Origin of the sequence: Paenibacillus profundus (assembly GCF_021369635.1) — a bacterium.
GTDB classification, from domain to species: domain Bacteria; phylum Bacillota; class Bacilli; order Paenibacillales; family Paenibacillaceae; genus Paenibacillus_B; species Paenibacillus_B profundus.
Genome location: NZ_JAJNBZ010000027.1, coordinates 1 through 57671, shown reverse-complemented (window position 1 = coordinate 57671; position 57671 = coordinate 1). Strand labels below are relative to the sequence as shown.

The following is a 57671-nucleotide window of genomic DNA, read 5'->3' as shown; positions in this document are numbered from 1 at the left end:
CTTCTGATCCATCAATGCCTTTACTTTACACGTCATAAAATGCCAATTCGGTTCTTTAAAGAAAAGTCCACTTATAAAGTTATAGTTTGATTTTTCGATATAAAATCCCATCTTTTCATATAAATGAATCGCATTTTTATTATTGTCAGACACATATAAAGTTAATCTCTCAAATTCAGCATGATTAAGAACGAAATCTTTAGACCATGCGAGAAGTAATCTACCAATTCCTTTATTGCGGTAACTGGAGTGGATCGCAATGTGGAGGCTACCGCGCACCCACCATAGCTTTCCGTCTCGACCCATTTTTCAATTGCGACCTTGCCGTTGTCATACTTGCAATCTTGAGAATAGTAATTCTTGATGTAGGTTCTTCCATCAAGACAGTACCTTTCTGTCTTATAAATAATTTTGTTGTAACACGTTGCTGCCTCTGTATTACTAGGCAAGCTGATGAAGATCATAGATGCGCCCATAACAATAGTAACTAATTCAATTAATTTCGACATAAATTTCACCTACTTTAACATGTATATTCTACACGAAATTACTATTTCCCCCTACTAAGGTAAATGTATTAATAATTATTCAGGATGTGGATATCACATCAAACTCCAAACCCCTGATGTATCAATGTCAATTCAATGGCAAAAGAGCCGTGGGATGCTTTCCCAACGGCTCTTCGACTGTACCGGCGAACCGGTTCGGCTCCAGTATACACCAAAACAAACTAAATAGCCCTGCACAATAAGCAGGGCATGCAATAAAGGTCGTCCATGAGCACTGGCCTAAGAAGATACGGCCTAATTCGGATCTTTTAAATAAAACACGAACTTAATATGATTACCAACAAAATGAACAGAACCAAGATTACACCCGTAGAAGTAAAAAGACCACCGACTCCACCACATCCAACGCCTCCAACAACTCCACTCATGCGAGCAACCTCCTTTCGCTAGGTACATACTCATAGTATTAGTGTTGCTGTCGTTGTGCCTCGGCTTATATCCCATACGAGAATAATTAGGCATTTCCCGTTGTAAGGACCGCCTTCTTTTCTTTACCATTCCACTCTGCCTTTGCCGCCGTGCAATACGTGAAACCGTCGAACCATGTTCACATTGCCATTCAGCCAAATTTGCGCACTGCCGCGTGTCGCAAACAAGAAGGCGCTGGCAGGTAAGCGATAAGCGTGCACTTGCTCCCTGAACTCCATCACCATATGACGAACATCCATGACGTTAATTACCGCATGATTCCACAATAGTATATGATCTTTAACATTCAACTCACCGTGTCAATCCCTTTCCTCAATATCCCTCATGCTGCTCACGGCCAAGATGTCACCGTCGCGGCCGCTGTTTACATTATAAATGATAATAATTCTCATTAATAGCACATTCAATCCAGCTGACTGTTGGAAGAGCCGATCCGCCCGATATGTTGGTTTATGAGTTCTAGTTTATATATACTTATACAAGGAAGTCTTCACCATCCGAGAAGAAATTCACGGCTCATTTTGCAAGATTTGTAGAAACGCTTGGCACTTGTACGGCAAGCCCATTCTATCGAAAACAGGCGGTATGTTTGAATATACGATACAGGAGTGGTTACATATGATCAAACTTAAGGATATCGGCAGTTTCGATACTCTCCCCGTAATTGCGATGCACATTCATGAAGGAAATGTTCCAGCGCTGCGCGAAGCGCTTGCCAATGGTTGGGATATCGAACAAGGTATCGCGCTAAGCCAGTACACCACATTGAGTCCCTTAGATATTGCACTCCTTTCAGAACAGATGGAAGTCCTGAAGCTGCTAGTCGAGCATGGGGTTCATTTGAATGCCAACAATAATCCCTCCTTTTTGACTGCCGTACGCTATTGCGGAGAAGAGATCGTCCGTTATGTCGCGGCTCACGGAGCTAAGCTGAACGCGCTCAACAATGTCCAATCAGGTGCCTACGAACAGGCCTATTATGGAAATGAAAAGAACATCCCTCTTATTCATGAGCTTGGCTTGGATATTAAAAAGCATGGCGGTAAAACGCTGAGAACAGCGGTTGATAAACATGACTTAAAAACAGTCTCATTCTTTTTGGAGCATGGCGTAGATATTAACTTCAACGAACCGGATATGGTATATCCGTATAAAGCCACTCCCTTAACGGTTGCAGCAAGAAATGGCGATCTTGCGATGGTCAAATACCTGGTTGAACACGGTGCAGATGTCACTATCCCGGAAAAAGATGGAGAACGGGCTTATACGATTGCGATAAGAAGCAAGAACACGGCTATGGCCGAATATTTGAAATCATTGGAGCCACCTGCATTTCATGATCTGGAAAATAAACGGTATGCGCTGAAAAACTATAAGCTGCCCCAAGACCTCATGACTTTCCTGACGGGAGACAAACTGCGCATTGATTTGCCGGAGAACGATTATAGCATTGAATATGTCGAATTTTTCACGTTTACCGATACGATTGAGATGAAAGCCGGGCGGCAAAAACTGTTGCGGCTGTCTGCGGAAGTGGACAACTACTCGGATATCCTAATTGTCTGGAATCCGAAGCACAAATGTGTAGGCTATTATGATGAGGAGCACAGGGACTATGCGGATCTGTGCAGCTTTGAAGAATTCCTTGCACATCCTGAAGTGTATCTGGTAAAGATTCTTGAGGGAGAACTTTAGTTATAGGACTATCCCTTCTAGGTCGATTAAAACTTATTATGTATCGAGAGAGCGGCTGAACAAAATGCTAATTTTGTCAGCCGCTCTTCGTTTTTTACGCTGCAAGAAACTTGCCTTGGTGTTAATAAATTTTTAAGGAGTGTACTGAAATTGTTTCGTTGTATTGGGTTTAATTACTAGCGTATATTTAAGATATAAGCAAACATCTATATGATGACAGGAAGGAATGGAGCAAGGTGGTTACATACAAAAAAAAGGAACTTACAGACATTTTGGAAGGTACTAAGGCTTGGCCTCATTTTTATCGCGCTGCTCTTTTCGATTGCGTATGGGTTCAAGTTCGTCACCGGGCAGGGAAAAGTTTCGAATTTGGTCATTCCGCTTTCTTTAACGTTGTCTGTTGTTTTCAGTTTGAAGGTGTTCGATCGCAGGCCGTTAAGCGATATTGGAATAACAGTAAAAGGTATTATAAATTTGCTGTATGGCGTTGTCCTTGGTTTTGCCTGCATGCTTTTGCTTGGCTTGCAAATGATTCTCACGGGAGAAATGGAAGCGAGCTTTTTATCAACGATCGATACGTCACTTCTCCTGCCTAATTTGATCCTGTGTATCTTAGTCGGAACGGGCGAGGAAGTGTTATTCAGAGGATATTTGTTTACGACTATCCGGCAGACGAGCAATACTTGGGTTGCCGCTTTCGTCTCTTCAGCATTGTTCATGTGTATGCACTTGGTGAATCCGCAGTATCATTTATTTGCCTTTATTATGGCCTTTGCCGCTGGGTTGATGTTCATCTATATGTTCGTCAGAACAGGCAGCCTCTGGCTCGCTATCGGATTCCATATTTCATGGAATTACTTTCAGACAATTTTCAGTTTCCCCTACACGGGCGGCATGATAGGGAATGTGATCGTTGTCGCGCTGAACTTTTTTATCGTATGGCTGTGTACCAGTAAGCTGAATTCTTCCAAGCGTACAGAATTGAATTTATAAATTTATTCATAAGTCACCTATTTAAATCGTTTTGGGGTGGTTTCTGATAACGTTTCAATATTCGCACCCCTCACTGGCTTAAGGCAGCCAATCTGGGGGGCCGTCAGATTTATTCCATAATTTATTTTTCCTGTATCAACTTGGATATTTTCAATTTAATATCCGTAAACTTCGACTTCTGCCCACCTGCGAAGAGCATTTTCCCTCCTTGCTTCCGAAATCAATCAGCTTCTTTGCTCAAGCGTGAAGACCAACGAAATAACCGAGCGTAATAAAAATCAGGCACCAGGCGAATGCGCCCAGCCCAGAAATCAGCAGATATTTTTTATAGCCCATCCCGGTGATTCCAGAGAAATAGCAAGTCAAATGCCGAGGGCCAGAAGCAGATATAATGCTGCATATCCATATTGAGAAATCGCTTCGTAGATCCATTCCGTGGTATTCCACCTCTACTTAGACTTTCACTTAAACCGCAGGAACAGTCCTGCCTGTGTATGGGTTTCTCTGGTAAACTCCTCGGGCGGGCCAAGGAGCCGACAGGCCCCGTGAATAACGGTATTAGCTGAAGGGCCTAACTTCTCGAATTACTTTCAACTTCAAATGTATTTCCAATGATTCATTTCATCTCTTTCAATATTTTGGGAGGTTGTTGAGCTTGCCTGACAAGCTTTCCCCCGTCAAAATGTCTTCCATATTTCTTAATTACTTCTTCGATTTCTATGTCATTAGGAATCTGGTTCGAGATTCTCCATGTTAAAAAATATGCTTGCACTTTACCGCTATAAAACACCCATCCAAAAAATCTCATTGCAAACTTGTGTACACCTTTGGTTTTAAAATGATTCATTGATTTCCCATCTTTCCATACAGTTACGGTCTGACCAATTCCTCCTTGAAGTTCTCCTGAGAGTTCGGCATATAATAAAGATTCATTCTTAGTAAGTTGTTTCTTTACTATTTCATTAATAATTCCATTGATGATTATTCTGAAAATATTGAATTTTTCTCCACGTGTTACTGATATGATTGCAGTTTCCGTCAATTGTACCTCCCTATCCCCTAATGTAAACTTCGCTCCGTACTTATTGTTTGGATCTGGATGTTTTAACCACACCTTCATCGAAAACACCCCCATATATTTCTTCTCAATAGCGTTAAGTGCCACAAGTGTATAACAGTTAAAAGGAAATTGCTCAACAAGACTTGAGTATATCTAAAACGAACGAGATTAATGGGAGAGGATGGAGTGTCTAATAAAAATCCATGAGATGAGAAGAGAAGAAATCTGAAGAAGCAGCCATTGTATTTTCAAACGATATCCTTAATCAAATTAATTCCATATCTTTCTGCGAAGAACATACCTTTGTCGAACGTGAAGAGATCGTATTTTGTATATATTGCTGATGCGATAATTAATGAATCAGGGGCTTTTACGATTCGTTTCATTTCTTTTGTATGCACCACAAAAACAAATATGCCCCGCAGCCGATTGCTCGGCATGCGAGGCACCAATTATGAGAGAGTCCTATATTGGAGAGAAAGCCATTAACTACAGAGCAGCGGCTTGCGGAGCAAACCCGGCCTTATACGGCCTCCTGCTGCCCTTCCTTCGGTTCAGGAGCCATTTTCTTCGCCAAAAATACAGCTACGAAAATCGCCGTAATCCCGCCAACGAGCTTCCCGACAATCATCGGGAAAATCATTTCTTTCGCTACCCCAGCCGTAAAGCCGAGGTGATCGCCGAACACGAATGCAGCGGACACGGCAAAAGCCACGTTGATGACCTTGCCCCGCGCATCCATGTCTTTCATCATGCCGAACATCGGAATGACGTTGGCAAGCGTAGCCACCAAGCCCGCTGCTGCGATTTCGTTCATGCCAAGCATCTTGCCCAGCTTCATGAGCGGCTTGTTGAACACCTTCGTAATGACGAATACCATTGCAAAGGCACCTGCCAACACTATGGAAATATCGCCAACAATTTTAATTCCTTCTTCAATAGGCGCAAGCCCCGGAATGATTGTGATATCCGTTAGCTGCTGCGCGATGCCAACCGCGAGTCCGAGTGTCGCTACGATAACAATGAACTGTCCAAAGATCGTGAAGCCCTTGATCATGCCCTGCGGGAATTTCCACAAGCCCAGTGCGATAAGTACTGCGAACAATATGATCGGCACCAAGTTGGACAAAATCATCGAGATCGAATAACCAGCCACCAATCCCCCGATCAAGCAACCGAGTGGAATCGTGACGATACCAGCCAATACGCCTGTAGCCAAATACTTCTGATCTTCCTTCTTGATAATGCCAAGCGCAACCGGAATGATGAATACAATAGTAGGTCCAAGCATAGCCCCTAGAATCGTACCCGCGAATAAGCCAGCTTCCGGAGTCTGCGCCAACTCCTGTGCCAGTGAGAATCCGCCCATATCATTTGCTAGCAGCGTAGTAGCAAACATGGCAGGGTCAGCTCCTAGCGCGCTGTACAATGGAACGACAATCGGGCTTAACAACTTGGCCAGTACCGGCGATAGGGAGATGATCCCCACCATGGCCAGCGTGAGCGAACCCATGGCCATAATCCCCTCATCGAATTGGTGGCCCAACCCGAACTTGTACCCGATGCACTTGTCGATGGCACCGAGAATCATGAAAATAACCATGCCGTATATGATGATTTCATTAATCTCCACGAACGTGCTCCTCCATTCTTTCACTATGTGATCAAAAGCGAACTTTTTAACTTTCTTCCGGTATAGCGTTCAAAAAGGTCGGTTTTCAGCACCGAGAAGCTTGCGTGAACTCGAAGCGTATGCTTCCGAAGCGAGTTTTACTTTGTAAAACTTGTAAGGAGCAGCGCAGTGTAGGCGAGACTACATGAGCAGCGGACTTCAAGAGTGAGCGCAAGATTCGATGCCGAGTTGCTTCCAGTGTCACTTCGTGATCAAAAGCGAGCTTTTTGAACTACCTATCGGAAGTGTTGTTTGATTTCCTCGGTCGGGGAAGGTATCACGGTATGATGCACAATCCGCTTTTGATCCATGGAGGATACGAACACCTTCATCCCCTGCTCGACATCGCTGACGCTTCCCGTGAACACGGCAAGGAACTTGCCGCCAATCGCCATGCCGAGGTTCATTTTTTTCACATGAATATCACACTGCTTCAGAGCCTCATTCAATGCAAAAATACCGGAAGACACCGTAGATGTCTCCACTATTCCAAGCGCGTCCACAGGCTGAGAAGAATTAGCTCGCTTCAACCCCTCTACGATGTCAGGATGCACGCCGTGCAATTCAAAATCGCTGATTCGGAATTCGCCCGCATCCGCCCTTGCTGCATCCATCGCTGCCTGCACGTCTGCGGTGTCGCCGCTCATCATGATGAGGAACTTGCCCGGGCAAATCGGCTTCATATGATGCACGTTGACTGGAGAAGTCTTCAGCATGCGGTCTGCTGTCTCATATCCTTTGCTTATGCTGCGCAGCTCAACAACACCAATCGCACTAATCATGGGCCACCTCGATGGAATCGACGATGCCGACAATGACTGCGTCAACAGGCACATCCGAATTGGCAAACGATGCTCTGGCAGCGCTTCCTGTCGTCACGAGCACGGTATCTCCAATGCCTGCTCCCGCGTTATCCGCAGCGACGAAGTAGTCGCGTTGAACAGGTTCATCGTTATACGATAACGGCTTGACCACCAGGAAGGTCAGACCGTTCAGCTTGTTGTCTTTGCGGGTAGCCCATAGGCTTCCCGTAACTTGTCCCACGATCATAGCTTCACCCCGCCGTTATCTTCTGTGCACTTGCATCTGCTGCATGCGCAAATAATCCTGAGCGAGCGGCGTTATAATGCTGTGCCGATCAATTACAATCTCTTTCCCGTTTTGGAGACGGTATTTTTTCAGTTCCGCTTCGGTAATGACTTTACGATTCAACACTTCCGGGTGGAGCGGTGCATCAACAGATTCGCTACTTCTATCAACCTGAGTAACAGCCGTAGCCCGGCCATCCTCCATACAAGTAGTAAGCAATTCCTGTTCTTTGACCACCCGGATGCCGTAGCTGTTCAGCCTGTCCGCAAATTCGTCGTACAGCTTGTACAATAAGACAGGTGCTGTCGACTTGTATTTGCGATAAAGCAGTCCTTCCTCGATGGCAACAACCTTCCGCCCCTTCAACAGCATCGTCAGCACGAACCGTTCACGCGGGCCTGCGCTTATACCGTTAGCGAGGTTGGACAACAGTTGAAGGCACAGCTTCGGAATGATCAGCACATCGCAATCTCTAAGCGATTCGTCGTAATAACGCACCTCATAGTGCTGATCCAGCATGCTCTCCAGTTCCGGTACCGGTGACACAGTCAAAAGGACCGCTTGCTTCTTGGGAACGGTCGGTTCGTCCGTCTGTCCCTGCCCCAACCGTTTGATCACTTCAGTCGTAACGGCTTCAATGATCGCAGCCCGATCCAGAGCTTCTATGTTCATTTTTTCACGCTCCTAAACCTAGATGCTCTTCTTCAAAATTTTCCCCTTCGTCCCTTTAGCAAAGCCGCATGCGTTAGCCTCGTCATAGTCGATATGCATATATGTTTCATAATTGGAGCTGACTCGAACCAGCACATCGTCGAAAATGAGAGGTCGCTTGCCGTACACTTTGACCTGTACGATTTCGCCGTTCTTCACGTTGTATTTCTCTGCGTCTTCCGCCTTCACGTGAATATGCCGCTGAGCTGCGATTAATCCTCGCTCCAACCGAATCATATTGCTGCCCGAAGCAATCACGATGCCCGGAGTTCCTTCCAGCTTGCCGCTTTCTTTCACGGGAACAGGTACTCCCAACACGACTGCATCCGTATGCGAAACCTCTACCTGCGATTCCTTGCGTTCAGGACCAAGCACGACGACATTATGCAGAGAGCCTTTAGGCCCGATCAGCGTAACGCGCTCTTTGCATGCATATTGTCCCGGCTGGGAAAGATCCTTTGCTTTCATCAATTGATAGCCTTCGCCAAACAATGCATCAATCGCCTCGCGGTTCAAATGCACATGCTTGCCGGATGCTTCAATCTCGATGCAGGCCTCATCCTGCACTCGCTTGACCACTTCATTGATAATGCTTTCTACCAATTCGTTATCCACTATGCTCACCTCATCAGTTGTACTGTCCAACACGGATGCGGAACATGATAATCCAGAACAAGGAGGACAGTCGGTTCAGCGTCCGAATGATATCTTCGCGCTCTGCTTCTCCGTGTTCTTTTTTGAAGGCTTGGTAAGCCAACAGCTCCGTCTCCCTTGTCAATGTGCGTAACGCATTTATGACAACAACCGCTTCGCCCATATCATAGCTGGGTTGAAAATGTTCCAATCCAAAGTATTTCTTGGGAAAATGGGACTGCTCCCGCAGCTCCTTAGCTGTCATCCCAAGCAAATGAAACTCTTCAATGCTTTCATTCAGCACTTCGCACCGTACGATTCGCCGCACGAATTGCAAGATTTCTTCCAAATCATCGACCAGCTTGGTCATGTTCAGCTTGAAGCAGCTGATTTGTGCTTCCAATAATTTCGTTTCCAATGAATCCAGCTTGCCGCGGAATAATATCCGGGGATGATCTTTAAATACAAGCATATTTCCATACAAATGCGTCATATGCTCCGGTTTCGTTTCCAAAAATCCGCCATATAGCGTACGAAACCGTTTCTTTCCTTCAGATGTGGGTTCAACATCCAGGTTTTTCGTAATTTGAAGCTTGACTTCCTTCTTAGGCGCCGGTGTTTCCACCGTATCTACATCTGCCCCAGGTTCAGGAGCTTTCACATATCGAAGCTCAATCTGATGATCGGTCAAAAAGCTCTTGGCCGATGGCGTCAGAATCGTCCCTGCTGCCGTCTCATAAACGGCAACATCCTTCAAATTCTGATTTCGAAAATGCTTGCGCAGTTCGCTTTCCGTAATCACAGCCATGTTCTCACATCCTTCTAGTGCGAATGCGTGTTCAACTACTTCTCGTTGCGCGATCATCCTGCCCGCTACGGCCAAGGTAAATCGCGATAGTCGGGAAGTGGAATGCGGGCCTGAGCCCGCACCCTTCTTCCGTCCTAATCGTTAGGCTTGTCCGGAATCCGTAATTATTCTACTGTCTTTGTCTTAGGCAAGATTGCGTCTACTTCCGAATGCGGTCTTGGAATCACATGAACGGACAACAATTCGCCGACACGCTCTGCTGCTGCTGCGCCTGCATCTGTAGCTGCTTTAACAGCGCCAACGTCGCCGCGAACCATAACGGTTACGAGGCCTGCACCGATTTGCTCTTTACCGATCAATGTAACGTTAGCTGCTTTCACCATTGCGTCTGCTGCTTCGATTGCACCTACCAAACCTTTTGTTTCCACCATTCCCAATGCGTTTGCGTTTGCCATGATAAAATTCCTCCTAGTAATTAGTTAATTTGTTTATGATAAATGTTTGAGTACACGTTGGTTGTGAGACTATGAAACTACGAACTTACATTTTTTCGAGAATACGAGCTACGATCATGCCGATCAACTGTTCTTTGTCTCCAAGATCGATGCTTGCCAATTTATCTTGCGCTGCTGGCTGCTCCTGCTCCACCAAGTCTTCCATTTCTCTTAGTCCATATGCGACTCTGCGAATATTGAGCAAATTGAGTGGGCTGATGTTGTCGGATGTCGAGCTTCCGCCAACCGCGCCGCATCCCAGCGTAAGCGCCGGTGCGATTGCTGTCGTTGCGCCGATGCCGCCAAGTGTACCCGGCGTATTGACCAACAAGCGGGATACAGGTTTTTTCAAAGCGAACTGGCGGACGATCTCTTCATTTTCGGAGTGAATGACCATTGTATGGCCGGCACCCTCTCCATTCAGAATCTCGATGCAGCGCTCGCATGCCGCTTCCCAGCTGTCTTCTGTGTAGAAAGCCAGAATCGGAGCCAGCTTCTCGCGTGAATACGGAACTTTTGGACCGACACGTGTTTCTTCCGCAATCAGCACGCGTGTACCCGCTGGAATGTCCAGGTTCGCCAGCTTCGCGATATGCTCCACGCTGCGGCCAACGATTTGCGGGTTCATCGTGCCATTGGCCCGCATAATGAATTTGCCAAGCTGTGCAGACTCCTCTGCGGAGAGGAAATACGCTCCCTGCTTCTTGAATTCAGCCACAACCGCATCCTTGCTGCACGCTTCAACCACGACGGACTGTTCTGATGCGCAAATCGTGCCGTTGTCGAACGTCTTGGAATCCATAATGCGCTTGACTGCAAGCGGAATATTCGCGCTCTTCTCGATAAAGGCAGGGCCGTTGCCCGGACCAACGCCGATCGCTGGCGTACCGGATGAATAAGCGGCTTTGACCATCGCCGTTCCGCCGGTAGCGAGAATCAAGGCAACATCGTTGTGCTTCATCAATTGATCCGTTCCTTGAATCGTCGGAACCGTCATGACGCCAATGGCACCCTCTGGACATCCTGCTTGCACAGCTGCTTCGCTAATGACCTTCACCGTTTCTAAAATACTCTTAAGCGCATTTGGATGCGGGGAGAATACAATACTGTTCCCAGCCTTAAGCGCAATGAGCGCTTTATAGATAACCGTCGATGTTGGGTTCGTGGAAGGAATCAGGCCCGCAATGACGCCGACAGGCACTGCGACTTCCATCACTTTGTGCACTTTATCTTCGTTCAGAACGCCGACCGTCTTCATATCCTTGATCGACTCATACACTTGCTTTGAAGCAAATGCATTCTTGACGATCTTGTCCTGCCAACGGCCAAAGCCTGTTTCCTCATTGGCCATCTTCGCGAGCTTCTCACGGTGTTCATATCCAGCATCGGCGACTGCTTTTACGATTGCGTCGATCTGCTCCTGCGTCATCGCGGCCAGCGTGACTTGCGCCTCTTTGGCCTTCTTGATCAGATCACGGACTTCTTGAATGGATCTTAGGTCTTTATCCAATGTTTCCATCAATATTCCTTCTCTCTACTACGTTTTTTACGAGCTTGCTTTTTTCGTCTTCTTGCTTCGCTTCGCTGCCGGTGCAGGCACTGGCTTCACACGCGAATTGTTGTCATTGCCCTGGTTTTTCTGAACACTGGTCGTCTTCTCAGCTGTTGCTGCCGTTGTGACTGCGGCAGGGACGGTACCCGTCTGGCCGGATGTCGGCTTGACTTCGTCGACTCCCTTGGTTGCCGCAGCGGCTTTTTTTACCTCAGCATTCGCGCTTGATCCAGATGCAGCCGATTCCGTAACAGCGGACGCTGCAGCTACTTCGATGCCAACCGCGCGCTCTGCGATATTCTCGACAGAGACTTTTACAGAAGCTTTTTCAGTAACTTCTTCTAAGATTTCTTTAGAGACTTTTTCAGTGACTTCCTTAGAGTCCCTTTCAGAGACCTTCGCAGTAACTTCCTGCTGCTCCTGACTTCTGGCTGCGCACTCCTCCAACTGACCCTGACTTCCGTCTGTGTCAACTGGACTCGCCACCAAGGCTGCCGTCTCTTCATGCATTCTTGCAATCACATGACGAGTTACCAATACATCCAATTGCGTAGCCATTTCCGCTCCCGCTTCAACGGCAGCTTGCACGGCTCCGACATCACCATCCAGCTTGACTGTAACCAATCCGCCCTTGATGATCTCTACGCCGATGCAGGTAACGCTCGCCGCTTTCAATGCGGCATCCGCCACGGCGACTGCGCCCAAATACCCTCTAACTTCCACCAACCCTAACGCGCTATGTCTCATGGGCTGCTACCTTAATAACTCGTCGGATTATCTGCGACGAATTGGACAGCGTCCGCAAACGCATCACATGCTGCTTTGCAGGCCGATTGACTTCCCGTTAGCAATGCACCACCGAAGTTGGTCTCGGAAGGTGGGCCGAAGAAAGCGGCAATCGTGACATCCGCAGCCTTGAGCGCTGCATCAAGTGCATACATCGCTTCAAGTGGAGGAGCGATTAGATAAGCCAACGCTTCCCCTTCCTTGATGCCCGCAGTCTGGGACAAGTACGTACCTGTGCGGGATACACAGTGGGCGAAATAAGTAATGCTGTTATCCTCATTGGCGCTAACGAAATGAGCGCCGCTTTCGATGAAATCAACGACGGCGTTCAAGCCGCTGCGAACTTCCTCCGGACTTGGCCCAGCCAGAATCCCGATGACCTCGCCCGCCAGCTTCGTCGAAGCATTGGCCGATCCGGCATACATGCTTCTTGCATATACGACATCCACGGCAGCTGCTTTCGTCGCTTCATCCATTGCTGCATAAGTTACATCGTCAATGTCAGCAGTAATGATCCCTAAGCTTTTATGGTGCGGCATCAGCTCCAGCTTGCTTGCCATATCCTGGCTAACGTTGGAAATGATTTTTATGCCCAACACCTTTGCATGAATCGGTTCGTTTCTCATACGAGCCTCCTTGAGATTGCTATAATTGCGTGTTCAAAAAGTCGGGTTTTCAGCACCGAGAATGTTGTGAGAACATGAAGGAGGAGCGGAGTGTAGGCAATACCTACATGAGCACCAGACTTCGAAGGTGAACGCAACATTCGATGTCGAATCGACTTTCAGTCCTGCTTCGTGATCAAAAGACGACTTTTTGAACAACCTCTATAGTTTCAAATCAATCCCCGATGCTTTGCGATCAATCATCGTCTTGATCAGCTCAGCAATATGCGCGCCTGCTTCTACGGCAGGCGTACCGCCTGAGTGAATGTTGGAGATAACGGTACGTCTCGCCTCAGGCATACCTACAGTCGGTTTATAAGCGATGTAGGCACTCATGGATTCTGCCGTTACAAGTCCTGGACGCTCGCCGACCAAAAGACAAACTACATCTGCCTCTGTCACATCGCCAATCACGTCCATCGATGGAACGCGGCAATGCTTGACGAACAATATATTGCCTACTTCAAAGCCATACATCTTGAGACCTTGCGCAATGGCTGGAACGATATCGCGCAGATTCGCTTCAATCGCAGCCGAGCTTAAGCCGTCCCCAACCATAATCTGTACTTTGGCCTGCTTGGTCGTATGCTGCTTGATGGACTCGATTGTCTCCTTGGAGAATTGACGTCCCAAGTCCGGGCGCGTAATGTATTCGTCCTTGTCCCGGCACATCGTTGCAATCGGTACAAGGTTCATTTCCTTCACGAACTCCTCGGACACGTAGGAGAACACGGCATCCTGAGCAGCAGCATGGTCAGCACGGAATCGCAGCGATGTAATCGTCTTGTACCGCGGACCTGCACGCCACACGCCAAGGCGGGCCGGTGTTTTCTCCTTCATTTTCATATACCCTTCACGATCCTCTGGATCGGGAACGAGCAGCAGCTTGCGAAGGTCGATCTCCGTAATATCATCCAGACATTCACCATCGTCCGCTTGCTCTTCCACTGGCATGCTTGCCTGTACAAGCCCACCTACGTTCGGCGCCTTAGCTTGCACGACAGGCGCCTCAGTTGCCTCAGTTTGCGCAGGCTTCGCTGCTACTGTTTCTTGCTCCGCCTTGTTTCCTACCATCTCGTTCAAAATCGATTCAATCATCGATTTCAGATCTTTTTCGTTCATGAGAGTTTCCTCCTTCCCCTACTTGAGAAACACAGATGCGTCCCCGGCTTTTTTGGTCAGCTTGCCATTTTCAATGAAGCCCATCTTCTCCATCCATTGTTCGAACTCCCGAATCGGACGCAGGCCCAACAATTCACGCAGCGTCGCGGTTTCGTGATAACCGGTAGTTTGATAGTTCAGCATGACATCGTCGCCGTGCGGGATGCCCATGAAGAAGTTGCAGCCTGCCACAGATAGCAGAACCGCCAGATTTTCCAAGTCGTTCTGATCGGCCTTCATATGGTTCGTGTAGCAGGCGTCGCATCCCATGGAAATGCCCGTCAGCTTGCCCATGAAGTGATCTTCTAGGCCGGCGCGAACCACTTGCTTCGCATCGTACAAATACTCTGGACCAATGAATCCAACAACGGTATTGACGAGGAACGGGTTGTATTTCTTCGCAAAGCCGTAACAGCGCGCTTCCATCGTCACTTGGTCGATCCCGTGATGGGCTTCGGAAGATAACTCCGAGCCTTGGCCTGTTTCGAAATACATCACATCCGGGCCTGCCACCTGTCCGTGCCGCAGCACGAGCTGCTGCGCTTCCTCAATCGTGGCGGCATTGAAGCCGAACGCTGCATTGCCTTTTTCCGAACCTGCGATCGATTGAAAGATGAGTCCTGTCGGAGCGCCGCGTTTAACGGCTTCCATTTGAGTCGTAACATGGGCCAGTACGCAAGTTTGCGTTGGAATTTCCCACTTTTGGCGGAACTCCTCGAACCGCTTCAGAACGCGCGTTACGCTTTCTACGGAATCATCAACCGGATTGAGACCAAGTACGGCGTCCCCGATACCGAAGGTCAAGCCTTCCATAAGGGAAGCCATAATGCCATCTGGATCATCGGTTGGGTGATTCGGCTGCAAACGTGCTGACAAAGTGCCCGGACGGCCGATCGTCGTGTTGGCAGTAGCCGTAATGCGAATCTTCTTCGCCCCGTACATCAGGTCAAGGTTGGACATGATCTTGGCAACCGCAGCAATCATTTCGGCTGTCAGACCGCGGGACACGCGCTTGATGTCGGCTTCGGTTGTGTTCTCGTTCAAGATCCACTCCCGCAGCTCCTCAACCGTCCAGTTCTGAATCTCACTGTAGATGCGCTCATTTACCCCATCCTGAATAATGCGGGTAACCTCATCCACCTCATAGGGAACCGCCGGATTGTCGCGCAAGTCTGACATTTTGATTTGGGACAGTACCACTTTGGCCGCCACGCGTTCTTCCGACGAAGTAGCCCCCAGTCCGGCCAGCATATCCCCTGATTTTTCCTCGTTTGCTTTTGCCATGACTTCCATTAGGCTGCTGAATTGATAAACTCGGCCAAACAGCTTAGTTTTTAAAATCACAAAAGCTCCTCCTTCCAAATGCAACTCGATTTGTTCATGAACAACCTTTATTAGTGCATGTTCAATATTTTAGTTCATGTTCAACCTTTAATTAGTTAAACACGAGCGTTTTAATGACGACGGGCAATACCTTGCCTTCCGCAATCGGCTTGCCGATGTCGATATAGTCGCCGTTGTCGACTTGCACGCTGTCGATGCAGACGACATCCTTCTTGTAGCCAAGCAAGGCATATAGCGTCTGTCCCAGCACCTTCGCCATATCGTGATGGACAATCACGATAAGCGGATACTCTCGCTCCAGCAGCTCCGACATCCCTTTGTACAACCCTTGGGCATATTTCTGTACCTCTTGGAAGCTAGGACTCTTCTTCCCTTCCAATGCGATCGCGACCCGCTGCAAATCATTGTTCAGTTTGAACCAATTCAATTTGTCGGCGATGGCCCGCGCCAGCACCTCGTCGCTCCCCGATTCATCCGCCGCTGCGAGCTTCAGAATCGGAATGTTTTTGATCGGAAAGCTCTCTTCCGTATAGGTGATCGTGCTTCCGCTGATCTCGGTCGTATGGGAACCGGCCCCCACGACAGTGGCCCGGATGGTCTCGGCTGATAGCGCCACCGTCATCCGCTGCGTCAACGAGGAGGCGGCAATCGCTCTTCCCAGCAATATCCCGATATCTCCATACTGGAACACATCGCCCGCCGCTTCTTGGTAAATGTAGTCGGCCACCCCTCCGGAGAAGGATATGCACGGAATGGTCCGATCCAGCTTCAATCCTTTGTTCGTGACAATGGTATCGTAGAAATCACCTGGCGGCCGGAGGCCGACGCTTTCTTCGAGCAGCTTCACCATCTCCCCGATGATCGGCTCCAGATCGGCTGGCGTTGCCTGCTGCCCAAGGGCCAGTTGAAATCCTCTTCGCTCCGCGAGCTGCTTGATCTTCGGCGCGATATAGGTAATCTCGTGCGTCCCCCGGTCGACTTTGATCAGACGGCCTCCGATGTCCAGACATCCCGTATCCAGCAGCTCGCCATCGGCGAACAGCGCCAGATTGCTGGTGCCGCCGCCAATGTCGATATTGACGATGGAAGTGGAATGCTCTTTGGAGTACGTATGGGCGCCCGCGCCTTTGGCGGCAATGATGCTTTCCAGATCCGGGCCTGCGGTAGCGACCACGAAGTCTCCGGCAAATCCGCTTAACGACAGCAGCACTTCATTGGCGTTTTCCTTGCGGGCCGTCTCGCCTGTAATAATGACGGCTCCAGTCTGGATCTCTTCTTTACGGATGCCGGCTTTCCGGTACTGCTCCTGCACGAACGTCTGGATTTGCCCTGCATCAATCCGGTTGTCCGCAAGCACGGGCGTAAAGCAGATATCGCTCCTGTAAACCACTTCTTTGTCCGTAATGACCAAGCGGGGCACCGAAAAGGACGATGCCAGGTTCTGAATATGCAGCTTCGACAGCACGAGTTGGGTCGTCGAGGTTCCCATATCAATGCCAACGCTTAGCAATTGCTCGTTCACTTCTTTCACCCCCATCGCTTGATACCACATATATGCACGCAAAAAGGCTTAAAGTTATATCCCCCCCCGATTGGCGGGAATTGTTAACCTTAAGCCTCATTGCTTACAGAACTACATCCTTGTAGCCCGATTATTTATTTTTTGAAGGTAAACGCAACGGTCGTGCCATCACAACTGGACGCAATGGCAAGCTTGCCTTTCAGCTTGTCCTTCACATAGCTGCGGACGATGGACAAGCCCAAGCTTTTGTGCGAACCGTCTTCAACGGAAAATCCGACTCCGTCATCCACCACTTCCACGGTGACCAATCCGCCTTCCAGCTGCGCATTCACCGTAATCGTGCCGTCCGTGCAATCTCCAAAAGCATGCTCATAGCTATTATGCAGCAGCTCGCTTACAATCAGCGCAATCGCGACGGTGCGATCGCTGTCCAAGCAGATGCTCTGCGTAGCCGCTATCTCGATATTGACATTTTTGCAATCGACAAAGCAGCGTTGAATATTCGAAGCGATGAGCCGAATGACGTCAAGTAGTTCTACCTGCGCTTCGATCTCCGTGGACAACAGTTCGTGGGTCGCCGCGATAGCCAGCACCCGGCTGACACTTTCGTTCAAGCATTTTTTGGCTTCCGGGCTTTCACATTGCCGCGCCTGAATACGGAGCAGAGACGCCACGGTCTGCAAATTGTTTTTCACCCGGTGGTGAATCTCGCGAATGGCCACCGATTTGGAGACAATCTCCGCTTCCTTGTCCTTGATTTCCGTCACATCGTGCAAGATGACGCCTATGCAAAGATCCCGCTCCGCAATAAACAGACGTTTCACCTGATAATAGCGACCGGCCACCTTCACATCTGTCGTCAATGGACAGGAAGGGGACGTGGAGTGCTCCTTCATCACGTCGGAGAAGACCGTCTGATCCAGCGATAGATTGTCATAATGCAAGCCCTGAATATCCTCCAAATAACCAAGCTGACGATAGTACGCGTCTGCCTTCTTATTTTTCAGCTTCAAAAATCCGTGCTTGTTGAACACGAGAACGGCATCCTCCAGCTGATTGATGATCGAGTCCTTGAACCGCAGCATGGCGGTCAACATCGAAGACATTTCACCATCTTCGTATTGCGTCCCCGTCACATTGAAGTGGGCTTGAATATTGTCGCTCACATCTTTTTCATAGATGACGACCGCAATGACGCCCTCATGATTTTTGATCGGATATACCGTTTGCCTGACCAGATGATTTTCCTGCGTATTGGCAACGAGTCCCTGTGACATAATTCCGGTTTCCAACGTTCTCAAGACGCCTGGTTCGTTCTCGCGCAGCGCCTTCTCGCCCGCAACCGGACGCCGGTACAGCGATTTGCCGTTACCCGGACGGCGGTGGTACACCACAATCGCCTCATTCGCCACGCTGGACAGAACGTCGATGAACACATCATCCGGCACCTCGGACATTTCGAATGACTCGGCTATCTCGGTCAGCCGCACGATATCCGTGTCCGCCAGTCCCGTATGCCGATTGCACAACCGCACAATCTGTTCTTTGAAATCAATCATAGGAAATGACGATGGTTGTTGCGATTTCTATCATCGGACACCGTCGATCCATGCTAAGTTTGCGTAGGGTTTGATAGGCTTCCTCTTCGGTGCAGCCGTTTTCCTTCATCAAAATCCCTTTCGCCTTTTCGACCGCTTTCCGCTCTTCCATCTTCTGGGACAGCTTCGATAGATTCTGCTCCAGCTTGCGTATTTCCTTGCCTTTGGCAATGGTCACTTCCACCATGGGAATGAACGACTTTTCGTCGAGCGGTTTCACCAGATAAGCAAGCGCACCGATAGAGGATGCTTTTTCAATCGTCTGTTTGTCGCTGAATGCGGTCAAGAGAATAACCCCGCTGGCCAGCTGCTCTGAAATGATTCGTTTACCCGCCTTCAACCCATCCAAAATTGGCATTTGAACATCCATGATGACCAGGTCGGGCAGATGCTTCTTACATAACTCGATGGCCTCAAAGCCATCGGAAGCTTCGCCTACTACATTGTAGTCCGCCTCTTCAAGCATCTCACGAATATCCATTCTTGTAATAGGTTCGTCGTCGACTATTACAATTTTTCCATTCATGTGTCATGCACCTCATTGTCTACCGATATTTGCTTGTATCTTGCGAATCCTCTATCGAATGATAAAGTCGCCTACGCCTCCAAATAAGCCCGAAGCGCTTCCACTCCCACGTTCTCCATGGTCGAAACCTCGAAAATATGCTCTACGCCCGCCGCCTGCAGATAAGCTCTCGCTTGCGTGATATCCTCATCCGCCCGGGCCAGCTCCACCTTGGTCACAATTCCAATCACCGGCTTGGCGAATACCGTCGCAAAGGCCGGCGGAAAATAGCTTTCTTCCTTCGTGCAATCTTGCACAAGCCCGATGACATCCGCATCGACGCTGGAGACAAGCAGCATCTTGTACAAATAACGATTCTCGATGCATTCCCCCGGCGTATCGATCGCTTGCTCGAAAGTCTCCACGGCTTGCGTCTTCTTGTAGGCAATCTCCTGACCGTGCAGCCGTTGGCACAGCGTGGTCTTGCCCGAGCCGGTGCTTCCGGCAAATATGATTTTCTTCATGTCGCTTCCCCTACGTTCTCGTAATCTTCGCACCCGAGAAGCCGAGAATGTTCTGCAAGCCAAGCAGCACTTCACTCACGGCGGAATCCACGGAGGATACATCGCCCGTAATAACGAGCGACCCGCTGAAGCGATCGACGAAGCCGATCTGCACGCCAGCCGCCTTGGTCGCGATGTCCGCCGCAATAATGGAAGCTTCGCTTGGCGTAATAGTCATAATGCCGATGGCATCCTTCGCCTCGGTTCCCAAGCCCAGCTTCTTGTAAATATCCGGGTTAGGATTCGCGATAATATGAGCCAGCGTGACCTGTTTCCCAGGTACGTACTCCTGAATGACGCGTTGTTTTTCGTTGTGTTGTTGGTCCATACCCTCATCCCATCTCATGTAAAAAACCGTGAAATAGCCGTAAAAAAACATAAAGACCCCTTAAAAAGTTCACACGGAATTTTTAAGAAGCCTCTTCGCTTTTATTTGTATGCAACACGCCTTTGTGTTACTTTTACTATATTTTAACCTGCAAACGTTGTCAACATCATTACGGCTGGAATTTAATTGCTATTCAAGATTGAAACATTTTGTTCAAAATTTCAACGACGTCGGATGCGGCAGGAACACGCGGATTCGTGGCCGTGCATCCGTCTTGCAGCGCACCCTCGGCAATCGCCGCGCTCATCTCTTTCAGCGTGCCTAGTTCCACGTTGCAGTCCCGCAGCGTCTGCGGCATGCGCAATTGCTTCTGCAGCTGCTTGATCGCCTGCACCAGACTGCGAACGCCGCTCTTCGCATTGGAAGCCTGCAGCCCCAAGCTCTTGGAGATTTCGGCGTATCTGGCCGCCGCCGCATTGCTCTCCTCTTTGCCGTAACCCGGCTTGTAATCGGCATTGAATTCAATCACATACGGCAATAGCAGCGAATTCATGCGTCCGTGCGCAATCTTGAATTTGGCTCCGGCCACATGCGCGATGCCATGGTTAAGCCCGAGCGACGCAATATTGAACGCCATACCCGCCAGGCAAGAGGCATTATGCATTTTCTCGCGCGCCTCAAGGTCGTTCCCGTCCTTGTAGGCTCTCGGCAAATACGCAAAAACCAGCTTGATCGCCTTCTCTGCCAAAGCATCGGAAATATCGTTCGCTTTGGTGGATACATACGCTTCGATCGCGTGGGTCAGCACGTCCATTCCCGTATCGGCGGTAATGAAGTCCGGCACGCTCTTGACTAATTCTGGGTCCAAGATGGCTTCTTGTGGCAGCATGTCATCGGACACCAGCGGGTATTTGATGTTCTTCTTCTTGTCGCTGATGACGGAGAACGACGTGACTTCCGAGCCCGTTCCGCTCGTTGTCGGAATCGCCACGAACGGCATATCGCGCTGGTCCAAGATTTTCTGAGCGAAAATCTTCATCGCCTTGGCCGCATCGATCGCGGAACCGCCGCCAATCGCAATCATAAGATCGGCCTGGAACGCTCCGAGCGCTTCCACGCCCTCTGTCACGACTTCGACCGGAGGATCGGGAACAATATTGCTGAAAATGTATTGTTCGTTGCTTTCATGCAGCCGTTCAAACAGCATGTTAATCATCCCCGACTTGACCATGAACGGGTCTGTGACGATGAAGATCCGCTTATTCCGCCATTCCGTCAGGCGATCCAGCGCGCCTTGTCCCATATAAATGTCGGTTTTCATAGAAATTTTGTCCATGTAAGGCACCTCCAAGGAAGTAATTGGCAACAAAAAAAGAGACCTTTAAAAGAACGGATTCCTTTAAAAGCCTCTTTGCTTATGATATATGGTGCACGCCATTGTGCAACTCGCAATCATTCAATTGTCTACCACCACTTTACACCGTTATCCGGATACTCGTCAACCGGATCTTGGCAGCCGTTATCCGCACGTGAGCGGCAGATGGTGAAAAAAAAGGGACATGCACCTCACTGTGCATCTGTTCTTCGGCATTGAAGAACCTCCCGTTTGCTTAGCCATACCTCATTGTACGTGTTCGGCGGCGACCACCCGGCCTTGCCGACAGCAGCGTCGGCAGCCCTCTTGCAACGAAAAAAAAGCCTAGCAAGGCGGTAAACGTCACTAGACTTGTAAACCAGCCACTTTCGCCTCGAAATGACTGGTCAGACAAAGTTACTAGGCAAACGACCTGACTTAAGACCGAGCATTCGATCTATCACAGTGGCGGGACCGCGTTGGATTTGCACCAAACTTCCATTGCCTATAACTTTTTCTATTGTGTATGACGTGAATGGGCGTCCATTCGACATTATTATAGCATAAACAATCGCGTTGGCAATATGTAAGATATGAATTTCAACAGTTTTCCATGTTTGACACATATAACGTAAATGCCAGTATGACGGTGGTAGCATGCCCGCCTTCGTAATAAATGGAAATCGTAATTGACATACTACGAGGAAGGGGCCTTTCCAACTCCGACGCGGTAGAGACAACACAAGGGAACGAACAATTGATAAGGAATAAGATGAAGATGGAGCTTACTAAAATGGTTAATAAAATGATGGATTTTATCAAATACAAAGGGGCTGTATGGAAAATCCCATTAGCTGCAGCACTGTCATGGGAGCTCGCGGAGTGGGCCGGATCTAAACATCCTTACTTGGCTCCTCTGACGGTCATTTTGTCCATACAATTAACAGTTGACAAGTCCATACAATTTGCATGGCAGCGCATCATGGGGACAATTGCCGGCGTTCTTTTCACTGCATCAATAGCGCCCTATGTTGGTTTAAACGGCTGGAGCATAGGCTTCCTCCTTTTTGTAGGGGCTCTAATCGTAACGTGGCTGAAGTTGGATCATGCTATAATGATCCAAGTTGCTCTCAGCATTTTATTGGTAATGTACTTTCAAAGCAAGATGCCCAGCTATTCCCTTGATCGGATACGTGATACCGTTATCGGCGCTGTCATTGCCCTACTGATCCATATGCTGATATTCCCCCCCGATTCCGTTAACAAAGCCAAAAAAAAGATGATCCATTTCACGGACCATCTATCCAATCATTTTGTAAACATCGCACTTTGGGTAAAAGAGGGCTGCTCCTCGAGTGAAGCCCAAACATTGCAAACAGAATTGCAAACCTTATTCCGGGAACTTCATCAAGCGACAACCGAGTTGGATAAAGCGGAGCAAAGTGTGCGTTACAATCCGCTAGGCCGCAAAAAACGCGATATCTTAAAAAAATTAAACCAGAAAATGCATCAACTTCGGTCTGGCTATGCCAATTCTGCCGACATGATACGAGTTCTTGCGAAATGGTCCGAAAGCGGCAATTTTGCGAAAGAGGATCAACGGATTTGGGCCGTTCATTTGAATACGTTAGCGGGGTTTGTAAAGGAATGGAAAAGTGTATTGGATGACCCAGCCTCATTCAGCTTGGCTTCCAATGGCTCAGCCCTGCAAATAAAAGCGCCTGCCAATATGGAGAACTATCAGTACCCGCTTGCGTTATATATGAACGCCGAACAAGTCATTCAAGATTTCCAAAATGTGGTTTTTCCCAATAAAGCCCTGTAATCTTCAGCAGTATCCACATCCATGAACAAGTCCGGGTTTGCGAAATCGATGCAAATTCCCGATTTTTCCTTTCGAATAAGATGTCTGGCTCCCTGATCGCACTGCAATCGCAGGAGATCCGAAAACATTCGATGAGCAAAAATAACCGGCGGTCTTGCTAAACCATCATACCTCGAGGCCGCGAAACCAATGTTGCCGTTCATCTGATGCGTTTGAAAACATAAAAGCAGTTCATTGATCATCTCATTTGTAATTAAAGGTTGATCCGCCAGTACTATCATCAAGGCTGTCGCTTCCATGGAAAGTGCAGCCTGTACACCGCACCGCAGAGAGTGCGCTTGCCCCAAACGAGATTCAGGGCAGTGAATAACGGACCATTTCCGTTTGATCGGATCCCGGTAAAATGTGTGATCCATCCAAGCTGCCGCAACGTCATTTACTATTACCCAAACATAATCCAATCTGGATCTCAAAGCCGCAGCCAACGCATAATTCCCCAAATTCATAGGACCCAACGGAAGTCTAAGTTTATCCGAACCCATTCGGGTACTTTGGCCTGCCGCTAAATAGATGCCAACGATATTATTCCGGCTCATTGACAACAACTTCTTGTGTTCTATTTTTTCTATACGTATCTATTATTTCTGCGAGAATGCTCACTGCGATTTCCTCGGGCCCCTCTGCACCAATCGCAAGTCCCACGGGAGAATGAACTTCCATCGGAACCGGCCCGCCTTTTAGCAGGCGTTCCGTTCTATTTTTCGGTCCCAGAATGCCAAGGTAACAAAGCTGCCGCTCAGAAAGAAGTCGAACCAGCTGCTGATCCCTCCTAAAATTATGACTCATTACAATTGCATAATCGTAAGGCGAAAAATGAATCATCCCTATCGTTTCCTCTGGAAACCCCAATAAAATAGATTCAGCATCCGGAAAATAACGCCGATTGCAAAAGGCGGGTCTCCAATCGGAGACGGTGACAGAAAAACCGATGATCGCTGCAAATGCGGCAAGTGGTCTGGCGTCCGGTCCCGCACCAAATATCATAAGACGCGGTCTGGGATAATAGGTATGAACGAAAACATCCGATTGCATGGATGAGACAAACTTCATTCCGCTCCTCCACGATTCCTCCGACGACGTCCAATCCAATAATACCTGTGGAAATTCTCCCCTCCACTCCCCGAATAGGTGCCGATCTCTAGTCAAGAAACCATAATCGATCACAGACCCATCCGAGCCGAAGCTTTTAATGAGTATGACCTCGGTTCCATGATCCAAATAATTCTTCAATGTACATAAATGATCCGCAAGCTCATCATTTACCGGTTCCATCGTGACATGAACAACACCGCCGCACCCTAGTTCTTCCCCCCAGGACAGCGGATCCGATGACTGCATGTCGAACACGAAGCTGCGAGAAACGCCTGTCTCCAGAATATCCGGCACGCAGGCCGAAAGATCAGCCTCCAGGCAGCCAGCGCTTAGCATCCCTAATTGTGAACCATCTTCAAGAAACAGCACGCAGGCCCCTTCTTTACGGTAAGCGCTCCCTTCCACATGGGTAATCGTCGCAAGCACGCTCCTTAGGCTGGTACGTTGAATGGTTTCCAAAATGCGATGAATTTCTTCCAAGCTCGCCCCTCCTCAACTCCTAGAGGAAAATGCTTCCCCATCCTCTTTCTTCATAAAGACGTCCTTCACCGCATTGTGAATTTCTTCATAGGACATACACCTGCAAATGTTGGATTCCAGCCATACCCTAATTGTGTCCTCATTCGCATGCGGATGAACATTCCGCAAGCCCTGACAGTTCACAATAAAGCCGGGGGTACAGTAACCGCATTGAAATGCCTGATGTTGTACAAAGGCATGCTGTACCGGTGAGTTCATCAAACCCTCGATCGTTGTAATTTTCTTTCCATCGGCTTCCACGGTGAGCATAAGGCACGATTTCATAGGAAGGCTGTCTACCAATATCGTACACGTGCCGCAGTCTCCGTTATCGCAACCGGATTTACTCCCCGTGAGTCCAAGTTTGTCTCGAATTGTATATAACAGTATATCAGCAGCCCTTACTCGAATTGTTCGCTTCTCACCGTTAACTTGGAATTCAACTGGATAAATAGTGGTATCGCAGGATGACATGCTTCACCTTCTTTCCAATATCTGAACCGCGTCAGCCATCGTTTGTTTAAGCACAAATTTCCGAAAAGAGGCGGATCCTTCCGCATTATCTAGTAATGGAGCAGGAAGTTTGCCGATCGCCTGTTCAATTCTTGCCGCCAACGGTATCGAGGAGTCGTTCAACGCCTGTTCCATTACAAGGGATCGAAAAGGGAATGAGCAAACGCCGCTGTATGCTGTGTGAATCTGTTTATCTTTCTTAATAGCAGCTACTGTCACAAGAGGGTAGCCGACATTGCCAATCTGCCGTTTTTTGTAATGAACGAACGGCAACGATAAATAACCGCGGTCTGTTAGGATTTGTACAAGAAATTCTCCATTCTCCAATCTCAATTGTTGCAGGAAAACATTGTGGATAGAAGTCTCTCTTATCCCTTGTATTCCTGCTATAACCATACGGCTGTTTGCCAACAAAAGCGGAAGCACGGCCTCCCTGTAATAAATTTTGCCGCAAATGTTTCCCCCGAGCGTGATTTTATTCCGGGCTGTTTGGTCGGCGGCTCCCTGTGCTGTTTCAGTGAGCAGCGGGAATGGATTCGCCGCGGATAATACCGATAACGTGACGCAAGCTCCGATAACCAATTTATCCTTCTGCATTTCTATGACGTTGCACTCCGGAATGAACTTCAAATCGATAACAGATCCCGGTTGAATGGAGTTTGCTCGAGCCCATGTGATGATTTCCGTCCCTCCGGAGTAATACATCGGTTTCTTCCCTTGTTTGTGCAGAGACTGAAACAATTCCACAGCCATCTGAACGGAAGAAGGTTTGTAGTATTCAAAATTAAACGGAATCATGGATCGTCCTCCAGATCATCTCGGGCGTCAGAGGCAAATGATTAAGCTCTACTCCAGCGGCGAGGGTCAGGCTATTCGCCAATGCCGCGGGCATGCCAATCAAGCCATGCTCACCGATTCCGCGCAACCCGTAAGGCGCTTCCAAATGAGGCGTCTCGACGAAATCAACGAAGTACTCCGGCTGTTCTCCATAACGAATCAATTTATAGGTACGCAATTGCGGATTTATTATGGCACCTTTATCATTGAATAGAAAAGCCTCCCGGCTAGCAAAATTTAAGCCCATACTCATACCGCCCGTGATTTGGCTGCGGGCGAATTCCGGATTGATCACCTTGCCGGCATCGATGACCGATGCCGCTTTTACGATTTTATATGTGTATTCTCTTGTATTTAATTCCACTTCTACCGCCTGTGCGCCTACCGTCCACTCTGGACCGGGATTTCCTTTACCTGTTTCTGGATCCAATGATGTTAAATTACGCATCGTATAGCTCCCGCGTCCGATTACTTGACCACCGATCGTATTCCCATTTGGGAATTTGTATCCGTTGGCGATTTTTTCAATTTCTATCCCAATATCGGAGCGATCTTTACGGAAAACCTTGCCCCCTCCGACATCCAAGTCAGTCGGCAAGCATTGCAGCACAATTGAAGCTATGTTTTTTAACTGTACGATGGCATCGTCAGCCGCATGCAGAATCGCATTGCCAACTAGAAATGTACTGCGGCTCGCCACCGTTTTCCAATGATGGGGATCGGTTTCAGTATTTACTTCCGTAGAAATATGTATCATCCGGTCATCCATACGCAACCGTTCCGCCAACAGTTGAGTAAGCGCCGTCCTCGTTCCCTGGCCGATTTCTACTGCACCGCAAAGCAGATTCACGCTTCCGTCGGGATTATATAGAATAACAGCTCCTGCTCCGGCATCTGTTGGCGTATTCGAATTTTTCCAGAAACAGCACACCCCTTTCGCCTTGATGAGATCGCCATCGATTTCAAGTAGGGGGCGGTCGTCCCAATGGATTAATGTTTTCAATTTTGCAATGCACATGGGTAAATCGCCCACATTACTTCTATCCATCAAGGTTTGTGTCGGGGACGTATCCCCTGGTCCTATCGCATTATAAAAACGAAATTCCAAAGGATCCATATCCACTCGATCCGCCAATAAATCCATCGCTCTTTCCATGGCGAATGTCAGTTCCGGATGGCCGAATCCTCGAAATGAAGTGGAATAGGGGTGATTGGTATACATGCATAATGAGTCGCAATGAACGTTATCGATGCGATAAGGCCCCGTGCAATCGACGGCTCCCGCTCGGCTCATGACCGCACCTCGATCCGAATAAGCTCCGCCATCATACAGATACAGAATTTCGGCGGCCATAATTCTCCCTTCATGGGTACAGCCAAGTTTGATTCTGGCATCCAATCCAATATGGACTGGAGAAGAGATCATGTCCAGCTCCCTGGAGTTAACCAATTTTACAGCTCTCCCGCCAACCGCGTTTGAAGCCAAAAAAGCAAGAAATTCCATCTGAATCGCGGCTTTTCCACCAAAGCTTCCTCCGACCAGAGGCGTGTGAACGATGACTTTGTGAAGCGGATATGAAACGACTGGCTGATTGCCCTTCGGATAATATAGGGTGATTGTGAAGCGGAATGGATGATCACTTTTCCGCCAGGTAAAATCTCTGCCATACAGCATCGCATTTCCATCGCAGCGTGATCCGATTGCGGTAATGTGACCTGGACTTCAATGGTATAATCGCTATTCCTCCATCCTTCCTCCATATTCCCCTTGCGTATTTTTGTTCGGTTCGCGATGTTAGTTCCCGGCTCTGGGTATACCTCTTCGTTCCGCTTGTACGCGGCAAGATGCTCATGAATAAGCGGAGCATCTTTCTGAAAAGCTTCACTTGGAGAAAGGACGACCGGTAAAAGCTCATAATCCACTTTGATTTGGAGAGCCGCCATCTCTGCAATATATTCTTGTTCCGCGACAACAAGGGCGACGGGCTCGCCATAATATCTCACTTTGTCAATTGCGATTGGTGGCCGGTCTGTCAGTGGTGATCCGGTCAAAATCGGGTAATGTTGTCCTGTAATGACCGCTTTTACACCCGGTATTTTCATGGCGTTCGACGAATCAATTGATTTTATGTTGGCGTGAGCATGGGGGCTGATAGCTATTTTGGCATGTAAAAGATCCGGTCTCGAGATATCATTAATATATTTGGTTGACCCTGTGACTTTCTCCCATGTTTCCTTTCTGGGAACGCTTTTTCCAACCGATCGGCCGATCTTGGCCCCCTCCTTTTTCAAATAGCCCTGCAACGCTTTGCATAGTCAGGGTGGACAAGGACCAATTCCAAGAGGCTATTCGAATATTTATTTACTAAAGTTCTCCATAGCCTATATATACATGATTTTTTGTCCGTATTATCTAAATTATATGTTGTAAAGCAATTTCAACGTGACCATCATTTGGTGCAGAACGGTTCATTGCGATAAAGGTATATGAGGAGTTGGGATTGTTGGGGTGAAGGTCAAGCCATCCTTCTTCAGCAGCAAAAATGGGCTGTGGAATATCATTTCCGCTGCCCATTTTTATTTTCGTTTTCACTTAAATGAATTGCTATCTCTCCGCGGCATGAGCTATCCCTTGATATCGGTGAGCAAGGGCTTTGTGATAATACTCTTGTTCGGCATAGTGGAAAAACAATACTGGATTGTTCGCGTTAGCCATTTTCATACGTTCGAAATGCTCCGCCCGTACAAAATATTGACCAGCGAGTTGATTAGGATCGTAAGACGTATGCATATCGCGATAAAAAGCTGTATTTGACAAAATAAACACTCCCTTACTGATTTTCATATATAGTCAATAATACTGTATGGCAAACGCCCAACTATTGTTACATGATGAGATCTCAAGTTCTCCACATATCCCAATTTCCCATCAGACGCCTCTTAGCTGGTTAAAGGATGCTTCTACGTATCAGCAATAAGTTATAATCCATATACCAACTACTTAGTGTTAATAGCTATAATCAATGGTTCTATAAAGGTTGGGAGAACACATGGGACTTAGGACGGAACATCAACTGCGGGAGTTCATCAAGGAGAATAATTTAGTCACAGCTACACCACTCACATCATCGAGAGTTATCATCGTCAGTTTCGCAAAGCAACAAAGGGAAAGAGTGTTTTTCCAAACGGCGAAGCGCTGCTTAAGATGCTCTATCTGGTCACTATGGACATGGTCCGCAAATGGACAAGCCGTGTTCTAAATTGGGGAGAAATGCTTCTTTAGTTGTCCGCTTTCCGCATATATCAAGGCTTACGATCAAAGCGGACTTCCCGGACTGCAAATGAACCATTCACCGGGCGCACCTTTTCGTTTGAGCGACGAACAGCAGGAACAACTGAAACAGCCCACTCGGCGGCCAGGGCCTTAAGGAGCTGTCGTCCGGCTAGGGGCGCCTGTTCCGGATAATAAATGAGCTATCGTTACGGGGTCCACGGCAAATTGCAGGCGAGGCTGCAAATCGCAAGGAGAGCATCTTTTGCTGCTAACTCGCTCATTTGTACCACGGAGAAACACACTGAAATATGGCCGGGGGCATTCTTAAGTAAAGCTTCCATGCGGGTGCACTGCTTCGTTGCGATATGCTGAACTGGGACTGGGGCCAAGATAAATAAAATTAGTCCCAACGTATACGTAAAACGGGCGGCACCCGCACATTCACCTTGCGAAAGCCTACGAAAATCTTGGGATCTATTTTTGTTTATGGCATGTAGTCTTTTTCTGTTCTATCTATCCACGTTATTCTGTGTTTCAATCCATTTATAGTATAATGGTTACTACTGTATGGGATGGAAAACAGGGAAAAGAGGGAACAGATGCCTACTATACTGGTTGCTGATGACGATGCGAACATTCGCGAACTCGTCTGTTTGTTTCTACGCAACGACGGATTTGCAACAGCCGAAGCCGCAGACGGCAAGGAAGCGCTGACCGTCTATGCCTCGACGCATATTGATCTTGTCGTGCTCGATATTATGATGCCGATTATGGATGGTTGGACGTTATGCAAGGAGCTCCGTAGAGCCAATCCTGATCTTCCGTTACTTATGCTGACTGCGAGAGGCGAAACATGGGAGAAAGTGAAAGGTTTCGAACTTGGGACAGACGATTATTTGACGAAACCGTTCGATCCGTTAGAGTTGACGGTTCGTGTTAGGGCATTACTGAAACGATACCGGATTGGCTCCACGCAGACGATCAAGTTCGGGAACGTCATCCTTGATCGACAGACATATAAGGTGATAAGAGGGACGGAATCGCTCACGTTGCCGCTCAAAGAGTTCGAATTGCTGTACAAGCTCGCTGGAACACCCGGACAAGTCTATACACGCGAGCAGTTGATCGATCAAATTTGGGGGATCGATTACGCTGGAGATGATCGAACGATAGACGTACATATTAAACGTCTGCGCGAACGGTTCGCGACTACACCCGATTTTCGTATCGAAACGGTGCGTGGGCTTGGGTACCGGCTTGAGGTTTACGAATGATCAGATCCTTATATATACGTGTTGTCCTGACATTTTTAGTGTCCGTTATCGCGGGCACGATCATTTCTTTTTTTGTGTCAACTTGGATATTTGAAGAAAAATTAAACGAAAACGCACAAATCAACATTCGTAACTTTGGCCAAGACATTGTCCGGATTTACAAGACTCTTCCGTTAAGTGAAGCGGACTCGTTCGTAAGTGAAATGAAGATGCTCAATTCCTATCATATTCGGATTTACGAAGCAACGGGTCAGTTCCAGTCGTACGGAAGAGTTAACGGACACAAACTTACCAATGTGACGAAGGAGCAATTAAAGAAAGTATTAGATGGAGGCGTTGTTCAAGACAATCCGAATGGTATTGCTAAGATCCTCTTAGGGTTGCCTTTGAAAACGGAACTAGGAACAAAAGCGATGTTCTTGGAGATGCTCGCCCCTCCTTCCGCGTCCTTTGTCACTATGTGGGCATCGATATTTGCAACTTGTTCGTTGATTGCAGGAAGCTTAATAATTCTGGTGGCCTCCATATTTTTGGTAAGACCGATCAAAAAGCTGACAAAGGCGACCAAGCGTATAGCAGCTGGAGATTTCAACGTCAAGCTGAATATTAAGCAAACGGGTGAGCTGGGTACTTTGGCTCGCAGCTTCGAAGAGATGATGCACGATTTGCAACAACTAGAGCAGATGCGCAGGGAATTCGTAACGAACGTGTCGCACGAGGTTCAGTCTCCGCTTACCTCGATATCCGGCTATGCTCAAGCACTTAAGCAAGTAGACCTAGCAGACCATGAACGAAGCCGTTATCTTGATATTATCATCGCTGAAGCGAAGCGGATGTCCAAGATGAGCGACAGCCTCCTCAAGCTGAGTTTGCTTGAAGCGCAGTCACAGCAGCTTCGTTTGACCACACTTAGCCTTGATGAACAGATCAGACGGGTAATCGTGGCGCTCCAGCCGCAATGGTCTGCCCGCAGCATCCGTTTCGAGCTCAATTTAAAGGCCGTTCGCCTAACGGCTGATCATGATCTATTAAACCAAGTATGGACGAACATAATCGGCAATAGCATCAAATTCTCAGTTGATGGCGGCATTATTGACGTCAGCATCAAACAAGATGCCAAAAATGTGACAGTCCGAATATCCGACACGGGCATTGGTATTTCCTTGGAGGACCAGAAACGTATATTCGAACGGTTTTTTAAGGCAGATCGTTCACACAGTCGTAAGTATGGCGGCAGCGGTATGGGACTTGCCATCGTTAAACAGATTGTATCGCTTCATCAAGGCGACATTCGAGTAGAAAGTGAACCTGATCAAGGAACGACCTTCATTGTCGCCTTGCCAATCACTACGCCAACAGATTAGTTAGATTCATAGGGTATCCATTGGATTGACTAGACCGCGTTCTCCATGCTGCGGCCCACATGCAAACTTCCTTGTATGTGGGCCGCAGCATTTTTTACTTGTTCATATTCAGTTCATATTGTCGTCATGGAGAGTACATCTTCATCGTATATGCTTTCCTTAACGACCCGTTAAGGCAGCCCAATATAGAGATAACGACAGGAGAAGATGCGAGTGAAACTACGCGAGGTAAAGAAAATGGACTTGGATACAACAACAGACAAAAAAACAGCTAGTAAGATGAAAAAATGGCTTATCATTTTACTTAAAGTATTAGCAGGATTAGTTATAGCAATTGTACTTTTTCTAGCCATTGTTTTTGTCGTTGATAAGATCAGCAGCAAATCAGAGGAAGGAAGAATAAAACCCTATGGTCAGTTCGTAACAGTAGATGGGAAAAATATGAATGTTTTGATTCAAGGACAAGGCGAAGAAACAGTCGTGCTGCTACCAGGTTTGGGAACAGGAACACCAGCACTTGATTTTAAGCCGCTAGTAGAAGAGTTATCACCATTTTACAAAGTCGCAGTGATTGAGCCTTTTGGTTATGGATTAAGTGATGGAACGGATAAGGAACGAAGCACAGAAAATATTGTAAGTGAAATTCATGAAGCTTTACAGCGTCTTAAAATTGACCGATATATTCTAATGGGTCACTCCATTTCGGGCATTTACGGACTAGATTATGTGAACAAATATGAACACGAAGTGAGTGCATTTGTCGGGATCGATAGCAGTGCTCCCAAGCAATACGGTGATAAGGTTGTTGAATCTCCCATATCATCTACAACAATTACGCTACTCAAAAAATCAGGTTTAGCCAGATTAATAATGAAACTAAGTGCTGACCCATATGCTAAAATACCAGTTGATGATGAAACAAAAGAACAAATGAGAATACTTTCTTTCAAAAACTTTAGAAATCCCACCATTGCGAATGAAATAGAAAATAGGATTACTAATTTTAAAGCGGCTGAAAATTTAACATTCCCAAAAAACCTTCCTGTTATATTCTTTTTACAACCGGATAGTACATCAATTGAAGGATGGTCAACCCTACATGAAGAGCAAGTAAAAGATTCTGTACATGGAAAAGTGATGACATTTGAAGGAACCCATTATTTACATCATACCAAATCAAAAGAAATCGCTGAAAACTTCAGGACATTTATGGAAGAAGTAAAAAAAGACAAGTAGATGATTTTTAAAATGAAAGATTGTTTGTAACTATTTGATGTAACAACATGCTCTCATTCGCATTATCTAAACATGGTCCTTATATTATCCATGCTACGGTCTCATGTGCAAGCTTCCTTGCATGTCATGTCGTAGCATTTTTTTTGCTAGTTCATATTCAGTTCATATTGTCGTCATGGGGAGTACATCTTTGTTGGTTAAACTTTCGTTAGTCGCACCGTTAAGAAAACTGAATAAACAGATCAGGACAGGAGAAGATGAGAGTGACACAAACAGAGGAAAAGAAAACGGGGAATGGAACGAAATTCAAGAAAGTGCGAAGCATTTTACTTAAAATTATAGGAGCAATCGTTATCGCCATTGTTCTTTTTCTAGGGATTGTTTATATCACGAATGTGATAAGTACGAATTCGGAGCAAAAACGAATAGAGCCCTACGGTCAGCACGTATCTGTAGACGGGAAAAATATGAATGTGTTAATTCAAGGCGAAGGCGAGGAGACGATCGTACTCCTGCCTGGTTTTGGAACAGCTACACCAGCGCTTGATTTTAAGCTGCTCATCGATGAATTATCCCCATTTTACAAAGTTGTCGCGGTTGAGCCTTTCGGTTATGGATTAAGTGATGGAACTGAAAAAGAGCGAACCACGGAGAATATCGTAGGTGAAGTTCATGAAGCTTTACAGCAGCTTAATATTAACAGATACATGCTCATGGGCCACTCCATTGCAGGCATTTACGGCATTGATTATGTGAGCAAATATCGAAACGAGGTTACCGCATTTGTCGGAATCGACAGCAGTGTTCCAACACAACCGGGTATGGATGTCAAATTACCAATCAAAAAGTTAGAGTTGCTCAAGAAATCAGGTCTATTAAGAATGATGATGAAACTAGGTGCTGACCCCTATGCTTCATTAGCTTTTGATGATAAGACCGTAGAGCAAATGAAAATGATTTCGTATAAAAGCATGAATAATGACACTATCTTAAATGAGATGGGCCATATTTCTTCTAATTTTAAAGGTGCTCATGACTTAACATTCCCTAAAGACCTTCCACTTCTTCTCTTTGTACAAGCGAATAATGAAGGGATAAAAGAATGGATACCTTTGCATGAAGGGCAGGTCAAAGACTCGGTACATGGAAAAGTAATAACCATGGATGGATCACATTATTTACACCATACCAAATTCAAAGAAATCGCTGAAAACGTTAGAGCATTTATGAAAGAAGCGAAGTAAGTGTTCGGAGAAAGGTTCATCCACTATTATGCAAATGTTAATAAATGATATGGAAAACCGTCCTTTGGGGCGGTTTTTTATTGTGCGTTTGTACATATGAGATGTTATCACATGGTAGGACTGGATTGGCTAAGCACTTGTATGTTCTAGGTTACGGCAGGCCTGTGCAAGCTTCATTGCATATGACGACGTGGCATTTATTTGCTTGTTCACACTCGGTTCATATTGACGTCACGGGGAGTACATCTTCATTGGTTAAACTTTCATTTGTGGGCCTCTTTAAGGATAGTTTAATAAACAGATAGGGCAGGAGACGATCAAATGACACAAACAGAGGAAATGAAAACGAGGAATCGAACGAGAACAAATAAAGTACGAAGCATTTTTCTTAAAGTAATCGGGGCAATAATGATAGCCATCGTGCTTTTTCTAGTCATTGTTTATACAGTTAATCTTATATGTAATCAATCGGAGTTAAGAAGAATAGAGCCCTATGGTCAACACGTATCTGTAGATGGGAAAAATATGAATGTTTTGATTCAAGGAGCAGGCGAAGAAACCGTAGTGCTCCTACCTGGTCTTGGAATAGCGGCACCCGCACTGGACTTTAAACCGCTAATCGAAGAGCTGTCACCATTTTACAAAGTCGTCGTGGTTGAGCCTTTTGGTTATGGATTAAGTGATCTAACCGAAAAGGAACGAACCACAGAGAATGTTGTTAGTGAAATTCACGAAGCTTTACAGGGTCTTAACATTAAACGTTATATTCTAATGGGCCACTCCATTTCAGGCGTTTACGGACTCGAATATGTGAATAAATATGAAAACGAAGTGAGTACATTTGTCGGGCTCGATAGCAGTGTTCCGACGCTAAGTGAGAAGGTTAAATCTTCACAATTAGAAATGGTTAAATGGCTCAAACAATCAGGTCTCTCCAGATTGGCCATGAAATTGGGTACTGACCCATTGGCTGCACTGCCCTATGATGATAAAACGAAAGAACAAATGAGAATGCTTATGCACAAAAACATGTATAATCCCAACCTATTAAATGAAGTTGAACATATGCAATCAAATTTTAAAGCAGCTGAAAGCGTATCATTCCCGAAAAATCTTCCTATTATTTTCTTTATTCAAGCGAATCATCCAGTAACGGATCGATGGGTACCCGAGCATGAAGAACAAGTAAAAAATTCTGTACATGGAAAAGTGATACGGTTTGAAGCAGATCATTACATCCATCGTACAAAAGCCAAAGAAATCACAGAGAACTTGAGAGAATTTATGAAAGAAATTAAATAAGTAATCTTGTTCATACTCCATTCATATTGTCGTCATGGGGAGTACATCTTCGTTGTATAAGCTATGTTTAATGGCTAGTTTAAAGTAGCCATTAAACCGATGAGAAAAGGAGAAGATGCGCGTGAAACGAAGTGAGGAAATGAAAAAGAGAGTGGGCACGAGAATAACTAAAAAACGAACTTCAATTGCCGCTTTTACCCTGGTGCTAACGATGCTAGCTCCAATGTCTGCGATGGCCGCTCCGGCTACGAGTAACAGCACTCTTACTTATGATGCAACAAAGAAAATAGTTGCTGAGAAAGCCAAGATACTAACAGAAACTTACGGTACTACGAGTGTGCAATATGCACTTATTGATGATGGAGAGATTGTGATCTCCGGGCAGGCAGGCAAAAACGACCTAAAGGATAAAGTACCTCTTACTTCAAAAACGATATATGGCATAGGTTCAACTAGCAAAATGGTACTTACAGCGTCTGTTATGAAGCTTGTTGATGAGGGCAAGGTCGATTTGGATGTTCCGATTGTGAACTACATACATGACTTTAAGATGAAAGACAATCGATACAAACAAATTACACCACGCATGCTGCTGAATCATTCCTCTGGTCTTCTCGGCACCTCGGGCCATAATGCTACATTGTATGAGGATAATGATACTTACTCACATGATACTTTTTTAGAGCAATTGGCGACTCAAAACTTGAAGGCAGATCCAGGAGCATACTCCGTATATTGTAACGATGGTTTTACGCTGGCTGAGATTCTGGTGGAGAGAGTTAGCGGCATGGGCTTTACTGCATTCATTCACAAATATGTTACTGAGCCTCTGGGCATGAAAAATACCAAAACACCACAGGATCTTTTGGATCCATCGAAAATGGCTGGGATCTATTCCCCTCTGTATGAGGGACAGCTTCCAAAAGAAAATTATAACATCATTGCTACTGGAGGCATCTACTCTACAGCTGAAGATCTCGCCAAATTCTCGCAAATCTTCACGGGACAGGTCGATGGGATTCTTTCTAGCAAGTCAGTAGAAGCTATGGCACAAGAAGAATATAAAAGAGGCATATGGTCAGAAGATAGCGATACGTCTATTTCTTATGGATTAGGGTGGGATAGTGTGAACTTGTTCCCATTTAACGAATACGGCATCAAGGCGGTTACAAAGGGTGGAGATACCATATCGTATCATTCATCATTAGTGGTGCTCCCGGAATACAACATGGCTGCAGCGGTTACCTCTTCAGGTGGTTCAAGCGCAAAAGATCAATTCATTGCGAGTGAACTTCTGCTAAGTGCACTTCAAGAGAAGAATATTATTAAAGAACGGAAGCCGGAGAAGTCATATGGTGTACCTATAAAGGCAGATATGCCGAAGGAAATGTCCCGGTATGCAGGTATGTATGGTGGTGGTTCAGGTAAGCAAATGAAGGTAGAACTGAATGCTGCCGAACAAATGTCTGTAACCACACTTACAGCTCCAAACAAGCCTAATCAAAAGTATACGTATACGGCAGATGGTTCTTTTGTGAACGATGAAGGCACAGAAAAATTGAAATTCGTTGTGGAGAAAAATGGGCGTACTTATTTATGGTCACGCTCCTATTTATCCGTACCGGGACTCGGACAGTTAGCTTTCTCAGAATATAAGGCAGAGAAGCTTGAAATAAGTGAATTATCTCAGGAGATTAGCGCCTCATGGGAAAAGCGTGAAGGTCAAAAATATTACTTGATGAATGAGAAATATACATCAACGGTCTACCTTAATGTTACACCAATCATACCTATTCATATTTTTAAAGAGCTTCCAAGCTATATCTCGAATCATAAGATAATTGGAGCAAACGAAGCAGTGAATGAGCTGCAAATTCCTGGTATGGCTGGTCGTGACACGAAGGAAATCAATTTCTTCCAGAGGAATGGATTGGAGTATGTTACGTCAGGAGGTAACGTATACGCTAGTGAGAAACTTGTAAAACCGCTCCATACGGGTACCCAATCTTCAACAACGATCGAATCGGACGGCTATGCCAAATGGTTTTCAGTGCCTGCGGCTGCCAAAGGAAAAGTTATGACAGTTAAAATACCTTCAAATGGCGCCTTTGCTGTCTATAATCAGGCAGGTATTTGTATGAACCACACTGTTATCAGCGGTAATAATCAGGTCGTATTACCGGAGAATGGTAGGATCGTATTTGCAGGAGAAGTTGACTCCAAATTTGAGATTTCATTGAATAAATAAATACAGGCTTGTCGAAAAGGCTGTCTCTAAGGTCATTACTGACCTTATGTGGCAGTTCTTTTTTTGTGCGGCCTTAGAGCGTAACATTAAGATGATGAATCAAAGATTGAACTAACAATGAAAGCAACCTTACCCACGGCGAAATGGTTCGCGGTCTCTTCCACACTCGTTGCCAGGTTCGCACAGTAAACCGCAAGGGATTACAGCGAATGATTTCTCTGAGCAAACCCTAAAAAACATAAAAGCTTATACGGTATAACGTATAAAGCCGGATATCGCTTCGATAGGCCGCCTTGCCAGTTCTCTGCGGCGGCATGAGCGGACAAAGGGCTTCCGCAACGGAAACCCTTTGCTCCAGCCCGCATCACGGTGTCAATCGATTGCGATCCCGCGGGAAGGCGGAAGCTTCCCGCACATTGCCGAGGCCAAGCAGCCGCGAGGTCAGACGCTCCAGCCCGATGGCGAATCCGCCATGCGGCGGCATGCCGTACCGGAACACCTCCAGATAGCTGCCGAAATGATCCGGGTTCAGGCTCCGGCTCCGGATAGATTGGATCAGCTGCTCCAGCTCATGAATCCGTTGGCCTCCGGTCGTAATCTCCAGACCGCCCATCAGCAAGTCGAATGATGCCGTCAAGGCCGGTTCATCCGCCGCCGGCATGGCATAGAACGGACGAATCTCCCGCGGGTAGCGGGTAAGGAAGACGAAGCCCGGCTGCTTGTTCTCCCCGACGTATTGGCAGAGGAGACGTTCCCCTTCGGGATCGAGATCGCCTTTGGGCGAAAGCTTCCCGTATTTTCGTTCCAAAATACGATGCGCCTCGGCAACGGTCATACGCGGAATGTCCGTCGTCAGCACAAGGGGTTCGACTTCGAGCAGCTTGAATTCGTCTTCGCACTGGCGCGCGACGGTATCGAACATATGCTTCAACAGTTCTTGCTCCAGGTCCATCAACTCTTCCTCGGAACGAATAAATCCGATCTCCGCATCAAGCGAAATATACTCGTTCAAGTGACGGGACGTATTATGCTCTTCGGCACGGTAGACCGGTCCTATCTCGAAGACCCGCTCATACCCTGCGCCCACCATCATCTGCTTGTAGAACTGGGGGGACTGGGCGAGATAGGCCGTATGCTCAAAGTAATGGATCGGGAACAAATTGGAACCGCCCTCGGTACCGGAGGCAACGATTTTGGGCGTAAAAATTTGGGTGAATCCGTGTCGGGTCAAGTAAGCCCGGAAAGCGCCCGCAAGCGCGGATTGAATCGTAAAAATCGAATGGGCCCTTCTATGCCTCAATGACAGCACGCGATGATCCAGCATCGTATCCAGTCTGACCTTCAATTGCTTCTTGTTCAGATCGAACGGAAGCGGGGACTCGGCCTGATTGAGCACTTCCACCCGAATCGCATGGATTTCGATGCCGTTCGGCGCCTTGGCCGCTTGGACGACCTCGCCATGGACGGCAACGACCGACTCCATCGTCAAGGACAGGTCAAGCCACTCACCCTCCAGCACACATTGAACGATACCGCTGCGGTCGCGGACATCCATGAACATCACCTGCCCCAGATGACGCACGCCGTGCACCCATCCTTGAATCGTTATTTGCTGTCTTTCACAGCGGGAGACCGTGGAGCAAAGCACACGGACTTCGGGTTCCTTGTTAATAGACATCGTAACATCCTCCTTATTCGATTGTTCCGTGAGTTGAAGATATTGTTGTCATCATCATCGTCGCCGTCGTCCATGCGATCACCCCCTTTCCCGAAATACAAAAAACCCCGTCCCGGAAAGGGACGAGGTCTGATTCACGCGGTACCACCCTAATTATCGCACATGGCGATCACTCTTCCCCTATAACGGCGGGAGACCGTCCGCTCCTACTGGCATCAGCGTTCAGGCGGCACTCTCTGGTGTCGTTCACGTGACTGCAACCGCCATCCTTCCAGCCAAGGGATAGCTCTCTGTCGACTCCAGCTTCACACTACTTCTCCAGATCATCGCTTTGAATTTGTTACCCATCATATTACAACACCTCAGACGTTGTCAAATATTAGTTTGCCGTCAGAAAGCGGCGTATAGGCAGATATACGAAGGTGTTAGGGATACCCGAAGTTATGCTACTGCCGATTTTTCAATAAAATGTTAACGATTGTTTCCAGCTGAAGCTCCAGAGAGTACGGATCTTCCATCACAAATTCATCACCAAACTCACCGTACATATAAACCTGACCCTTCTTAACCGCTGGAGCCCCCTTCCATATGGCACTGTTTAAAATCTGGTCCGCATCTTCTTTAGAATTTACATATACAAATACATGATCACCCAGATACTCAGGCAATACCTCCAGAGAGACATTCTCAAATCCTTCTGTCATATTTAACGCTTTCTCTGTAGGCGGTAATTTCAGCATTTGATAGATCGTCGCACTGCCATAATTTCCACCCTTCGCGGCCAACACATACAATGCTTTCGAACCGATTTGAACGACAGAAATCGTTTCTCCTGGTTTAATGATGCCTTCGATTTGTTTTCTGGCCTTATCAACTTTCTGTTCATATTCCGCGATCCACTGTTCCACTACCTCTTGCTTTCCGAATATTTCGCTGATTCTTTTGAATTTTTCGATCGGACCTGCAGTAGAATAGCTTTCCCAGTAAGGCAGAAAAACGGTAGTCCCAATTTTTTTATATTGTTCAATATTATCTTCTATTGAACCGATAATTAAATCAGGCTCCAAATAAGCCAATTTCTCTGCATTCATCGGAAATCCGCCCAGATCTTCAATTTTGGACAGAATATCTTTGGAAATACCTGCTTTCTCAATCCAAGCTTCTTTCAGCATATCTTCTCTCACACCTACAGGAATAATCCCCAATTTCAACAGTTGTCCCATATATTGGTCTGATGCCACACGCTGCGGCTCTGCCGGAATTTCCACGTCACCCTTCAAAGTGGATACGATTCTCGTCTTTGCTTGCGACGCTGCTTCCTGTCCTCCATTGGAATTTCCAGAATTCGCTTGAACTTCTGCGTTCTTAGCCGGCGCTTGCGAACCTCCGTTTGTATTCGGCGCATTTGAACATGCCCCTAGCAGCAGTGACAGACACAAAAATACTGTCATTGCGGTTAACTTCACACTTCTGTACATAGATATATCCACTTCCCCTTTATAGTGATAATGATTTTCAATGTCATTATCACTATAACGCTTCACCTTGTTCGGGAGAATAGCAAATCTTTGTCTGAATAAGGGCAAATCTTCACCTTGTTCCCCGTACTTCCATTCTGTTTTGAATCGGGCGGGTGATACACCCTTATACCTCTTGAAGCTGCGGCTTAACGAGTGTCCATCAGGATATCCCACGCTCTCAGCTATTTCCTGCAATGTTGCATCGGTCTGCAGCAGCAGCTTTATCGCGTTGTTAACGCGAACCTCACCCAGATAATGAATCGGACTGGTGTTCATTTTTCCTTTGAACAGCTTGGACAGGTAACCAGCGCTGCACTCCAAATCATTAGCCAAGGACTCCAGCGTAATGGGTTCACTGTAACGCTCGCGAATATAGCGAATGACCTGCGTTGCCAGATCAGGCTTGAACGGTTCGATCCCCTGAACATGCAGTTGCCGCATGAGCTCATATACGAATTGATAAAACAATGATTTGACATGCAATTTTTCCAACCCGTTTGATCGCTGCCATTCGTTGTTCATCTGATCGATTTTATCAAAGAGGGACAGCGGGTAACATGGCGCAAAAACGTATTGATATTGAAATGGATTGTTTTTTTTCATTAATTCTAAAATTTCCTGACGGCAAGGCAATGGGACTATAGCCTTGTACAAAATCATATAGTACTCAAAGCTTTCCTCGGCCGCAATATCCAGGCACAATCCCTTTCCCCCATGAAGGACATGAAATCGTTTCGCCATATGTGCATTCCTATCCAGCCACACCCGGGCGCTGCCGCGCACTGTGTATAAGAAAGCACTTGCCGGCAATCGATAGGATCGGAGCACTTCTCCCTGCTCCATGATCGTATGACGCACATCCATTACTTGGATGGAAGCATGATTCCACAGCAATATATGATCACTCAGTGTCATCGAGTTATTCCACTCCTTCTGACCTAAAACATTCTCATTCATGATTTTATCAGAAACCATCACGAATGATAATCATTCTCATAATAAATTTTCTCTGTTGACGCTATTGTTTAAAGGTCAGCATCAAACCCTGCACACCTTCATAGCGACTTCCCGATTTGGAAGCGGTATCAGAAAATTGTCGGAGCTAACGCACAGGTAGAGGGGCCTTTTGAGTACGTGGAACGGTTTGCTTTCTTTAAGCAGGCGAAAAAGGCTTATACGGCTTAATTCCTCTATAAGCTCAATCCCATCTAAATTAGCACTCCAGACGTTGCAGGTCACTTGCCGAGTCTATATGAAATATAGCATACGGAAGCCCCTATCCTTTCACAAGATGGGGGCTGTTTGACGCTTAAGTTGAACCCCTTAAATAGGCAATCGTGGATTTTTCGTTTAAATTGTAGCCTATTATACAAATGCCCATAAATTAATATTGCATTAAGCAACAGGAGGAGAAAATAATGAGAGAAAAATCAAATCAACATCAAGCACCATCTTATGAAAGACCACACTATCCCTCTTTATATTTCAATCCTAGGGGATTCGAGTATCCATATCCCCCTATACCATCGGATTATATATTTGTGCGACCTGAAGTTAGGGCGTATCCCGGTGGCTTATTCTTCTACAACGCCTCGACCGGCCTTGGTGCGACCGCCCAGCTTGACGCCGCCGGAAACTACCAGTATGTCAGTTCCATCACCGGATTCGCAACAGGCTGGACACACATCACCGGAACCGCCAGCGGTAGCTTACTCTTCTACAACGCCTCGACCGGTCTTGGCGCGACCGCCCGGCTCGACAACGCCGGTAACTACCAGTATGTCAGTTCCATCACCGGATTCGCAACAGGCTGGACACACATCGTGTCCGCCAACCAGGGTAGTCTTCTCTTCTATAACGCCTCAACCGGCCTTGGCGCGACCGCTCGGCTCGACGCCGCCGGAAACTACCAGTATGTCAGTTCCATCACCGGATTCGCAACAGGCTGGACACACATCACCGGAACCGCCAGCGGTAGCTTACTCTTCTACAACGCCTCGACCGGTCTTGGCGCGACCGCCCGGCTCGACAACGCCGGTAACTACCAGTATGTCAGTCCCATCACCGGATTCGCAACAGGCTGGACACACATCGTGTCCGCCAACCAGGGTAGTCTTCTCTTCTATAACGCCTCAACCGGCCTTGGCGCGACCGCTCGGCTCGACGCCGCCGGAAACTACCAGTATGTCAGTTCCATCACCGGATTCGCGACAGGCTGGACACACATCACCGGAACCACCAGCGGTGGCGTACTCTTCTACAACGCCTCGACAGGCCTTGGCGCGACCGCCCGGCTCGACAACGCCGGTAACTACCAGTATGTCAGTTCCATCACCGGACTCGCAACAGGCTGGACACACATCGCGGGGCTGTAGGTCAGACCGCAACGGAGGTCCGCTGTGGAGGTGTCCGGGGTACCGGCTAGCATCGGTGATGGGAGCCGCGTCTGACAACCGGACCTTGCCTTGCTCGTTCATCAGGTTACGGTTCACATTGTCTGAGCAATTTGGTAGTGATTTTCTCAAATTCCCTGAACCACCTTGAGGAGGTGCAGGGAATTTTGTTTAAAATTCGTGGCTTCTACGACCCTCACAGCGCATCAGAGGGCACAAAAAAACTGTAGTCCCTGACGAGCAGCCGTCTCGGTTTTGTCTTGTCGGAAGGCAGCTCCTTCAGCGCCTCATCGAACTTGCGGCGCGCATGTGCCCAGCATCCAACCAGGTTGCACCGGACACATTAGGTAGACGGGATACCCATACACGTGCAGGTAACCGGTGAATGCCGACAGAAAGTTCCGAGGATGCTCGCCATCGCGCGTGGCCCGGTAGTCGTACAAGATGATGGGCGGACCCATGCGACCAGTGCGGTACGCAAACGGTCCATTCGTGGAGACGGTTTTCTTTGGCGGTCATAAAAGTAGTTTTTAACATAGGAGTTGATAAAAATGGCAGTTTCAAAAGATCACAAGGATGTTATAGATGATTTACTCAATTGAGCTCCAAAAAGATGTCTTGAATTATTCACAAAAATTAGATAAATCCACTCAATTTGCTTATTTATGTAATTAAAATTGGTTCACGGGGCGATGTTTATAAATATTAGCTATAAAGTCTGTTCTTATTTGAATAGGCTTTTTTATTGTTACCTGACTCCAGCCCTTCGTCACCTTTTTAAAGTTTTGTAAGCCGTTTCAGATAAGGAGTAATGCGCATGTTACAATTAAATTTAAATATACGGATGTAAATATTGCATACTGTACGCTCCAAATAAATCAATTCTTCTAGTTCTTGTCTGGCTAGAATTTCTCTAATTTCCAGAGTCGCTGATCGCGATGTGGGTTAGTCGGTGCAGCGTGAATGCGTGATAGACGAAGCTCCACACTTTATGTTACCGCTTACAAGTCAATATCAAATGATTCAAATCAATTAATCCTCTCGCTCTTAATAAAAAGTCCATGCCAATAATTCCATCAATATGTTATCCCATAATTCATGGTTCCAATATCAACTTGGAAATTTTCAATTATAAAACCATTTAGTTCTATTGCATCAACGGTCTTGAAAAATACAAATTCACTACCTCCAACACCACTTATGGTACCTAATACATCATCAACCTCTACTGTCAATCCTATTTCCTCTACAACGTCTAGCTTCAAAATAGTGCTTGAAGATCCTGTATTAATGAGTACTCGAGGCAAAGTAATGCTTTGATTCTTGTAATAAACCGTTACTTTAATGAATGGCAAATCACTACTGGAAAGATGAATAGCTGTATTCATATCCGAACTCCTAACCATCTTCGCTGTTGTCTGCTTGATTTAAAAAAGGACTACCCAACATTAAATCAGGTAGTCACTCTAAATGTACTATTTATAAATATCTCCACGAGATCCAACTTTCACAATCAATATTAATAATTTCCCGTTTAATATCTCATATATGATTCTATAGCTCCCTACTCTTAATCTATAGAACTCACCTTCATAACCTTTCATCTTCTTTGTATGAGTTGTATTATAGGGATCATCGCGCAATGCTTCGATTGCCGAAATAATTTTTTTTGCCGTTGGTTTATCCAACTTCTTCAAATACTTCTTTGCTTCACTCGAAAAGTCCACTTTAAAGTTCGAGTTCACGTTTTAAATCCTCCAAAGAAGTAGTTTCTCCATTCAATAATTCTTGCTTCCCTTTATTTATTGAGACAATATCATCTGTAAGTAAAAAATCATCATCTTCCGATTGATTTTCCAACAGCCAAGACAAAAAACTCTTCGCAACAACCTTGTTTTTATTATTTAAATGACTTATCAGTTTTTCCAATTCATCATTAGGAACACTCATTTACAGTACCCCCATTCAGGACTTTGAATTTATTGTATCTTATTTTTATTTATTTCTCCATAATCTCCCCTGATTAAACTTCCTGGATAAAATACTGTGCCAATTTCCTATAACGTTTTTGGGTTCACAAGCCCGAGAACCTTAAAGAAGCGATAGCGACCGGCCGCGACGCGGTTAGGTTCGCAAGGTTATCTGCCTGTAACCATAACCGCCTCCCGAATTGCATCAAGTCCATTAGTCTTCTAAACAATTCAGTAAAAAGTTTTCCGAAAGCATTGACATTCCTGAGCCTGGTAGTCCATCGATCCGTATTAGTATATGTTTTGTCATTCATTTTGTTCGCCTTCGTTTTTCTTACATCTTCTGTATCGGCAATAATTAAATCCGGCTCGATCTCTGCCAGTTTTTCTATGTTAGGTGACACCGTCCAGCTCATCCTCGTATGTGCGAGGCCATGCCGTTTCTGATTTAGGTGATACTTCTTCCTTTCTGCCCGCACCGTTATTTGAAGCATTTTCCTTGGCGCCACAGGCGCCCAGTATCATCAAAACAAGTAACATACCAAGAAGCGGCAACCACTCACCTTTCATTGGCCAACAAGCCCTGCATGCCATACTTGCATATCCGAAGTTCCGCCTCAATTCGATTTCGATAGAAGGTAGAGGAAATAAGGAGTGACGAAGATCGTAATAATGACTCCCGTTGGAATATCCGCGCCCACACTGACCGTACGGGTGAAGGTGTCTGCCACCAAGATAACTAGCGCGCCTATCAGCGCGGCAGTGGGTATCATGAACTTGTGATTGGGGCCTACCAACCTGCGGGCCATGTGAGGACCAATCAATCCCACGAAGAAGAAGTTGCCGCCAAGTGCCACGCTGCCAGATGATAAAGCGACTGCCGCCAACGCCAGACCGATAAACTCCCGTTTGAGCGCGACGCCAAGGCCGGTTGCTGTCTGGTTGCCAAGGTTTAAAGCGTTCAGCGTATTCGATTTATATAGAACATAAAAACCGAGAACGATCACCCAAGGAAACAACACCATGATATATTTCCAGTCGTCCCCCCATAAATTCCCGATCTGCCAACGCAGGGCAAAATCATACTGTTTCTGATCGAGACCGAGCGTAATCACTAGCGACAATGCGCCGTATCCGCTCCCCATGGCCACGCCTGTTAAGATCAAACCTGTAGGCGAAAGCTCCCTTCCTTTTCTGTAGGCAAGCGCAAAAATCAGCATCGCTGCGGTGATTCCGCCAGCAAAGGCCAGCAGCGGCAACAACAGCGGCGATAAGAGCCCATTCGCCGCAAAAACAGTAATATACAGGAGTACAAACAAACCGGAGCCCGAGCTGATTCCCAATGTCCCCGGACTGGCCAAATCATTTTTGAGCAGGCCTTGCATCACACAGCCCGAGATGGACATGCCCATTCCCACTAAAATCGCCAGTGCGATACGTGGCAGACGAAGGTCAAATACGATCAGATTTTGCTTCTCCGTCCCCTGTCCGATGATCACTTGCAGCACCTCGATCGGGGACAAATTTAATCTTCCCACATTCATGCTAATCACCGCCACGATGAACACCAGCACAGATAAAAGCAAAATAACCCCAATCGGCCTTACCAATGCGGAACGCTTACTAACGGGTTGAGTCAACTAAACTCCCTCCTTTGTTTGCGCACGAGATAGAGGAAGTATGGAACTCCGACCAACGCGAAGATAATTCCCAGCGGCGTCTCGTGAGGGCGGCCGATCATCCTGCCGAGCAAATCTGCGCCTACCGTAAACACAGCGCCATACAAAGCCGATGCCGGTATGATAAACCGATAGTCCACACCAATTATAAATCGCACGATATGCGGAATAATCAGCCCGACAAAACCGATAGGACCCACAATAATAACGGAAAGGCCCGTCAATATCAACACAATCACCGTGGAAGAGCCTTTGATCAAATTGACGCGGAGTCCAAGCCCCCCCGCAAGCTCCTCCCCAAAGTTAAGAATCGTTATAGATGGGGAGAGAGTGATCGCCCATATTACCCCCATCACGAACAACGGCGAAACATAAGCCAGCTGCATCCATTCCACGTTGGCTGTCCCCCCGGCCGTCCAATAGGCCAAATCCTGACCAATCTCGTATTTGATGGCGATATACGAGCTGAAAGAGCCAAACAGCATCGAGATCGACATTCCCGCCAGCACCAGACGTTGCGGAGTCATTCCCCGCTTACCGACGGATGCCAAATAGTAAGTGATTGCCGTAGTGATTGCCGCACCCATACAGGAATAGATCATCGTTTCCACATAAGTGCGCCCGGGCAAAAAGGCCATGCACAGCGCAATCGCAAATGTAGAGCCCGAACTGATGCCGAGCAGTCCGGAATCGGCCAATGGATTACGGGTAGTTCCCTGCATGACTGCTCCACATACAGCCAGGCTGCAGCCAACCATAATATCCGCTACCGTGCGTGGAAGCCGAAAAATACGAATAATATGATGTTCCGTAACCCCCGGATCGAAATTGAATACGGCTCCCCATGCCAATTCAAGGCTCATGTCCGCAGCGCCGAATGAAATCGATGCTGCGGTTGCAAGAACCAGCAGAACCATACCTGCCAACATGAACAAGCTGAACTTCAGCCTTCCCTTGTAGCTCTTGTTTGCATCCATTAACATATTGACACCCTTAGTTCATCCGTAATTTTCATAATTATTTCTTTTCTAGTTCCAGCAATCGATCCACGATATAATCCAACTGCGCTGTCATGCTGGCAATATCGGAATAATAGAACAAGCCGCCATATTCTGCTGGAATTTCTATGATATTTCCATTCTTGACAGTTGGAATACTATCCCAGATTACCGTATTCGCATATTCGGACTCATATCCCTCCTTCAGAAACCAGAGAACGTAGTCCCCAAAATATTGGGAGGCCACTTCATAGGACAGGGAATCGCGCCCTTTCCCTGACTTCTTGACCAATTGCTCCAGCTTTTCCGGCTTACTCAGCCCAAGATATTCATAGAGCAACGTACCTCCCCGTGAGCCCGTCTCATACATAACCCCGTATGATTCTCGACCCCAATCCTGGAGAATACTGAAGGTTTTGTCTTTGAAAATGCCGCTGCTCAGTTTTTCCTTCGCATTTTTTAGCTTCTCCTCGTAAATGGCAATCGCTTCTTTGGCCTCTGCCTCATGACCGGTTGCTTCGCCGAGGAAGGATAACCGCTCGGTTGAGCTTACGTCCCCTTCAGGGACCACAATAACTGGCGCCAGCTTGGAGAAATTCTCGAAATCCTTAGGATCATAAGTAATGATCAAATCGGGTTCGTATCTCAATATTTCTTCGGATTCCCATTTTTCAGTGTTCGGGATCCCCTCAAACTGTTTGTAAAAAGGCATCGCTTTATCAGCACGAGCGTTTACCGCCACAGGCTTGATACCAAGCGCAAATACATCCCCGACATACCAGTTGACAATGACACGCTGAGGATTAGCAGGCACTTCCACTTCCCCCATCACCGTCGATACTTTTCGGGTGCCGGACTTCTCCTCTGTCTGCCCTGCCTTCTCTTTCTCTGCTCCATCTGTCGCAGTGACAGACGATTCAGCAGGCGTCCCGGCTTGCTTATCTTCACCGCTAGATAAAGCCGAGTTGTTGTTTGTATTGCCGCAACCAGCCAGAACCATCATCACGACAACCAGCGCACATACGATAATGCCCGCTTGCTTCTTCATTTTGCTCACCATCTTCTCTTCCCCTTCTTAAGTAGAATAAATGCCTAAGCATGCTTGTCCTATGAAGCCATGCAACATAAAAACTATTATTGATAATGATTATTATTATCAACGATAACAGCTTATCAACTTGCCTATATTTTGTCAATCCGTTCTTTTTGCTATGTTGTTCTTCTGTGATAGTGTTACCGCGATTAGGTTTTGCAGTTTTGCACAGATTTCGCAATTAAAAAAAGCAGCGCTCAAGGTGGGCTGCTTTAATATTTTATATCCTTTCCTATTCGTTTAAATAGATTGTCGTCCGGTTCTGGATCAGCTTTGCTACTTCCTCCGCAGACTTTTGTCCGCTGAAGAATGAGCTCGACTCTTCTCCTACCATGGCAATTACTTTACCGTCCAGCATCGCAAACTGATACGGCGTACGAAGGAGTTGTTTGAACTGAGTAAACTCTTCATCCTGCACCTTGGCTGCTTTCCCGTTTGGAAGCTTGTATGTTCCACTGTTAACTTGCTCCTGAATGTCGTTCAGCTTCTTCTCGTTCACGGACGTAAGAAGTGAAAATCCTTCTCTCTCTTGCAGGGATTGCACTTCTTCGGATAACAAGAAGGCAATAAACTTCCAAGCTTCCTCTGTAACCGGAGACTTGGCTTGTATCGCAAACTGAGACGAGGGGATGATCCTCATTCCGACTGTTTGTCCTTCTGCATGCGGCTTGTGCAGCAGCTTCGGATTCGAGAAGAATGTATGCGGTACATCGATAAAGTCTGCTGGCGAGAATAAAACAGCAGAATAGAACAATTGTTTGCCGATTTCAGCCGGTTTTGAAGTCATGACTTCATCATCATACATTTTTTTAATTTGCTGCATCATGTCCACGTATAAGGGAGAATCGAACTTTGCCTTTTGAGCCGCCCGGTCAACGAACTCCGTGTAACTATCCACAACCATTTCTTGAAGGATGACTTCCGGCGGTTCATTCGCTAAGGCATAGCGGGGTTCCTTGCTGCTCTCCCCCGCTTTTTGCATAAGTTCCTTCGAAACCTCCTTAAACTCCTGCCAGGTCCAGTTCTTATCATCAACGCTCGTGTTCTCAAGAATGTCCCCATCGCCTATGAACGCTCGCAGGAAGAACCCGGAAGGCATGGCATACATACCGCCATTCAACTTGAATGCTTCCAAAGCATTCATTTGCAAATCGCTCTTATTCAACAGGGGGGCTTGTTCCAAATAATCGTCCATGTTCAGGAGAAGCTGTTTGCTCACGTATTCGCCGATAGGCAAGCTGCCCACTTCGATGATATCCGCGCCTTTCCCTGATAGCAGTGCTGTATTCGTCGTTTTTCTATATTTTTCAAAATCGCCCGGCTCCCACTTTTCACCCATTTGCTTGTAAGCTTGGATTTGCAGGTCGATGTCCGGGTACTTCTCTTCAAATTTTTTCTCTACCGCTTGGTAGAATGCGTTCGGTTCTTGCAGAGACAAAGTAACGACCATCTTCCCCTCTTTGGTTAACGTTTTCTCCTTGCCTTCCATTTTCCCGCCCTCTCCAGAACCGCATGCGGTCGTTGCCGTCATGATCATACAAATAAATAGAAGCCATAGCCGCTTTTTCATCATCTGATTACCTCTCCTCTATCATTTTATCGCATACATGCTTACCTATTGCAGACGAACACGGTTTCCGTCTTGTAAAGGCTCACTGCTTTCCAGAATAATCAGGTCGTCCTCATAGACGCTATCCGATTGAATCATCATGTCTTTGTCATTCGTTTCCTTGGAATGAATTCGGACTTTACGCGCAACAAAGACATTGCCTAATGGGCCCCTCTGCTCTTCCATTTTATAAACAAACATGCCTTCACGCTCCTGATGAATCGCCGCATTGGAAATGATCAATCCGTCTTGGCGCGAGCGTTTCTCGAGTGTAATCAACGCCTGCTCACCCCCTTTCAGTTCGGAATCAACCACCTTTACGCGAAGAACTTTTTGCGGGATCGTTATGGTCTTGCCCGCCTCTTCACTGGATGAGCTCTCGGCACGCGGCACTGCATCCGCCAATTCATCAATCGTGCCGTCGATGATACGGGTCTGTTGCTCTAGGACCGTATGCACCTCGACCTCTATCTTCTCTCCGATCGATATCCCGATGTCGGACAGCAGCGTTGAATCCGCGGAAATATCAAATTGATAACCCAGGCTGCCATTCGAGATAAAAACGTCCGGTTCTCCCGGTGATGTTAACCCCTCAACGGCATTCAATTTCGTAATAATGCCATCGAACGGAGCCGTCATTTCCTTTTGGCTTGCCAGGCGGTCTCTCAATTCGTTAATTTTACGGTCCTGCACCCCTAGAACAAGTTTGCGCGTTTCAATATCGCGCCTTACATTCCGTACTTTGAATTCGTCCCCTTCCGTAGCCGACTGGATGAACTGATCTTGAATATTTTGCAGCTCGATTTTCTGCTTTTCCAAATTGGTTATTTCATCTTGCAATTCTCGTTCGGCTGTTTTGCTGTCATAGATGACTAGCTTTTGCCCCTTCTTCACACGTTCTCCTTCTTTCACGAGAATCTGTTTAACCTTCCAGCCGGCAGGGTTCGATAGTTTCGCTTCGGCGAGCGGCCGCAGTATCCCGCTGCCTTCGAGCGTATGTACAAGACTTCCGGCAGCCAGCTTTTCCGTTCTCACTTTCGGCAATGTCAGCGACTGCAGCGTGTTGCTGAAAAACGTAAAAAACATTAACACCGCCACAAACACAATGAGTACGGCTTGAATGTTTCGTTTGCGCCTGCGATCAACCGACTCTTTTTCTAACACCATATCCCGTCTTTCTCCTCCTAGCGTTTTGCTTAAGCAAAACTTGCATCGTAAGCATCAGCACCGCAAAGCTACCCCTTGATGCCAGACAATTGAATTCCTTCAATGAAATACGTTTCCGCATACAGAAACAGCAGCACCATCGGAGTCATGTAGAGTATGGATGCGGCGAAAGCAACCCCCTGCTCGCCTTCGTTAATCCTGGATAAATAAACGGATAGCGGCTGTTTGAACGGATCATCCAGGAAAATAAGCGGCTGCTCCACCATGTTCCAATAATCGACGAACAAGAGGATCACAAGCGCGGAAAGACCCGGTTTGATCATGGGAATGATTATCGTATGGAAAATCCGCAAGTGACCGGCACCGTCGATCTTAGCCGCTTCGATATAGGCATACGGAATGTGCAGCATGAATTGGCGAAGCATGAACACGCCGAAAGCCGCGAAAATACCAGGCCATATAATGGCATGCGAACTGTGCACCAGTCCCAGCTTATCGGCCATTATGTAGTTCGGCACGAGTGTCACTTGGAAAGGCATGAGCATCGACAAGAGATAGACAAGGAACAGCGCATCACGGCCGCGAAAATTCAGCTTGGAGAGAGCATACGCAGCAAGCGCTGCTACAACGGTCTGCCCTGCGATAATCGGCACCACCATAAAGACCGAATTCCAAAACATCATCAGAAATTTCGGGCTGTTCACCAACACCTTGCCATACTGCTCCAAGGACACTTGATCCGGCAGCCATTTTACATTCACAAAAGGAGTTGCTTTCCCTGCATCCGCTTCGTACATCTGCCCTATGGGCCCATAATTGATTCCAATTTCCTGTTCTGTCATGAGCGAATTTGTGAATGTAATCACAATAGGGAATAATAACAATGCCGCAATGGCGCCCGTGACGACCGTTAACCCACTTTTTTGCAATATTTTCACGACTGGCAACAGGCTTTCCCTCCCCCTTATTCCATGAACTGCCGATACCGGCGTTCAAGCGCGAACAAGCCCATGACGATCAACAGAATACAGCCGACCATCAAGGTCGCCGCCGCAGTCAGCTTCTGAATGTCTAACGACGCGAACATATTATTCATATAGTGCTGCAGCATGTATATGCTGTCATGCGGATAATCGCCTGCGATCAAATACGTTTCCCGAAATACTTTGAACGAGTTCATGATCGACATGATGACGACAAAGAACATCGTGGACGTGAGGTAGACAAGCGTAATGCTGCTGAACTGCCGCAAGCGCCCGGCCCCTTCAAGTTGGGCGGTTTCGTAATAATCCTTCGGAATTTGCTGCAGTCCCGCCAAAAATAAAATCACGTTATAGCCAATGTTCTTCCATAAATAAACGACAATCACCACATTTCGGGCCGCATCGGTCTTCATCCAATCCACACGTTCGAATCCGAAGCCGCTCAGCCAAGCGTTCAGGGAGCCGTTCCAATCGAACAGCATCTGCCAGATCATAATAATCGAAGCGACTGGAACGACAAGCGGCAGCACATATGCCGTCCGCAACCATGTTCGAAGATATACATTTTTATTCAACAGCATCGCCACACCTAGCGACAGCGCAAGCATAACCGGAACACTGACCGCGCTGAAATAGAACGTATTGGATGCCGCCTTGCGGAAGGAATCGCTCGCCAGCAGCTCGCGGTAATTATCCAATCCAACAAAATGGCCGTCTACCGCACGGTCCATAAAAGAATAGAACACGCCCATGGCAAACGGAATCAGGTAGAACAGCGCAAATCCTGCACCGCTCGGCGCGAGAAATATCCATGCCGCCGCTGCATCCTTGCGTAACCATCTTTTTATTTTTGTCTTCCTCATGAAACCATGCCAAAAACCCCACTTCTTCATTCTCAGGTTCCTCCTGCCCTTCATGCATTTTAGAATAGGGCAGACTGTTTAAAAAAGAAGTAGGGTAAATATAAAATTTTTCTTAAATGAACGGCGACAATCGTTAACCGAGGCCTTCGAATGAGAGTTATTGCGGTAAACGGACTTCAAAGAGCGTACGCGTTACACTGCTTTGGACCGAAATGGTGCCTTGATGCTGCACCACAATATTTTTCGCAATGAACAAGCCAAGGCCAGTACTCCCTTCTTGATGAGTTCGCGCTTGATCACCGGTATAAAACATATCGAATACATTCGGCAGCTCTTCCGGGGGAATGCAATCCCCATAATTTACAATTTGAATGACTGCATCTTCTGCATCCAGATAGCCGTGAATATCTATAAACTCGCCACCGCTTCCATAACGAACGGCGTTAGTCATCAGATTTTCGAATACGCGTGCCAGCAGTTCCCCGTCACCCGATAAATTCAAATGCGGAATGACCTGCAATCTGGCCATTAGCTGGTTTTTCTCAAAGATAGGTAATAATTCTTCACATAATTGGTTGAGAAGCTCACTTAGATCGATCGGTTTTTTCTCTATGGTAAGCCTGCCGTAGTTCATTCTCGTAATCTCGAACAGCTCTTCAATAAGCCTTTCTAGACGTTTAGACTTGGTAAAAGCAATACTCGTATAATGTTGGATCTGTTCTGCAGTCAATTGATCGTCCTGAAGAATAAAATCCAAATAACCTAACACAGAAGTCAGCGGCGTACGCAAATCATGAGCCAAATTCATGACCAACTGATCCTTGCTGTTTTCCGCAAAATCTCCTTTCTCCAAAGCTTGCTGCAATTTTTCACTTGCCAGATTAATGTCTCTCGCAATATCCCCGAACTCATCTTTGGATGGAATATCGATTCGACTGTTGAAGTCGCCATTCGCAAGCTGATTAATTCCGTTGGAAATTTGATCAAAATAAGCCGCATACCGTTTGGTGAGAAGAAAGAAAAACAAAATCGAGAGAGGAATAAAAATAAGCAAAAAGAAGTTAATATCCCCAATTTCTCTCATGAAATAACGAACTCTAGTTAATGGATTTTCGAACCTAGTCGTATAATAATAGAGTTGGAGAGCTTTATAGAGCAGATACGTAATCGTGCCGGAAAATAGCATGCTCAAACCAAATAGCAGAATCATTTTAGACCGAAAGCTTCGGATCATGTTAGCCATTGAATGTATATCCCACTCCCCAGACGGTTTTGATCAGTTTGTTTTTATGCATGTCTTCGCCAAGTTTCTTGCGCAAGGTACGAATATGTACCATGACCGTATTGCCGCCTTCATAGTATGCCTCGCCCCACACCTGATGAAAAATATTTTCCGAGCTGTAGACTTTCTTTGGATAGCTGGCCAGCAGATACAAAATATCAAACTCTTTCGGAGTTAGTTCAATAGGCTTGCCATAAATGGATACGGTGCGTTGTTCGGGATTGATGACCAATCCGCCCGCCTCCAATACAGGTGTGTGCGCTGGCGCCGATTGATTGAACTGCATGGAACGCCTCAACTGAGCATTCACGCGGGCAACCAATTCCATCGGGTTGAACGGTTTGGTCACATAATCATCTGCTCCTCTGACCAGTCCTGCAATCTTATCGAGGTCGGTCGCTTTGGCGCTTAAAAAAATGATTGGCATATGATGCTGCTCTCGAATTTGCCTCGTTACCTCATAACCATCCATCTTCGGCATCATAATATCTAGAATCGCCAAATCAATGGGATGCGTCTTAACCGCAGATATCGCTTCCTGCCCATCCGATACTTTCATGCAGCGGTAACCCTCTTTTTCTAGATGCAGCTCGATCAGATCGGCAATCTCCGCCTCATCATCAGCGATCAGAATCGTGATAGACTTCATTCTTTCCACTCCCTGTATATAGTTAACATTACCTACGATTGTATCAGATTTATTCCCGATTCGTTACAGTATCAGCGTCAGGTTATGATTTCACTTAACGTGCCCGGATCGGCGACGCGACCCGGCCTTAGATAGCTCCTATCTTAGGCCGGGTCGTGTGTTTGTCTGAATATACTTTACTTTTGCTTTTACATCTGACACTCAGGACGCGATGTCAGGTGTATCCATTTCATCTAAAATTTCACCAATCGCATATTTTGCATTAGCGGCAACCTCGACATTTTCATCGTGATAAGTGATCAGCGCTTTCCATAATGCCCAACCTCTTGCTCTGTCAATTGTGCCTTTATCTGTGCCGAGTGTTTGAAAGAATACGTTTCTGGTGTCCTTGTCAAAGAAAGTCCACGCCATAGCATAGTCACAGGACGGGTCGCCCACACCCATAATTCCAAAATCAATTACAGCGCAAAGCGCTCCGTTTTTAACAAGCAGATTACCGGGTGCAACATCGCCGTGTATCCAAACATTTTTTGATGTCCATTTTGACTGAATGCCTTGCTCCCAGACAGCTTTTAATGTATCGGTGAGCAACTCGTCTTTCAGCTTTTCAAATGCTTTCTCTGTTTCGTCATGATAAACAAATAAGTCACCGCCACGATAAAAGTTATGTTTTCCTGCAAGCGGCGCATCTGTGGTATCAATCGTTTGTAACTCTATTAGAAACAACGCTAAATCACAGGCGAAGTTGTTTACATCGGAAATATTGCTGTGGCTTGCTGTATCGCCATCAATCCAACGGTTTACGGACCACGGAAATGGGTAATCGACATTTGGCTCTCCCTTTGCAATAGGTGATGATATGGGCAGAGAAAGACAAGGCTTTAATTTGGGCAGCCACATAAGTTCCTTTTCATTTTTAATTATGACAAAATACGTTCTTGGAATGTCTCCCGAACCCTTGATACAAAAAGTGCGGTAAGAATCGTCCACTTCACTTCTATTAGTTAATGTCCTATAATTTTCAAGCCTGTATTAAATAAATAACGTCTCATTCTCATTAATGGATCCCTGCGTATATAGACAATAAAATCTTTATTAGAAGTATGATATACCAAATTTCCAGGCCCAGCTTGAAAAAACTCTCTATTAGCTTCTTGGTCTGAAATAGAGCGAATCGGTGCTACTTCATCTATTATCTTTTTATTGCCTTCCTCATGATAATCAAGGATGGAAACCAGAACAAATTGGTCGGGGAACAGTTCTCTAACTTCTTGCCATCTCATCCCTTCTTCCTCCTTTAAATCAACATTATCTGTCCAATATTGATCTTATCATATTTGCAGCTTTCTCTATGTATCTTTTAAGTGAGCATTTTGCATAATTCCAAATCTGGGTGAAGTGCAGAGAGAAGTACTCAACGTCTCGACGCAGGACCGTATGCTTTCAGAAAATGGACAGACCTCCAGAA

The 57671-nt window shown here is 46.7% G+C and carries 55 protein-coding genes, 3 pseudogenes, 1 riboswitch and 1 other annotated feature (1 of these 60 running past the window's edge); of the genes and pseudogenes, 11 read left to right on the top strand and 47 right to left on the bottom strand.

Going from position 1 to position 57671, the window contains the following annotated elements; translation table 11 throughout:
• Positions 1-306, bottom strand: partial view of a GNAT family N-acetyltransferase gene (locus LQV63_RS23785; RefSeq protein WP_233698557.1) — the 5' portion only. Its footprint begins 12 nt before the window's first position; the window shows 306 of its 318 coding nt (coding positions 1-306); the start codon lies at positions 304-306; the stop codon falls past the left edge of the window.
• A 754-nt stretch (positions 307-1060) separates the two neighbouring features.
• A complete protein-coding gene (locus LQV63_RS23780) occupies positions 1061-1288 on the bottom strand; it encodes a hypothetical protein (protein ID WP_233698556.1) in 228 nt (75 codons plus the stop codon).
• 328 nt (positions 1289-1616) lie between these two features.
• On the opposite strand from LQV63_RS23780, the gene LQV63_RS23775 reads away from it, so the two are divergent.
• Both LQV63_RS23775 and LQV63_RS23770 read left to right on the top strand, forming a co-directional pair.
• The gene (locus LQV63_RS23775; RefSeq protein ID WP_233698555.1) at positions 1617-2693 is read left to right on the top strand and encodes an ankyrin repeat domain-containing protein; all 1077 of its coding nucleotides are present in this window, start codon (positions 1617-1619) and stop codon (positions 2691-2693) included.
• Positions 2694-2903: 210 nt separating this feature from the next.
• Positions 2904-3686 carry a CPBP family intramembrane glutamic endopeptidase gene (locus tag LQV63_RS23770; RefSeq protein ID WP_233698554.1) on the top strand — a complete coding sequence of 261 codons (783 nt, stop codon included), beginning with the start codon at positions 2904-2906 and terminating at the stop codon, positions 3684-3686.
• A gap of 237 nt (positions 3687-3923) precedes the next feature.
• On the opposite strand, the gene LQV63_RS23765 is transcribed toward LQV63_RS23770, so the two are convergent.
• From LQV63_RS23765 to LQV63_RS23670, 20 genes are all read right to left on the bottom strand, one after another.
• Complete coding sequence (locus LQV63_RS23765) at positions 3924-4118, bottom strand: VTT domain-containing protein (protein WP_233698553.1); 195 nt, start codon at positions 4116-4118, stop codon at positions 3924-3926.
• Between the two features lie 184 nt (positions 4119-4302).
• The gene (locus LQV63_RS23760; protein ID WP_233698552.1) at positions 4303-4806 is read right to left on the bottom strand and encodes a hypothetical protein; all 504 of its coding nucleotides are present in this window, start codon (positions 4804-4806) and stop codon (positions 4303-4305) included.
• A gap of 463 nt (positions 4807-5269) precedes the next feature.
• Positions 5270-6379: an ethanolamine utilization protein EutH gene (eutH, locus tag LQV63_RS23755; RefSeq protein ID WP_019420795.1), complete on the bottom strand. Its 1110-nt coding sequence runs from the start codon at positions 6377-6379 to the stop codon at positions 5270-5272.
• A 275-nt stretch (positions 6380-6654) separates the two neighbouring features.
• On the bottom strand, positions 6655-7200 hold the full coding sequence (locus LQV63_RS23750; RefSeq protein ID WP_233698551.1) for a BMC domain-containing protein: 546 nt from the start codon (positions 7198-7200) through the stop codon (positions 6655-6657).
• Positions 7193-7468, bottom strand: a complete 276-nt coding sequence (locus LQV63_RS23745; protein WP_019420793.1) for a EutN/CcmL family microcompartment protein — start codon at positions 7466-7468, stop codon at positions 7193-7195. Before LQV63_RS23745 ends, LQV63_RS23750 begins: the two co-directional genes overlap by 8 nt.
• A gap of 15 nt (positions 7469-7483) precedes the next feature.
• On the bottom strand, positions 7484-8179 hold the full coding sequence (locus LQV63_RS23740; protein ID WP_019420792.1) for a hypothetical protein: 696 nt from the start codon (positions 8177-8179) through the stop codon (positions 7484-7486).
• An 18-nt stretch (positions 8180-8197) separates the two neighbouring features.
• A complete protein-coding gene (gene eutD / locus LQV63_RS23735) occupies positions 8198-8833 on the bottom strand; it encodes an ethanolamine utilization phosphate acetyltransferase EutD (protein ID WP_019420791.1) in 636 nt (211 codons plus the stop codon).
• A gap of 13 nt (positions 8834-8846) precedes the next feature.
• Positions 8847-9659: an ethanolamine corrinoid cobalamin adenosyltransferase gene (locus LQV63_RS23730; RefSeq protein ID WP_019420790.1), complete on the bottom strand. Its 813-nt coding sequence runs from the start codon at positions 9657-9659 to the stop codon at positions 8847-8849.
• Between the two features lie 164 nt (positions 9660-9823).
• On the bottom strand, positions 9824-10114 hold the full coding sequence (locus LQV63_RS23725; protein ID WP_005549798.1) for a BMC domain-containing protein: 291 nt from the start codon (positions 10112-10114) through the stop codon (positions 9824-9826).
• An 85-nt stretch (positions 10115-10199) separates the two neighbouring features.
• A complete protein-coding gene (locus LQV63_RS23720) occupies positions 10200-11672 on the bottom strand; it encodes an acetaldehyde dehydrogenase (acetylating) (protein WP_233698550.1) in 1473 nt (490 codons plus the stop codon).
• A 27-nt stretch (positions 11673-11699) separates the two neighbouring features.
• Complete coding sequence (locus LQV63_RS23715; RefSeq protein WP_233698549.1) at positions 11700-12452, bottom strand: BMC domain-containing protein; 753 nt, start codon at positions 12450-12452, stop codon at positions 11700-11702.
• Between the two features lie 11 nt (positions 12453-12463).
• The gene (gene eutL, locus LQV63_RS23710; protein WP_233698548.1) at positions 12464-13117 is read right to left on the bottom strand and encodes an ethanolamine utilization microcompartment protein EutL; all 654 of its coding nucleotides are present in this window, start codon (positions 13115-13117) and stop codon (positions 12464-12466) included.
• Positions 13118-13318: 201 nt separating this feature from the next.
• Positions 13319-14278, bottom strand: a complete 960-nt coding sequence (gene eutC / locus LQV63_RS23705) for an ethanolamine ammonia-lyase subunit EutC (protein WP_233698547.1) — start codon at positions 14276-14278, stop codon at positions 13319-13321.
• 18 nt (positions 14279-14296) lie between these two features.
• The gene (locus tag LQV63_RS23700) at positions 14297-15661 is read right to left on the bottom strand and encodes an ethanolamine ammonia-lyase subunit EutB (protein ID WP_019420785.1); all 1365 of its coding nucleotides are present in this window, start codon (positions 15659-15661) and stop codon (positions 14297-14299) included.
• A 91-nt stretch (positions 15662-15752) separates the two neighbouring features.
• Positions 15753-17183 carry an ethanolamine ammonia-lyase reactivating factor EutA gene (gene eutA, locus LQV63_RS23695; RefSeq protein ID WP_233698579.1) on the bottom strand — a complete coding sequence of 477 codons (1431 nt, stop codon included), beginning with the start codon at positions 17181-17183 and terminating at the stop codon, positions 15753-15755.
• Between the two features lie 134 nt (positions 17184-17317).
• Positions 17318-18742 carry a sensor histidine kinase gene (locus tag LQV63_RS23690; RefSeq protein WP_233698546.1) on the bottom strand — a complete coding sequence of 475 codons (1425 nt, stop codon included), beginning with the start codon at positions 18740-18742 and terminating at the stop codon, positions 17318-17320.
• Positions 18735-19307 (bottom strand): ANTAR domain-containing response regulator, encoded by a 573-nt coding sequence (locus tag LQV63_RS23685; protein WP_019420782.1) that lies wholly within the window; start codon positions 19305-19307, stop codon positions 18735-18737. The genes LQV63_RS23690 and LQV63_RS23685 overlap by 8 nt, the downstream gene beginning before the upstream one ends.
• A 71-nt stretch (positions 19308-19378) precedes the next feature.
• Positions 19379-19810, bottom strand: coding sequence for a EutP/PduV family microcompartment system protein (locus LQV63_RS23680; protein WP_233698545.1), 432 nt, complete (start codon positions 19808-19810; stop codon positions 19379-19381).
• Between the two features lie 10 nt (positions 19811-19820).
• Positions 19821-20177 (bottom strand): BMC domain-containing protein, encoded by a 357-nt coding sequence (locus tag LQV63_RS23675; protein WP_026010996.1) that lies wholly within the window; start codon positions 20175-20177, stop codon positions 19821-19823.
• A 193-nt stretch (positions 20178-20370) separates the two neighbouring features.
• The gene (locus LQV63_RS23670; RefSeq protein WP_233698544.1) at positions 20371-21513 is read right to left on the bottom strand and encodes a 1-propanol dehydrogenase PduQ; all 1143 of its coding nucleotides are present in this window, start codon (positions 21511-21513) and stop codon (positions 20371-20373) included.
• Between the two features lie 392 nt (positions 21514-21905).
• Positions 21906-22057, bottom strand: a riboswitch (adenosylcobalamin (AdoCbl) riboswitch).
• Between the two features lie 252 nt (positions 22058-22309).
• On the opposite strand from LQV63_RS23670, the gene LQV63_RS23665 reads away from it, so the two are divergent.
• On the top strand, positions 22310-23356 hold the full coding sequence (locus LQV63_RS23665; RefSeq protein WP_233698543.1) for an FUSC family protein: 1047 nt from the start codon (positions 22310-22312) through the stop codon (positions 23354-23356).
• On the opposite strand, the gene LQV63_RS23660 is transcribed toward LQV63_RS23665, so the two are convergent.
• The 7 genes and pseudogenes from LQV63_RS23660 to LQV63_RS23630 form a co-directional block, all read right to left on the bottom strand.
• Positions 23314-23952, bottom strand: coding sequence for a nucleotidyltransferase family protein (locus LQV63_RS23660; protein WP_233698542.1), 639 nt, complete (start codon positions 23950-23952; stop codon positions 23314-23316). The two genes, LQV63_RS23665 and LQV63_RS23660, sit on opposite strands and share 43 nt — an antisense overlap.
• Positions 23939-24988 carry an XdhC family protein gene (locus tag LQV63_RS23655; protein WP_233698541.1) on the bottom strand — a complete coding sequence of 350 codons (1050 nt, stop codon included), beginning with the start codon at positions 24986-24988 and terminating at the stop codon, positions 23939-23941. Before LQV63_RS23655 ends, LQV63_RS23660 begins: the two co-directional genes overlap by 14 nt.
• A 12-nt stretch (positions 24989-25000) precedes the next feature.
• Positions 25001-25501 (bottom strand): (2Fe-2S)-binding protein, encoded by a 501-nt coding sequence (locus LQV63_RS23650; protein ID WP_019420774.1) that lies wholly within the window; start codon positions 25499-25501, stop codon positions 25001-25003.
• Between the two features lie 3 nt (positions 25502-25504).
• Positions 25505-26338, bottom strand: coding sequence for an FAD binding domain-containing protein (locus LQV63_RS23645; protein ID WP_233698540.1), 834 nt, complete (start codon positions 26336-26338; stop codon positions 25505-25507).
• A pseudogene (locus LQV63_RS23640) lies at positions 26325-28681 on the bottom strand (xanthine dehydrogenase family protein molybdopterin-binding subunit). Before LQV63_RS23640 ends, LQV63_RS23645 begins: the two are co-directional and overlap by 14 nt.
• Before the next feature lie 109 nt (positions 28682-28790).
• On the bottom strand, positions 28791-28970 hold the full coding sequence (locus LQV63_RS23635) for a hypothetical protein (protein WP_157259506.1): 180 nt from the start codon (positions 28968-28970) through the stop codon (positions 28791-28793).
• 12 nt (positions 28971-28982) lie between these two features.
• Entirely contained in the window at positions 28983-29204 is a 222-nt protein-coding gene (locus tag LQV63_RS23630; RefSeq protein ID WP_233698578.1) for a hypothetical protein, read from the bottom strand.
• Between the two features lie 285 nt (positions 29205-29489).
• On the opposite strand from LQV63_RS23630, the pseudogene LQV63_RS23625 reads away from it, so the two are divergent.
• The 7 genes and pseudogenes from LQV63_RS23625 to LQV63_RS23595 all read left to right on the top strand — a co-directional run.
• Positions 29490-29660 (top strand): annotated as a pseudogene (locus LQV63_RS23625) (transposase); the annotation flags it as partial.
• A gap of 590 nt (positions 29661-30250) precedes the next feature.
• On the top strand, positions 30251-30925 hold the full coding sequence (locus LQV63_RS23620) for a response regulator transcription factor (RefSeq protein ID WP_233698539.1): 675 nt from the start codon (positions 30251-30253) through the stop codon (positions 30923-30925).
• Entirely contained in the window at positions 30922-32289 is a 1368-nt protein-coding gene (locus tag LQV63_RS23615) for a sensor histidine kinase (RefSeq protein WP_233698538.1), read from the top strand. Before LQV63_RS23620 ends, LQV63_RS23615 begins: the two co-directional genes overlap by 4 nt.
• Before the next feature lie 207 nt (positions 32290-32496).
• Positions 32497-33525 (top strand): alpha/beta fold hydrolase, encoded by a 1029-nt coding sequence (locus tag LQV63_RS23610; RefSeq protein WP_407672959.1) that lies wholly within the window; start codon positions 32497-32499, stop codon positions 33523-33525.
• A gap of 263 nt (positions 33526-33788) precedes the next feature.
• A complete protein-coding gene (locus LQV63_RS23605; RefSeq protein WP_233698537.1) occupies positions 33789-34769 on the top strand; it encodes an alpha/beta fold hydrolase in 981 nt (326 codons plus the stop codon).
• 321 nt (positions 34770-35090) lie between these two features.
• On the top strand, positions 35091-36071 hold the full coding sequence (locus LQV63_RS23600; RefSeq protein WP_233698536.1) for an alpha/beta fold hydrolase: 981 nt from the start codon (positions 35091-35093) through the stop codon (positions 36069-36071).
• 139 nt (positions 36072-36210) lie between these two features.
• Positions 36211-38319, top strand: a complete 2109-nt coding sequence (locus tag LQV63_RS23595) for a serine hydrolase domain-containing protein (RefSeq protein WP_233698576.1) — start codon at positions 36211-36213, stop codon at positions 38317-38319.
• Between the two features lie 364 nt (positions 38320-38683).
• Here LQV63_RS23595 and aspS read toward each other — a convergent pair whose 3' ends face one another.
• Positions 38684-39997 (bottom strand): aspartate--tRNA(Asn) ligase, encoded by a 1314-nt coding sequence (aspS, locus tag LQV63_RS23590; protein ID WP_233698535.1) that lies wholly within the window; start codon positions 39995-39997, stop codon positions 38684-38686.
• Between the two features lie 115 nt (positions 39998-40112).
• Positions 40113-40333 (bottom strand) — a binding site (T-box leader).
• 110 nt (positions 40334-40443) lie between these two features.
• Positions 40444-42432 (bottom strand): AraC family transcriptional regulator, encoded by a 1989-nt coding sequence (locus tag LQV63_RS23585; RefSeq protein ID WP_233698534.1) that lies wholly within the window; start codon positions 42430-42432, stop codon positions 40444-40446.
• A 503-nt stretch (positions 42433-42935) separates the two neighbouring features.
• On the opposite strand from LQV63_RS23585, the gene LQV63_RS23580 reads away from it, so the two are divergent.
• Positions 42936-43892, top strand: coding sequence for a hypothetical protein (locus LQV63_RS23580; protein ID WP_233698533.1), 957 nt, complete (start codon positions 42936-42938; stop codon positions 43890-43892).
• 239 nt (positions 43893-44131) lie between these two features.
• Here LQV63_RS23580 and LQV63_RS23575 read toward each other — a convergent pair.
• The 16 genes and pseudogenes from LQV63_RS23575 to LQV63_RS23500 all read right to left on the bottom strand — a co-directional run.
• Positions 44132-44425: pseudogene (locus tag LQV63_RS23575) on the bottom strand (IS66 family transposase); the annotation flags it as partial.
• 561 nt (positions 44426-44986) lie between these two features.
• Positions 44987-45298, bottom strand: a complete 312-nt coding sequence (locus LQV63_RS23570) for a retropepsin-like aspartic protease (RefSeq protein WP_233698532.1) — start codon at positions 45296-45298, stop codon at positions 44987-44989.
• 87 nt (positions 45299-45385) lie between these two features.
• Positions 45386-45655: a type II toxin-antitoxin system RelE family toxin gene (locus LQV63_RS23565; RefSeq protein WP_233698531.1), complete on the bottom strand. Its 270-nt coding sequence runs from the start codon at positions 45653-45655 to the stop codon at positions 45386-45388.
• Positions 45639-45860 (bottom strand): hypothetical protein, encoded by a 222-nt coding sequence (locus LQV63_RS23560; RefSeq protein WP_233698530.1) that lies wholly within the window; start codon positions 45858-45860, stop codon positions 45639-45641. The genes LQV63_RS23565 and LQV63_RS23560 overlap by 17 nt, the downstream gene beginning before the upstream one ends.
• A 413-nt stretch (positions 45861-46273) precedes the next feature.
• Positions 46274-46450: a hypothetical protein gene (locus LQV63_RS23555; protein ID WP_233698529.1), complete on the bottom strand. Its 177-nt coding sequence runs from the start codon at positions 46448-46450 to the stop codon at positions 46274-46276.
• Between the two features lie 47 nt (positions 46451-46497).
• On the bottom strand, positions 46498-47520 hold the full coding sequence (locus LQV63_RS23550) for a FecCD family ABC transporter permease (protein ID WP_019420756.1): 1023 nt from the start codon (positions 47518-47520) through the stop codon (positions 46498-46500).
• Positions 47517-48542 carry a FecCD family ABC transporter permease gene (locus LQV63_RS23545; RefSeq protein WP_026010990.1) on the bottom strand — a complete coding sequence of 342 codons (1026 nt, stop codon included), beginning with the start codon at positions 48540-48542 and terminating at the stop codon, positions 47517-47519. Before LQV63_RS23545 ends, LQV63_RS23550 begins: the two co-directional genes overlap by 4 nt.
• Positions 48543-48576: 34 nt before the next feature.
• Positions 48577-49617, bottom strand: coding sequence for an ABC transporter substrate-binding protein (locus LQV63_RS23540; RefSeq protein WP_233698528.1), 1041 nt, complete (start codon positions 49615-49617; stop codon positions 48577-48579).
• Positions 49618-49882: 265 nt separating this feature from the next.
• On the bottom strand, positions 49883-51220 hold the full coding sequence (locus LQV63_RS23535) for an ABC transporter substrate-binding protein (protein WP_233698575.1): 1338 nt from the start codon (positions 51218-51220) through the stop codon (positions 49883-49885).
• Positions 51221-51265: 45 nt separating this feature from the next.
• Positions 51266-52426: an efflux RND transporter periplasmic adaptor subunit gene (locus tag LQV63_RS23530; RefSeq protein WP_233698527.1), complete on the bottom strand. Its 1161-nt coding sequence runs from the start codon at positions 52424-52426 to the stop codon at positions 51266-51268.
• 68 nt (positions 52427-52494) lie between these two features.
• A complete protein-coding gene (locus tag LQV63_RS23525) occupies positions 52495-53373 on the bottom strand; it encodes a carbohydrate ABC transporter permease (protein WP_233698526.1) in 879 nt (292 codons plus the stop codon).
• A gap of 17 nt (positions 53374-53390) precedes the next feature.
• Positions 53391-54272 (bottom strand): carbohydrate ABC transporter permease, encoded by an 882-nt coding sequence (locus LQV63_RS23520; RefSeq protein WP_407672960.1) that lies wholly within the window; start codon positions 54270-54272, stop codon positions 53391-53393.
• A 157-nt stretch (positions 54273-54429) separates the two neighbouring features.
• The gene (locus tag LQV63_RS23515; RefSeq protein ID WP_233698524.1) at positions 54430-55515 is read right to left on the bottom strand and encodes a sensor histidine kinase; all 1086 of its coding nucleotides are present in this window, start codon (positions 55513-55515) and stop codon (positions 54430-54432) included.
• Entirely contained in the window at positions 55508-56203 is a 696-nt protein-coding gene (locus tag LQV63_RS23510; protein WP_233698523.1) for a response regulator transcription factor, read from the bottom strand. Before LQV63_RS23510 ends, LQV63_RS23515 begins: the two co-directional genes overlap by 8 nt.
• 201 nt (positions 56204-56404) lie before the next feature.
• Positions 56405-57193 carry an aminoglycoside phosphotransferase family protein gene (locus LQV63_RS23505; protein WP_407672958.1) on the bottom strand — a complete coding sequence of 263 codons (789 nt, stop codon included), beginning with the start codon at positions 57191-57193 and terminating at the stop codon, positions 56405-56407.
• 14 nt (positions 57194-57207) lie between these two features.
• Positions 57208-57486: a hypothetical protein gene (locus LQV63_RS23500; RefSeq protein WP_233698522.1), complete on the bottom strand. Its 279-nt coding sequence runs from the start codon at positions 57484-57486 to the stop codon at positions 57208-57210.
• Positions 57487-57671 lie beyond the last annotated feature (185 nt).

Coding starts and splice junctions, on each gene's coding strand:
- LQV63_RS23765 (WP_233698553.1), bottom strand. CDS start 4,118: ATGGATCTACGAAGCGATTTCTCAATATGGATATGCAGCATTATATCT.
- LQV63_RS23670 (WP_233698544.1), bottom strand. CDS start 21,513: ATGGACAAAATTTCTATGAAAACCGACATTTATATGGGACAAGGCGCG.
- aspS (WP_233698535.1), bottom strand. CDS start 39,997: ATGTCTATTAACAAGGAACCCGAAGTCCGTGTGCTTTGCTCCACGGTC.
- LQV63_RS23775 (WP_233698555.1), top strand. CDS start 1,617: ATGATCAAACTTAAGGATATCGGCAGTTTCGATACTCTCCCCGTAATT.
- LQV63_RS23750 (WP_233698551.1), bottom strand. CDS start 7,200: ATGATTAGTGCGATTGGTGTTGTTGAGCTGCGCAGCATAAGCAAAGGA.
- LQV63_RS23585 (WP_233698534.1), bottom strand. CDS start 42,432: ATGACACTGAGTGATCATATATTGCTGTGGAATCATGCTTCCATCCAA.
- LQV63_RS23770 (WP_233698554.1), top strand. CDS start 2,904: ATGATGACAGGAAGGAATGGAGCAAGGTGGTTACATACAAAAAAAAGG.
- LQV63_RS23520 (WP_407672960.1), bottom strand. CDS start 54,272: ATGAGGAAGACAAAAATAAAAAGATGGTTACGCAAGGATGCAGCGGCG.
- LQV63_RS23535 (WP_233698575.1), bottom strand. CDS start 51,220: ATGAAAAAGCGGCTATGGCTTCTATTTATTTGTATGATCATGACGGCA.
- LQV63_RS23690 (WP_233698546.1), bottom strand. CDS start 18,742: ATGATTGATTTCAAAGAACAGATTGTGCGGTTGTGCAATCGGCATACG.
- LQV63_RS23650 (WP_019420774.1), bottom strand. CDS start 25,501: ATGTCATCCTGCGATACCACTATTTATCCAGTTGAATTCCAAGTTAAC.
- LQV63_RS23600 (WP_233698536.1), top strand. CDS start 35,091: ATGACACAAACAGAGGAAATGAAAACGAGGAATCGAACGAGAACAAAT.
- eutC (WP_233698547.1), bottom strand. CDS start 14,278: ATGAACGAAAAAGATCTGAAATCGATGATTGAATCGATTTTGAACGAG.
- LQV63_RS23610 (WP_407672959.1), top strand. CDS start 32,497: ATGCGAGTGAAACTACGCGAGGTAAAGAAAATGGACTTGGATACAACA.
- LQV63_RS23675 (WP_026010996.1), bottom strand. CDS start 20,177: ATGGACCAACAACACAACGAAAAACAACGCGTCATTCAGGAGTACGTA.
- LQV63_RS23515 (WP_233698524.1), bottom strand. CDS start 55,515: ATGGCTAACATGATCCGAAGCTTTCGGTCTAAAATGATTCTGCTATTT.
- LQV63_RS23560 (WP_233698530.1), bottom strand. CDS start 45,860: ATGAGTGTTCCTAATGATGAATTGGAAAAACTGATAAGTCATTTAAAT.
- LQV63_RS23760 (WP_233698552.1), bottom strand. CDS start 4,806: ATGAAGGTGTGGTTAAAACATCCAGATCCAAACAATAAGTACGGAGCG.
- LQV63_RS23685 (WP_019420782.1), bottom strand. CDS start 19,307: ATGAATGGAAAAATTGTAATAGTCGACGACGAACCTATTACAAGAATG.
- LQV63_RS23660 (WP_233698542.1), bottom strand. CDS start 23,952: ATGAGCCGGAATAATATCGTTGGCATCTATTTAGCGGCAGGCCAAAGT.
- LQV63_RS23615 (WP_233698538.1), top strand. CDS start 30,922: ATGATCAGATCCTTATATATACGTGTTGTCCTGACATTTTTAGTGTCC.
- LQV63_RS23530 (WP_233698527.1), bottom strand. CDS start 52,426: ATGGTGTTAGAAAAAGAGTCGGTTGATCGCAGGCGCAAACGAAACATT.
- LQV63_RS23570 (WP_233698532.1), bottom strand. CDS start 45,298: ATGAATACAGCTATTCATCTTTCCAGTAGTGATTTGCCATTCATTAAA.
- LQV63_RS23725 (WP_005549798.1), bottom strand. CDS start 10,114: ATGGCAAACGCAAACGCATTGGGAATGGTGGAAACAAAAGGTTTGGTA.
- LQV63_RS23595 (WP_233698576.1), top strand. CDS start 36,211: ATGAAAAAGAGAGTGGGCACGAGAATAACTAAAAAACGAACTTCAATT.
- LQV63_RS23745 (WP_019420793.1), bottom strand. CDS start 7,468: ATGATCGTGGGACAAGTTACGGGAAGCCTATGGGCTACCCGCAAAGAC.
- LQV63_RS23555 (WP_233698529.1), bottom strand. CDS start 46,450: ATGAAAGGTGAGTGGTTGCCGCTTCTTGGTATGTTACTTGTTTTGATG.
- LQV63_RS23715 (WP_233698549.1), bottom strand. CDS start 12,452: ATGAGACATAGCGCGTTAGGGTTGGTGGAAGTTAGAGGGTATTTGGGC.
- LQV63_RS23720 (WP_233698550.1), bottom strand. CDS start 11,672: ATGGAAACATTGGATAAAGACCTAAGATCCATTCAAGAAGTCCGTGAT.
- LQV63_RS23500 (WP_233698522.1), bottom strand. CDS start 57,486: ATGAGATGGCAAGAAGTTAGAGAACTGTTCCCCGACCAATTTGTTCTG.
- LQV63_RS23730 (WP_019420790.1), bottom strand. CDS start 9,659: ATGGCTGTGATTACGGAAAGCGAACTGCGCAAGCATTTTCGAAATCAG.
- LQV63_RS23545 (WP_026010990.1), bottom strand. CDS start 48,542: ATGTTAATGGATGCAAACAAGAGCTACAAGGGAAGGCTGAAGTTCAGC.
- LQV63_RS23680 (WP_233698545.1), bottom strand. CDS start 19,810: ATGAAGAAAATCATATTTGCCGGAAGCACCGGCTCGGGCAAGACCACG.
- LQV63_RS23510 (WP_233698523.1), bottom strand. CDS start 56,203: ATGAAGTCTATCACGATTCTGATCGCTGATGATGAGGCGGAGATTGCC.
- LQV63_RS23645 (WP_233698540.1), bottom strand. CDS start 26,338: ATGATTCCGTTTAATTTTGAATACTACAAACCTTCTTCCGTTCAGATG.
- LQV63_RS23580 (WP_233698533.1), top strand. CDS start 42,936: ATGAGAGAAAAATCAAATCAACATCAAGCACCATCTTATGAAAGACCA.
- LQV63_RS23740 (WP_019420792.1), bottom strand. CDS start 8,179: ATGAACATAGAAGCTCTGGATCGGGCTGCGATCATTGAAGCCGTTACG.
- LQV63_RS23540 (WP_233698528.1), bottom strand. CDS start 49,617: ATGGTGAGCAAAATGAAGAAGCAAGCGGGCATTATCGTATGTGCGCTG.
- LQV63_RS23620 (WP_233698539.1), top strand. CDS start 30,251: ATGCCTACTATACTGGTTGCTGATGACGATGCGAACATTCGCGAACTC.
- LQV63_RS23665 (WP_233698543.1), top strand. CDS start 22,310: ATGGAGCTTACTAAAATGGTTAATAAAATGATGGATTTTATCAAATAC.
- eutL (WP_233698548.1), bottom strand. CDS start 13,117: ATGAGAAACGAACCGATTCATGCAAAGGTGTTGGGCATAAAAATCATT.